Annotated in this window: 43 protein-coding genes and 5 pseudogenes (1 of these 48 only partly in view); 38 read left to right on the top strand and 10 right to left on the bottom strand. The window is 49.5% G+C overall.

Annotated features, from left to right (window positions below; translation table 11 throughout):
• The 5 genes from JCM10914_RS17565 to JCM10914_RS17550 all read left to right on the top strand — a co-directional run.
• A partial coding sequence (locus JCM10914_RS17565) for an LPXTG cell wall anchor domain-containing protein (RefSeq protein WP_036718767.1) occupies nt 1-259 on the top strand: 259 nt, incomplete at its 5' end.
• Between the two features lie 107 nt (nt 260-366).
• The gene (locus JCM10914_RS31440; RefSeq protein ID WP_269433904.1) at nt 367-495 is read left to right on the top strand and encodes a hypothetical protein; all 129 of its coding nucleotides are present in this window, start codon (nt 367-369) and stop codon (nt 493-495) included.
• Nucleotides 496-1,172: 677 nt separating this feature from the next.
• On the top strand, nt 1,173-4,196 hold the full coding sequence (locus tag JCM10914_RS29320; protein ID WP_023963433.1) for an immunoglobulin-like domain-containing protein: 3,024 nt from the start codon (nt 1,173-1,175) through the stop codon (nt 4,194-4,196).
• Nucleotides 4,197-4,219: 23 nt separating this feature from the next.
• Nucleotides 4,220-8,023, top strand: a complete 3,804-nt coding sequence (locus JCM10914_RS29315; RefSeq protein ID WP_023963432.1) for a X2-like carbohydrate binding domain-containing protein — start codon at nt 4,220-4,222, stop codon at nt 8,021-8,023.
• Nucleotides 7,963-8,463, top strand: a complete 501-nt coding sequence (locus JCM10914_RS17550; protein WP_081739830.1) for an S-layer homology domain-containing protein — start codon at nt 7,963-7,965, stop codon at nt 8,461-8,463. Before JCM10914_RS29315 ends, JCM10914_RS17550 begins: the two co-directional genes overlap by 61 nt.
• 289 nt (nt 8,464-8,752) lie before the next feature.
• Here the strand turns inward: JCM10914_RS17550 and JCM10914_RS17545 are convergent, their stop codons facing one another.
• Nucleotides 8,753-9,463 carry a LysR family transcriptional regulator gene (locus JCM10914_RS17545; protein WP_023963430.1) on the bottom strand — a complete coding sequence of 237 codons (711 nt, stop codon included), beginning with the start codon at nt 9,461-9,463 and terminating at the stop codon, nt 8,753-8,755.
• Nucleotides 9,464-9,624: 161 nt separating this feature from the next.
• On the opposite strand from JCM10914_RS17545, the gene JCM10914_RS17540 reads away from it, so the two are divergent.
• From JCM10914_RS17540 to JCM10914_RS17485, 12 genes and pseudogenes are all read left to right on the top strand, one after another.
• Complete coding sequence (locus tag JCM10914_RS17540) at nt 9,625-11,220, top strand: ABC transporter substrate-binding protein (protein ID WP_023963429.1); 1,596 nt, start codon at nt 9,625-9,627, stop codon at nt 11,218-11,220.
• A 143-nt stretch (nt 11,221-11,363) separates the two neighbouring features.
• A complete protein-coding gene (locus JCM10914_RS17535) occupies nt 11,364-12,314 on the top strand; it encodes an ABC transporter permease (protein ID WP_023963428.1) in 951 nt (316 codons plus the stop codon).
• A gap of 74 nt (nt 12,315-12,388) precedes the next feature.
• Nucleotides 12,389-13,258 (top strand): ABC transporter permease, encoded by an 870-nt coding sequence (locus JCM10914_RS17530; protein ID WP_023963427.1) that lies wholly within the window; start codon nt 12,389-12,391, stop codon nt 13,256-13,258.
• Nucleotides 13,255-14,282: pseudogene (locus tag JCM10914_RS17525) on the top strand (ABC transporter ATP-binding protein). Before JCM10914_RS17530 ends, JCM10914_RS17525 begins: the two are co-directional and overlap by 4 nt.
• Entirely contained in the window at nt 14,251-15,261 is a 1,011-nt protein-coding gene (locus tag JCM10914_RS17520; protein ID WP_023963424.1) for an ABC transporter ATP-binding protein, read from the top strand. Before JCM10914_RS17525 ends, JCM10914_RS17520 begins: the two are co-directional and overlap by 32 nt.
• Nucleotides 15,262-15,265: 4 nt before the next feature.
• A complete protein-coding gene (locus tag JCM10914_RS17515) occupies nt 15,266-16,414 on the top strand; it encodes a M20 family metallopeptidase (protein WP_023963423.1) in 1,149 nt (382 codons plus the stop codon).
• A gap of 16 nt (nt 16,415-16,430) precedes the next feature.
• Nucleotides 16,431-17,378, top strand: coding sequence for a RimK family alpha-L-glutamate ligase (locus JCM10914_RS17510; RefSeq protein WP_023963422.1), 948 nt, complete (start codon nt 16,431-16,433; stop codon nt 17,376-17,378).
• A 305-nt stretch (nt 17,379-17,683) separates the two neighbouring features.
• Nucleotides 17,684-18,379 carry a GNAT family N-acetyltransferase gene (locus JCM10914_RS17505; protein WP_023963421.1) on the top strand — a complete coding sequence of 232 codons (696 nt, stop codon included), beginning with the start codon at nt 17,684-17,686 and terminating at the stop codon, nt 18,377-18,379.
• Nucleotides 18,380-18,536: 157 nt separating this feature from the next.
• On the top strand, nt 18,537-19,184 hold the full coding sequence (locus JCM10914_RS17500; RefSeq protein WP_023963420.1) for a response regulator transcription factor: 648 nt from the start codon (nt 18,537-18,539) through the stop codon (nt 19,182-19,184).
• A 109-nt stretch (nt 19,185-19,293) separates the two neighbouring features.
• A pseudogene (locus tag JCM10914_RS17495) lies at nt 19,294-19,703 on the top strand (GNAT family N-acetyltransferase); the annotation flags it as partial.
• Nucleotides 19,704-19,973: 270 nt separating this feature from the next.
• A complete protein-coding gene (locus tag JCM10914_RS28940) occupies nt 19,974-20,150 on the top strand; it encodes a hypothetical protein (protein WP_023963418.1) in 177 nt (58 codons plus the stop codon).
• 143 nt (nt 20,151-20,293) lie between these two features.
• Nucleotides 20,294-21,013 (top strand): polysaccharide deacetylase family protein, encoded by a 720-nt coding sequence (locus tag JCM10914_RS17485; protein WP_023963417.1) that lies wholly within the window; start codon nt 20,294-20,296, stop codon nt 21,011-21,013.
• A 40-nt stretch (nt 21,014-21,053) separates the two neighbouring features.
• On the opposite strand, the gene JCM10914_RS17480 is transcribed toward JCM10914_RS17485, so the two are convergent.
• Entirely contained in the window at nt 21,054-21,482 is a 429-nt protein-coding gene (locus tag JCM10914_RS17480) for an N-acetyltransferase (protein WP_023963416.1), read from the bottom strand.
• Nucleotides 21,483-21,805: 323 nt separating this feature from the next.
• On the opposite strand from JCM10914_RS17480, the gene erm reads away from it, so the two are divergent.
• From erm to JCM10914_RS17465, 3 genes are all read left to right on the top strand, one after another.
• Nucleotides 21,806-22,660: a 23S ribosomal RNA methyltransferase Erm gene (gene erm, locus JCM10914_RS17475; RefSeq protein WP_036718796.1), complete on the top strand. Its 855-nt coding sequence runs from the start codon at nt 21,806-21,808 to the stop codon at nt 22,658-22,660.
• Nucleotides 22,661-22,741: 81 nt separating this feature from the next.
• Nucleotides 22,742-23,104: a MerR family transcriptional regulator gene (locus tag JCM10914_RS17470; protein WP_023963414.1), complete on the top strand. Its 363-nt coding sequence runs from the start codon at nt 22,742-22,744 to the stop codon at nt 23,102-23,104.
• A gap of 16 nt (nt 23,105-23,120) precedes the next feature.
• On the top strand, nt 23,121-23,441 hold the full coding sequence (locus tag JCM10914_RS17465; RefSeq protein WP_023963413.1) for a co-chaperone YbbN: 321 nt from the start codon (nt 23,121-23,123) through the stop codon (nt 23,439-23,441).
• 87 nt (nt 23,442-23,528) lie between these two features.
• Here the strand turns inward: JCM10914_RS17465 and lpxA are convergent, their stop codons facing one another.
• Genes lpxA through lpxC form a run of 3 tightly spaced genes read right to left on the bottom strand, consistent with a single transcriptional unit; the run spans nt 23,529 to nt 26,225 of the window.
• Entirely contained in the window at nt 23,529-24,320 is a 792-nt protein-coding gene (gene lpxA, locus JCM10914_RS17460; RefSeq protein ID WP_023963412.1) for an acyl-ACP--UDP-N-acetylglucosamine O-acyltransferase, read from the bottom strand.
• A 31-nt stretch (nt 24,321-24,351) separates the two neighbouring features.
• Nucleotides 24,352-25,365: a UDP-3-O-(3-hydroxymyristoyl)glucosamine N-acyltransferase gene (gene lpxD / locus JCM10914_RS17455; RefSeq protein WP_023963411.1), complete on the bottom strand. Its 1,014-nt coding sequence runs from the start codon at nt 25,363-25,365 to the stop codon at nt 24,352-24,354.
• Between the two features lie 20 nt (nt 25,366-25,385).
• The gene (lpxC, locus tag JCM10914_RS17450) at nt 25,386-26,225 is read right to left on the bottom strand and encodes a UDP-3-O-acyl-N-acetylglucosamine deacetylase (RefSeq protein WP_023963410.1); all 840 of its coding nucleotides are present in this window, start codon (nt 26,223-26,225) and stop codon (nt 25,386-25,388) included.
• A 287-nt stretch (nt 26,226-26,512) separates the two neighbouring features.
• On the opposite strand from lpxC, the gene JCM10914_RS17445 reads away from it, so the two are divergent.
• From JCM10914_RS17445 to JCM10914_RS17435, 3 genes are all read left to right on the top strand, one after another.
• Nucleotides 26,513-26,890 (top strand): MerR family transcriptional regulator, encoded by a 378-nt coding sequence (locus tag JCM10914_RS17445; protein WP_023963409.1) that lies wholly within the window; start codon nt 26,513-26,515, stop codon nt 26,888-26,890.
• The gene (locus JCM10914_RS17440; protein ID WP_023963408.1) at nt 26,887-27,633 is read left to right on the top strand and encodes an SDR family oxidoreductase; all 747 of its coding nucleotides are present in this window, start codon (nt 26,887-26,889) and stop codon (nt 27,631-27,633) included. The genes JCM10914_RS17445 and JCM10914_RS17440 overlap by 4 nt, the downstream gene beginning before the upstream one ends.
• 79 nt (nt 27,634-27,712) lie before the next feature.
• Nucleotides 27,713-29,641 (top strand): PAS domain S-box protein, encoded by a 1,929-nt coding sequence (locus JCM10914_RS17435; protein ID WP_023963407.1) that lies wholly within the window; start codon nt 27,713-27,715, stop codon nt 29,639-29,641.
• On the opposite strand, the gene JCM10914_RS17430 is transcribed toward JCM10914_RS17435, so the two are convergent.
• The 3 genes from JCM10914_RS17430 to JCM10914_RS17420 all read right to left on the bottom strand — a co-directional run bounded on the left by JCM10914_RS17430 (nt 29,642) and on the right by JCM10914_RS17420 (nt 35,704).
• Nucleotides 29,642-30,088, bottom strand: coding sequence for a ferritin family protein (locus JCM10914_RS17430; protein ID WP_036718758.1), 447 nt, complete (start codon nt 30,086-30,088; stop codon nt 29,642-29,644).
• A gap of 106 nt (nt 30,089-30,194) precedes the next feature.
• Nucleotides 30,195-31,913, bottom strand: a complete 1,719-nt coding sequence (locus JCM10914_RS17425) for a cellulase family glycosylhydrolase (RefSeq protein WP_023963405.1) — start codon at nt 31,911-31,913, stop codon at nt 30,195-30,197.
• A gap of 314 nt (nt 31,914-32,227) precedes the next feature.
• Nucleotides 32,228-35,704, bottom strand: a complete 3,477-nt coding sequence (locus tag JCM10914_RS17420; RefSeq protein ID WP_023963404.1) for a copper amine oxidase N-terminal domain-containing protein — start codon at nt 35,702-35,704, stop codon at nt 32,228-32,230.
• 172 nt (nt 35,705-35,876) lie between these two features.
• Here JCM10914_RS17420 and JCM10914_RS17415 point away from each other — a divergent pair, with 172 nt between their 5' ends.
• The 4 genes and pseudogenes from JCM10914_RS17415 to JCM10914_RS17390 all read left to right on the top strand — a co-directional run bounded on the left by JCM10914_RS17415 (nt 35,877) and on the right by JCM10914_RS17390 (nt 41,046).
• Nucleotides 35,877-36,194 carry a helix-turn-helix transcriptional regulator gene (locus JCM10914_RS17415; RefSeq protein ID WP_023963403.1) on the top strand — a complete coding sequence of 106 codons (318 nt, stop codon included), beginning with the start codon at nt 35,877-35,879 and terminating at the stop codon, nt 36,192-36,194.
• A 49-nt stretch (nt 36,195-36,243) separates the two neighbouring features.
• Nucleotides 36,244-36,717: an SRPBCC family protein gene (locus JCM10914_RS17410; protein ID WP_023963402.1), complete on the top strand. Its 474-nt coding sequence runs from the start codon at nt 36,244-36,246 to the stop codon at nt 36,715-36,717.
• A gap of 752 nt (nt 36,718-37,469) precedes the next feature.
• Nucleotides 37,470-39,218 (top strand): annotated as a pseudogene (locus JCM10914_RS17395) (ABC transporter ATP-binding protein).
• Complete coding sequence (locus tag JCM10914_RS17390) at nt 39,199-41,046, top strand: ABC transporter ATP-binding protein (protein WP_023963397.1); 1,848 nt, start codon at nt 39,199-39,201, stop codon at nt 41,044-41,046. The pseudogene JCM10914_RS17395 and the gene JCM10914_RS17390 overlap by 20 nt, the downstream one beginning before the upstream one ends.
• Before the next feature lie 193 nt (nt 41,047-41,239).
• Here JCM10914_RS17390 and JCM10914_RS17385 read toward each other — a convergent pair.
• Nucleotides 41,240-42,621 (bottom strand): annotated as a pseudogene (locus JCM10914_RS17385) (MFS transporter).
• 118 nt (nt 42,622-42,739) lie between these two features.
• Here JCM10914_RS17385 and JCM10914_RS17380 point away from each other — a divergent pair.
• The 11 genes and pseudogenes from JCM10914_RS17380 to pepT all read left to right on the top strand — a co-directional run bounded on the left by JCM10914_RS17380 (nt 42,740) and on the right by pepT (nt 53,571).
• A complete protein-coding gene (locus JCM10914_RS17380; protein ID WP_023963394.1) occupies nt 42,740-43,645 on the top strand; it encodes a LysR family transcriptional regulator in 906 nt (301 codons plus the stop codon).
• A 104-nt stretch (nt 43,646-43,749) separates the two neighbouring features.
• Nucleotides 43,750-44,688 (top strand): cupin domain-containing protein, encoded by a 939-nt coding sequence (locus JCM10914_RS31940; RefSeq protein WP_081739828.1) that lies wholly within the window; start codon nt 43,750-43,752, stop codon nt 44,686-44,688.
• 213 nt (nt 44,689-44,901) lie between these two features.
• Nucleotides 44,902-45,678, top strand: coding sequence for an ABC-2 family transporter protein (locus tag JCM10914_RS17370; RefSeq protein WP_023963392.1), 777 nt, complete (start codon nt 44,902-44,904; stop codon nt 45,676-45,678).
• Nucleotides 45,675-46,475: an ABC transporter permease gene (locus JCM10914_RS17365; protein WP_023963391.1), complete on the top strand. Its 801-nt coding sequence runs from the start codon at nt 45,675-45,677 to the stop codon at nt 46,473-46,475. Before JCM10914_RS17370 ends, JCM10914_RS17365 begins: the two co-directional genes overlap by 4 nt.
• Nucleotides 46,476-46,494: 19 nt before the next feature.
• A pseudogene (locus JCM10914_RS17360) lies at nt 46,495-47,480 on the top strand (ATP-binding cassette domain-containing protein).
• A 148-nt stretch (nt 47,481-47,628) separates the two neighbouring features.
• Nucleotides 47,629-48,624 carry a tetratricopeptide repeat protein gene (locus tag JCM10914_RS30595; protein WP_023963389.1) on the top strand — a complete coding sequence of 332 codons (996 nt, stop codon included), beginning with the start codon at nt 47,629-47,631 and terminating at the stop codon, nt 48,622-48,624.
• A gap of 20 nt (nt 48,625-48,644) precedes the next feature.
• The gene (locus JCM10914_RS30590; protein ID WP_231638692.1) at nt 48,645-49,598 is read left to right on the top strand and encodes a lipopolysaccharide assembly protein LapB; all 954 of its coding nucleotides are present in this window, start codon (nt 48,645-48,647) and stop codon (nt 49,596-49,598) included.
• Between the two features lie 166 nt (nt 49,599-49,764).
• On the top strand, nt 49,765-50,481 hold the full coding sequence (locus JCM10914_RS17350) for a methionine ABC transporter ATP-binding protein (RefSeq protein WP_081739827.1): 717 nt from the start codon (nt 49,765-49,767) through the stop codon (nt 50,479-50,481).
• Entirely contained in the window at nt 50,481-51,188 is a 708-nt protein-coding gene (locus JCM10914_RS17345) for a methionine ABC transporter permease (RefSeq protein WP_023963386.1), read from the top strand. The genes JCM10914_RS17350 and JCM10914_RS17345 overlap by 1 nt, the downstream gene beginning before the upstream one ends.
• Before the next feature lie 70 nt (nt 51,189-51,258).
• Nucleotides 51,259-52,095 (top strand): MetQ/NlpA family ABC transporter substrate-binding protein, encoded by an 837-nt coding sequence (locus JCM10914_RS17340; protein WP_023963385.1) that lies wholly within the window; start codon nt 51,259-51,261, stop codon nt 52,093-52,095.
• Between the two features lie 243 nt (nt 52,096-52,338).
• Nucleotides 52,339-53,571: a peptidase T gene (pepT, locus tag JCM10914_RS17335; protein ID WP_023963384.1), complete on the top strand. Its 1,233-nt coding sequence runs from the start codon at nt 52,339-52,341 to the stop codon at nt 53,569-53,571.
• A gap of 92 nt (nt 53,572-53,663) precedes the next feature.
• Here pepT and JCM10914_RS17330 read toward each other — a convergent pair whose 3' ends face one another.
• A protein-coding gene (locus JCM10914_RS17330; RefSeq protein ID WP_036718750.1) for an AraC family transcriptional regulator crosses the window boundary here: on the bottom strand, nt 53,664-53,687 show its final stretch. The gene runs 846 nt beyond the window's last position; the window shows 24 of its 870 coding nt (coding positions 847-870); its start codon lies beyond the right edge, outside the window; the stop codon is at nt 53,664-53,666.

Raw genomic sequence — 53,687 nt, 5'->3', positions numbered from 1 at the left:
AACGCCGACAGAAGAACCAGAACTGGTAGAAGAGCCGACGCCAACAGAAGAGCCAGAACTGGCAGAAGAGCCGACGCCAACAAAAGAACCAGAACTGGCAGAAGAGCCAACACCATTTGAACCGACAAACGAAAAGGTAGAAATAAACGTCCTTCCTAAAACGGGTGAGGAAAGTAAAGCTTTATTTTATGTTGCAGGATCGGTATTTATTGTCGCCGCTTTGTGGCTATTAAGAAGAGATAGCATAGGTAGAGGTTGAAAAAAATGATGCGCTCTGAAAAAATGGCCGAAAGCTACTCCGAAGAGCGCTTACAATCCAGAGGCACTCATTCTAGCTGATCCGCTCTACTATGGAACTTTGCAGAGTTGCAGATTGATGACGAGGAAGCTCTTCGAGAAGTGCTTCAGCGCTTGATTGAACGCATCGAGATTGAGTTGGACGGTGAAATTATTATCCACTATCATTTCTGGAAGCCGTTGTCTGCGGGGACGTAATTCGTCCCCTTTACTTACGTCAATATTAAGCACTACACACATGTGGAGTGTTGCTCACTGCTAATGTGGAAAACGTATATCAAGATGCATCGGCCCCCCCTCGTTTTTGGAGGGGGGCATTTTGATGCTATTAAACTCAAGTCCGACTCTCCTATTTCTGGTAGAAGTTTCCATTATGTTAGAACAAGAGTTGGAGATACCCTCTCGATTTTGCATATTATTTCTCTATGAAACAAACATTAGGCATTCAGTATAGCGAGGTAGCGTTTTTATTAAGAAAATATTGTCCCCGTAAAGGATAAGATTACCTCATAGAAACTTTCTTGCAACACTCGTATGATGAAATAAGTCCACAATATATAGAGTATTGTTCGGGGAATGATCACAGGGTTACAAGAAGCAGTTTACGTTACTTGCACGTATGCGTATCGCTCCTTGAATCCTGTTATTTTTATTCGTGTTTGAAAGCGTTAACAAGATGGCGATTGTGGACGAAAGTATCTTACATGAACGGACATATGGAATAAGTGAGGTGATGGGGCGCATAGAAGCGGGAAAGTATGGTCAGGCCACACAGATAGAAACGATTTACAAGTCTGACCTTTTGCAATCTTAAACGTTGGCTTAAGTGGGATCTCTCCCAAAACCTAAAAACAAGATATGGAGGGAATTAAAGCATGAAAAGAAGACGGTTAATAGCCTCTTTACTTGTGATCGCGATGCTATCTACCTTGTTTACTCCGTCGATGACAGTTAGCGCGGCAGGGGGGGATGACGTATCTCTTTTGACCGTAAATGCAGGGACGGATAGTAATACGGCGACCAACGCCGATACGCCGGACGGACAGAAAGCATGGCGTTTAAATAACGGCACCTCAAAGGACGGGGCGCCTTGGGATAACCTCTTCACGCCGAGCGTGACGCCCATAAAAGATATTTCCGCATACCGAGATGGTTACTTCGTATTCGAGATGTTCGTCCCGAACGAGGGCTTTAAAAATATGCAAGGCAATAACTGGCTTGTTATCGTAAGTGACAGTAATCCGGCTGAGGACAAGTTTAACAACGATTCTCGTCTCCAGCTTGATTTAAGCGCGGTCACAACGGCAGCGGTGGGCACATGGGCGACGGTTTATACGAAGTTATCTTCGTCAAGTGCCGTAGCCGGGAATTTCAATGACGCCTGGCTAGACCAAGTAACCCGACTGGCCATGCATCTGCAATGGGATACTAGCGTCCCTAGTACCGACGTGTACATACAAAATCCGCGTTTTCAGAAAAGCACGTTAGGTGTTCCGGGTTCACCCTTAACGGCTCCCGTACTTGACGTAGCAACCCAAACCGTAACTGCGAATGCACCGGCTAGCGGGCAAGCGGTGGAATTCGCAATCAGCGAAGACGGTATCGCTCCCGCAACCGGCTGGGTGGATGGCATTCATAACGATCATGTGTATACGTATCAATTTGATACCTTACCTACAGCAGACACCTACTATGTATTCGCGCGCGCGAAAGCAGACGGCAATTACAATTTTGTCGGCGCGTCCACAAGAACGACGGTAACGTTTACTGACGACCAAACCATGGTAAACGAGGCGGCGTCGTCTCTGACATGGAACACGATCAGGAATTCGAATACGATTCAATCCGAAGTAAGAACGGCGTTGACGCTTCCGGCAACGGGTGCGAATGATACGGCTATCGTATGGTCGGCTGAACCGGCAGGTATCATCGATACCGTAACCGGCAGTGTAACGCGCGACCTTGACGAAGATAAAGCCGTAACCCTTACGGCGACGATAACCAAAGGTAGTGCAACACCTGCGGTTAAAACTTTTGAGTTGACCGTAGCCAGCACGAATAACGAACTTGCTGAAGTGTTCATTGACTTCAATGATCCTGGAACATTTACTGCAGTTAATGCCATTGGCAGCGGATTCGGTGACGGTGGAGATCCAGCTGGACCGTATCCAGGACTTCAAGGTAATGGCATCGGGGTCAGCCTCATCGGAGACGGTGGCACTGCAGTGGAGCAAGTCACGCAAAGCAGTGTAGGCGCCGTGAAGGTCGGCAACTTGATGTACGTCATTGTAGACGACCTTAGACTTAAGCAAGCAAGTAAGGTCGAATTAGAGGTCAAATACTGGAGGCCGAGCGCAACGGGCGGTATTTCGCTACAGTATAACACCATATATCCCGGCAATTTCTCAGGGTTTGATGCGTATAGATCAGCGAGCCTTCCGGCGACTGGAAGCGGCGACGCTTGGGTAACTTCGAAAGTTGTGCTTAACGGAGCCAATTTTGCGATAGGAGCACAAAATCAAGGCGCACACTTCCGCATCGATGCAGCCGGGGCCATCATTCAGAGCATACGAGTAACCGAAATTCCTCCAACGGATGAAGAAGCGGTACAACTGGTCTCGAACGCGCTGACATGGGATGCGATCAAGGGCACGAATACCAGACAGGATCTGGTTGAAACCAATTTGACTCTTGCTAAGACAGGTTCAGCGGGTACGAATATAGTGTGGACATCTACCAATAACGCGTTAATAGATAGCGACACCGGCGCAGTCAATCGTCAAGAGGCCAATACGCCCGTAACCCTCACGGCAACCGTAAGCAAAGGTACGGCAACGCCGGTTGTTAAAACTTTTCATATTGTCGTTCGCGGAACAGGTATCGGAACAGACGAGGATGCGGTCAATGATATGTTGAACAAACTGACTTGGGATTCAATCAAAGGCGTGAATGCTTCTGAGGCTGACGGCGGCATGAATAATGTGACGACGAACTTAGTTCTTCCGTCAATAGGTGACAATATGACGGATATTACTTGGACGACATCGGCTCCTGCCCTCATAACCACTGCAGGCGTGATCCCGACAAACCGTCCAGACGGCGGCGGTGATGTAACGCTCACGGCGACGGTAAAAAGAGGTCTGGAATCCGCTCCTGTCATCAAGACTAAGACATTTGCGTTGAAAGTTCCGGATCGATATGATTATGACAAACACCTGAGAACAGCAATCGCTCAGGAACACGATGCGAAAGATTGGGCAATATCGGACTTTAACGTACTCGCTTTCGGTGCAAAAACTGTAGCGATGGCCGAAGCGGAAGGTTTAGCTGAGTTCGATAACAGAGAGGCTTTTCAAGCGGCGATTGACGCGGCTTATAATGACGGCGGCGGTGTAGTCTATATTCCGGCGGGAACCTATGCGTTCTATTCGGAAACGACCGGCACAGTAAGCGTTAGAAGTACGACCGGTAGTACAACCTACGAATATCAACAAGTATTGAAATTGCGCGCAGGCGTACAGCTTCGTGGCGAATGGGATAACCCCGATGCGAATAATTACGACGGTAAAATCGATGGAACTATTCTCGCCGTATATGCCGGACATAATAGCGCCAATTATGACACGTATGTTGACTCTGACGAGCGAGAGAATCAGACAGGCGGCAAAAAAGTAGCTAATGTGTCCGATCGATTTATAGACATGGAACAAGGCACAGGTGTATCTAACCTTTCCGTATGGTATCCCAATCAGGATATTCATGCTGAGACCGTTGTTGAAAAGAGGGGGAAGATGGTCAGAAGACAGGGGAATTTGAGACGATTAACGGAATTCCGTATCCGTGGACGTTCTTCCAGAGAACCGGAAACAGCGCGACGCTTGATAATGTTACGCTTGTAAACGCCTGGGGCGGATTCATCTCCTTGCCGAGTGAAATGCATTATGTTGTGAACAGCAATATGACGGCTCTCTACAAGGGCATCGTGGTTCACACCTGTACAGACATAGGACGGATCGAGAACGTGAACATTGACCCGAAATATTGGGCGAATTCAGGACTTGACGGCGCACCGACTCTTGCGGAAGTGAAAGCGTACACAAGAGCGAACGCTACCGGATTTATGATGCACCGTTCCGACTGGGAATACGTATCAGGTTTATACATTTCCGGGTATAAGACGGGGATGTGGATCGGAAGAGAACCCGGCGGCGACGAAGCTCCGAATGCACAGTTCTACGGATTGAAAATAGAAGACAGTGAAACGGGTATATATATTGACAACGTTAACGGTTTTGGTCTGCTTTTCTCGGGTTCGGAATTCGGCGGCGACACGGCCGTATATGTCAACGAACGTTTCAACACTTCTGTTCAATTCAACGGAGTTGACTTCAAAGGTCCGATTGTAAGCGACGCCAGAGGCGGAGTTATATCCTTTGAGGATAGTACGTTTGACGAATATGACAATTTCGCGCTGAACTTCCAGGGCCGAGGCAACGCATTAGTCAGTCAGAGCAACTTCAAACAGTCTGACAACCATGTAAACCTCGGAACTAACTTCGGAACGTTTAAATCGGTAAATTCAGGTTATAACCTGAACATCGAGAGTGCTAACCTTGCCGATCACATCGATAACCTGAACCTAGACGTTGAGGGCGGCGGTACGAACACCACCGTACAGATCGTAAATGACGTTGAATATCTTTTTGAACCTATTCCGAAAAACGTAAAAACAGATATTGACGTGCATCCGAGACCGACATCAAACGCTGTGCTTAGACTTGACTTCCCGCGCTCGTTAACAGGCAACGCACCGACCGTGGATATATCTGCAAGATTGCAGGAAGCTCTCGACTATATAAAAGATAATCACGGCGGCGGCACGATCTTTCTACCTGGTGGAAGATATCGACTGAATAGTCCTGTCATCGTTCCCGAGGGTGTTGAACTCAGAGGAACATGGGACGTACAGCACCATACACAAGGCGGCGGTACGGCGATATTTACAGCTTACACCGGCGGCGCTCAAGGGGAGGACGGAAATTCGCTCATTCAGCTTAAGGCTAACGCAGGTCTCAGAGGACTTACCATCACGCAAGCGAATTTAACCAGCGTCAATCTCAACAACCCTGACCAGACATTAAAAACACCGTTCTTGGTCCAAGGCCAAGGTGAAGGCGTATATGCAATCAACTTAACGATCCCTATCGGGGACAAAGGAATCGATCTGGCTTCCTATAAAACCGATGGTCACTATGTAGATTATTTAGGCGGCACGCTCTTGAGAGCAGGCATCTGGGTCGGAGGAGGCGCGGAAGGCGGATTTATCCGAAACATGCAATTCAATCCGCATTACGCTTTGAGACTTCCGGGAGGTCAAGGATATACGGCACCTACCGGCGATCTGTACGGATTCGTACAAAGATATAGCAGCGCGCTCAAATTTTCCGATGTGGAAGACCAGACGATTTTCAACAATTTCGTTTTCGGGTCGGTATATGGCATCCACTTCCTGAAAAGAGATTTGGGGAACGGTCAATTCGCTTATCCTGGAAAGATGACGATGATCGGTCACGGCTCAGACGGATGCGCGTACGCTTTGTATGTGGAAGACGCGGATGAAAACACCAAAATCATTGGGATCAACTCGGAATTGGTGAATACGAACATCGCGACGGAGCCGAACAGAGCGTATGTCAAAATGGGCGATGCAGCGAATCCCGCAAAAATCCACCCAGACGCTGAACTTGTCCTGTACAACAGTGCGTTCTGGGGAAGCCCGACCATAGCAGGAGCGGTCGTATATAACGGCAACGTTCGTTTCCAACAAGCAAACTTTACTCAGTTGCCAGGCAACAATCCGGGTATAGATGTTCACGGCGGAAAAGCACATGTATACTCCTCTTACTTCCAGCCGACAAAGAACGGTCAGGATAACAATGTGTATGCCATGCTGCGTGAGGGCGGCACATCGATCGAACTTAGCAACAACTATTATGCATCCGGTTTGAGAAACAGCACGCCAGCGAGCAACCCGTACGGAATTTACGGCTCGGATTTACTGGCGGAACCGTTTGTATTTAACCTAAAAAAAAACGGTGATAAGCAACAGTTCAGCGTTAAATATAATGTCGGAGGAAGAGCCTCTGCACCCGGGACGCTGAACATGATTTCCCCGTCGGCTTATGCTAATGACCTCACTCCCGTCAAATTTGACGGGCTTGAGGCAGGGGAATCCGTAACCGTCGATTTACCGTATTATGTTGCAGGTCTGGTCACATTTGAGGTTCAGCTCGAAGACGGAAAATCATACAACTATACGGCAAAATTTGATACGGCTTACGCTGAAAAGGTAAGCTCAGCCGGCGCGGAAAATCCGGCTAAGAGTGCCACAACTCCGGCATTTGTAATGGATACCAAAGATTATGTAACTTCGGGAACGTGGGATGGCCCGCAAGACCTCAGCGTAGGATCGCATTTCGCATGGGACGACAGCAATGTATATGCGTACATTGTCGTTACAGACGATGTGCACTTCAATAGCCAGACAGGAGGAAATATATGGAGGGAAGATGCTTTACAGTTAGGCATTGATTTACGCAATCCTGCAACCAACAATACTACGCGCAATGAATTGGGATTCGCGCTCACCAATGACAACGAAGTGATAAAATGGGCCTGGACTCGTCCTACAGGCGCCAATGCACCGACTGCTCCGATAACGGATATCGTGGCAGAGATTACGAGGAATGAAGATGCTAAAACAACGATTTACGATTTAAAAATTCCGTTTAATACGCTTCTTCATAATCCTGCATCGGAGCTCGCGAACGGAAGAATCGGAATAGCGATCATGCTCAATGAATCTGACGGGTCGCATGAATCGGACAGCAGCAGAGCCACATTTGAAGTTGAAACTGAACAATTAAAGAATTCAAGTTTATTTACAGATTTATATCTGTTAAGCGCAGGCGGATACAATGAAAAGCTTGAAGCATCGGCAAGGACTGCCGTTGCAAAGGCTCTCTCGTCTGGCTCGGCTGCCGATATCGCTATGGCTCGCAACTTTGTCACCATTATGGCAGACGGGGAAGTGAAGACGGAGCTTCTTAACCAAATCAAAGATATCGATCAGGATAATAGCGCAATTAGTCCAACTGCCGCTCAGTTTGATTTGAACCCTAGCAAGCAGCAAGCAGCTACAATAACACTGGCGCTTAAAGGGAATACACTGACGGCCATTAAGAACGGCAGTACCTTGCTGCAAGCTGGAACCGATTATGTTGTGAATAGCGATCAAATCACGATTACGACGGCTTACTTGGCGAAATTACAAAAAGGTACGGTACAGCTAACGTTTGAGTTTAGCGCAGGCCAGCCGCAGGTGCTGACGATTACAGTAGTTGATACAACGCCTGGTAACAACGGCGGCAACAACGGTGGAAATAACGGAGGCAACACCGGCGGTAACAACGGAGGTAACGCTGGAGGAAATAGCGGAGGTAACACCGGTGGAAATAACGGAGGCAGCACCGGTGGAAATAACGGAGGCAGCACCGGTGGAAATAGCGGAGGTAACACCGGCGGCAATACTGGCGGAAACCAATCGAACCCAATTGAATTGAAGGATATTGCTGGCCACTGGCAGAAGCTGCGATTCGTAAGGCAGTGGCAAAAGGCTTTGTGGTTGGCTACAAGGATCACACCTTCAAGCCCAATGCGGCGGTAACCCGTGCGGAATTTGCAGTGATGTTAACCCGTGCATTGACTGTACAAGGCGATGGAAAGCAGTATGCTTTTAAAGATGACGCTGACATTGCTTCATGGGCAAAAGAAGCGCTTGAGCAGGCAATAGGAGCGGGGATATTAAGCGGCTATACGGATGGGACTCTGCGTCCAAATAGCGGTTTGACGCGCGCTGAGCTTGCGGTCATGATGGCTCGTGTTTTGAAGCTGGAAGACCAAAAGGACAACGTGGCAAACTTTACTGACCAAGATAAACTGCCAGAGTGGGCAAAGGGCGCGATTGGCGCAGTAGCTGCAAAAGGGATTATGCAGGGCAAGGAAGGTGGCAAGTTTGACTTCAATGCAGTGGCAACCAGAGCGGAAGTAATCACCATTCTGCTCCGTATTTTGGAGTTGGATGAGAATGAAGAAGCAAACGGTTAAATCTAGCAAGCAGATGGTTTGATGCATTCATAGTTTCGATAAACGGCTAGGTTAAACAAACAAAACCGTCCTTAAAGCGCTCTATGCGCCTTAAGGACGGTCTTTTTTATGAACTAAGCATATGAGCTGCCGGATGACAGCAAGGAGACTAAATAATTGATGGGTGCGGTAATATGTTTGTTTTTGGATAAAAGAATTTGCGAATAGAAGGGCTGTATGGGTCCTTGTTTGATCGAAAAGCCTGAAAGTGCATTGTGCTGCAACTGCTCAGCCGCTGCTATCCTCGGAATCATGCAATTCCCATGCCATAGATAACGCACTGCTTGATCCCCTCGATGCTTCCCATCTCGGATACCGTTTCATAAGTCACACCATTGTCGTTCATGGACCTCTCCAGCGCTTCGCGGTATGTACATCCTTTTTCCGTAAAAATAAACGAGCTGCCCCGCAGCTCATGAATGGATACGTCGTTTCTTCCGCTTAAGGGGTGATCCTTCGGGCATATGAATACGAAATCTTCGTGCCGGATCGGCAAGGAACGCAGTTCGGGTGCGGTGATGGGCGTATTCAGAACGATGGCCAGATCGATTTCCCCGTTCTTCAGTTTACTGATGTTTTTACCGTCGGACGTTGGGAAGAAGGTGACGTTGAGCTTGGGGTATTTTTTACGGAACATTTGGAAGTAGGGCGGTAGCAGGAAAGCGGCGAGGGTCTCCGTCGTCCCGATCGTCAGGTCTACAACCACATCGGGGATAAACAGATTTTCCGCTCCTAGGTAGCCATCTACGATTTTGTCCGCATAACCCAGCAGCCGAAGTCCTTGCTCCGTAAGCTTGAGTTTGTTGCTGTTTCGCTCAAACAGCTTGGTTCCAAAATGGTTCTCGAGCTTCTTGATTTGAACGCTGACGGTGGGCTGAGCATAGTTCAGCTGTTCGGCAGCCTTGGTCAGGCTTTGGCAGCGGGCGGCTTCCCGAAAGGTGATGAAATACTGGATGTCCATATGATTCCTCCGCACGTCGAGATATTAATAATCGTAATAGACTCTATTACGTTCCTTAGAGATGAGTCTCGGTAAGCTTATGATATATTATTATATAATTCCAAGCGGAATACTAGTGTTTATCTAAAAAATAATCGTTCATCAAGGAGTGGAGTCGAGGTATGAGATCAATAAACAGATGGATCGGCAAAGGACTGCTGATCGGATTCATGGCCGTGCTTGCCGCCTGCGGCAGCCCGGAATCGGGAAGCGGGCCGTCGGCCGATCCTGGATCAGAACCGGCAAATCCGGTAGCGGGCGGTACGCTGAATGTGGCGTATCCGGCAAATCCGGCAACGCTGGATCCCCATTTAACGACCAATCAGGCGACAAGGGACGTATCGCGAAATATTTACGAGCAGCTGCTTACGCTCAACAAAAACTATGAAGTCGTGCCTCAGCTGGCTGAATCGCTCGATATCAGCGTTGATGGCAAAACCTACACATTCCATCTGCGTCAAGGGGTTCCTTTTCACAACGGCAAGGAGATGAAGGCTGAAGATGTGGTGGCTTCCATGGACAAGTGGCTGTCGACATCAACGCAGGGACAAGCCAATCTGCAAGGTGCAAAGTTCAAGGAAGTGGACCCGCATACCGTTGAATTGACGCTGGAGCGCCCTTCATTAGTAGGTTCGTACATTCTGGCAGACACAGCGCCGTTCCCGGGAATTATGCCGAAGGAGGTCATTGAATCGGCACCTGCGGAGGGGATTAAGGAGTATATCGGGACAGGTCCATACAAGCTTGAGGAGTGGAAGACCGACCAATACGTGCATTTGACGAAGTTTGCAGACTATGCGGCTCAAGAGCAAGAGTCCAGTGGACTGAGTGGGAAGAAAAACGCTTATTTGGATGAAATCTACTACCGTTACGTGACCGATGAATCAACGCGCGTAGCTGGAATCATGACAGGTGAATACGATGTCGCCTTCGGTATTCCATTCGATAATGCCAATCAGATTGACGCCACTGACGGGGTTGGCAATTATTTCAGTGAAGGCGGAATCGTAACCTACGTATTTAATAATAAAGCCGGACCATTCGCGGATCAGAAATTAAGACAGGCGTTCAATACCGCGCTGAACTATGACGAAGCACTTACAGCTGCCTATAGTGACAAGCGCTTTTATGAACTCGATTCCTCCCTGGCCTTGACGTCTCAAACCGATTGGTACAGTCAGGCAGGCTCGGATCGATACAATGTGAACGATCTGGAACAAGCCAAGCAGCTTGTGGCCGAGTCCGGTTATAACGGCGAGAAGGTCGTTATCCTGACGACGCGCGACTATCCGGAGCAGTACAATCTGGCCGTTGTCGCGCAGGATGTACTGAAATCCATCGGCGTGAATGCGGAGCTGGATGTTTACGATTGGCCGACCGTGCAGGAACGACGTACGGATGAGAGCAATTTCGACCTGTTTGCGATGACGTTTGCGACGCGTGCGACCATTCACCAGTATCCATTCCTTGAATCCAGTGCCAATTATCCGGGGTGGTCCAACAGCCCTGAGCTCGACGATGTACTCGCCCAAATTCAGGCGGCTCCTTCAATTGAAGAGGCTAAACCATTAGTGGATCAGTTGAATGAAGTCAATTGGGACTACCTCCCGATTATCAAGCTCGGAAATATTCAGAGCCTGATTGCCGTCCGCGATAATGTGAAGGGATTCGATGATTTGATCGGTCCCATCTTGTGGAATGTAACGCTTGATCAATAAATGTACGGTGGCCTGGAGCTGATGAAGGATCACGGAATCGTCATCATCGCTCATTCGGGTTAGGATGCGAGGACGGTCTGCTCCTTCTGAGACAGGCCGTCTACATGTATGAGGGAAGTTCTCGACACTGAAGGAGTGCCATCATGACCAAGTATATTGTTCAGCGAATATTGTCACTGATCCCCATATTGTTAGTTGTCGCCGTTGTCGTATTTATGCTGATCCATCTGACGCCAGGCGATCCGGCAAGCGTGATCCTGGGGGACGAAGCGAGTGCAGAAGCCATCGCCGGGCTGCGAGCCCAGCTTGGTCTGGATCTGCCGCTATACCAGCAGTTCATATCCTGGTTCGGCGGTGTAGTAACCGGAGACCTGGGTCAGTCCATTTTCATGGATATGAGCGTAGCCGAGGCGTTTTTTAGCAGGGTTCCTCCCACGCTGTCACTCGCCATTCTGGCTCAGATTTTTGCCGTGGTTATCGCGCTGTTTCTGGGCGTGATCGCCGCCCGCAAAAGAGGCACGCTGGCGGATCAAGCCGTCATGGGGTTCTCGCTGCTCGGCATTTCGGTACCCAGCTTCCTGCTCGGGTTATTCTTGATCCTGCTCTTTGCCGTAAAACTGCAATGGCTACCCGTTGCGGGATATCAACCGCTGAGCAGCGGGTTATGGAATCACCTTCGGTATTTGCTGCTCCCCGCGATTGCCCTGGGCGCGATGCAGGCGGCATTAATTGCGAGAATGACGCGTTCATCGCTAATTGAGGTGCTCAGCGAGCAGTACATCAAAACCGCAAGAGCAAAGGGACTTAAAGAGAGAATCGTTGTCTATAAACATGCGCTTAAGAATGCGTTTATTCCGATTCTCACCGTTATCGGGGAGACGTTTGGCACCTTGATTACCGGGGCCTCGGTTATCGAAACGGTATTCAACGTTCCCGGCATCGGGCAGCTCATTATCCGTTCCATCGAACGCCGGGATTTTGCCGTTATTCAAGGCAGTATCCTGCTGATCACGGTAACGTACGTGCTGCTGAATTTGTTCATAGATTTGCTGTACGGTCTCCTTGATCCCCGCGTCAAGCTGAATCGTCGGTAGGAAGGGGTGAAGATGATGTCTGAAGTGAAGCTTGGTGCTGCGGCGGCGGTACCGCCGAAGCAAGGTGCGCTGAAGTGGCGGCGTTATATATCAAGCCTCTCCTGATGACGGGCACCGTCTTGGTGGCCTTGGTGTCATTGGCCGCGCTGCTTGCGCCGTGGATTGCTTCACATGATCCTTATGCGCTGGAGGCGATGAATCGGCTTAAGGCCCCGAGTGCGGAACATATTTTCGGAACGGATAATTTTGGCCGAGATGTGTTCTCGCGGGTGCTGTACGGCATGCGTGTATCTTTGCTCGTAGGAGCTGCGGTTACGCTGATCGCTGGATTGATTGGGCTTGTCGTGGGTTTGCTGTCTGCTTATTACGCGCTGTGCGATCATATTCTGATGCGTATATGCGACGGACTCTATGCATTCCCGTCCATTCTACTGGCCATTTCGATTGTAGCGATCATGGGTCCGCGGACGAGCAACGTCATCATTGCGCTGTCGATTGTGTATATTCCATCCATTGCGCGCATCGTGAGGTCGGCTGCGCTGGTGGTCAAAGAAAAGACGTACATTGAAGGGCTGCGTGCCCAAGGTGCGGGTCCTGTACGGATTATTGGCCTGCATATTCTACCGAATGTGCTGTCTCCGTTAATCATTCAGGCCTCCTTCATCTTCGCGGTATCCATCTTGACGGAAGCTTCCTTAAGTTTCCTTGGCGCTGGCATTCCTGCCCCGGCTCCCAGTCTTGGGAACCTGCTGCTGGACGGGAAGAACGTGATTTTTAACGCCTGGTGGATGACGGTGTTCCCCGGGATCTGCATCATATTGATGATCCTGGGCTTGAATCTGATGGGAGACGGGCTGCGCGATTTTCTGGATCCGAAGATGAAGAAAAAACAAGTGTTTGGCAAAAAACAACCGCAGCGCGTCGAAAGGAGTGAACAGAAGTGAGCCGAGCTCCTTTGTTGGAAGTGAAGAACTTGGTCACTACCTTCGCAACAGATGACGGTACGGTCCATGCTGTAGACGGGGTGTCCTTACAGATTTACCCGGAGGAAACGGTAGGCATTGTCGGGGAGTCGGGTTGCGGAAAGAGCGTGACCGCAGAATCGATTCTGCGTTTATTCGATGAGACGACAACCCGGTATGACGGAGAAATTCGGTTCGCGGGCCAGGATCTGCTTCAATTGAGCGAAGAGAAGATGCGGGCTGTGCGCGGCAATGATATCTCGATCATCTTTCAGGACCCGATGTCCTCGCTGAATCCGGTATATACGATTGGCGACCAGATCATGGAGGCGATTACCCTGCATCAGCAGGTATCGTCGCGGCAGGCCCGGGATCGGGCAGTGGAATTGCTGCGGCTGACTGGCATCTCAGATCCTGAGAAGCGCCTGCGTACTTATCCCCACGAACTGTCTGGCGGCATGCGCCAGCGGGTGATGATTGCGCTGGCCTTGTCCTGCGAGCCGCAGCTTCTGATTGCGGATGAGCCGACCACGGCGCTGGATGTCACGATTCAAGCCAGATCCTGGAGCTGATGAACGAGCTGAAGGTCAGGCTCCGGATGGGGATTATGCTCATCACCCATGATCTGTCGGTGGTTGCTCAGATGTGTTCGCGGGTGATCGTGATGTATTTGGGCGAGGTCATCGAAGAGACCGATGTGGTGACGCTGTTCGATCATCCGCTTCACCCCTACACGATGGGGCTGCTGCAATCGGTGCCAAACATGGAAGGACAGCGTAAAGAGAAGCTGTATGAGATCAAGGGTTCGGTTCCGGCTATGCAGGATGTCGCGCATTGCTGCCGGTTTGCCCCAAGATGTCCGTTCGCCACGGATGTGTGCAGATCAGAGCCGCCCTTGCTGGAAGAAGCGGCAGACGGTCATCGGGTCCGCTGCTGGCATTACAAGGAAATCGCAGAAAGCAGAGGTGAAGGAGATGCCTTCAGTCACATCGGTTACGAAGCATGAACCTCTGCTGGAGGTCCAACATTTAACGAAGTATTTTGCGGTGAAGTCCGGTTCTTCATGGAGGAAGCAGCAGGTGAAAGCGGTGGAGGATGTATCCTTTGCGATCTATGAAGGGGAAACCTACGGCTTGGTGGGGGAGTCCGGCAGCGGGAAGAGCACGACCGGCAGAACGATCATGCGATTGACGGATCCATCCGCCGGGAAGGCGTTCTTTCAGAATCAAGATGTCTTTTCGTTACGCTCCAAAGAGCTGCAGCACTTTCGCCGGGAAGTTCAGATGATCTTTCAGGATCCGAATTCCTCGCTGGACCCGAAGAAGAGAATTGGGTACAGCGTTGCCGAACCGATGATCATACATGGACAAGGAACCAAGGCGGAGCGTAAGGAGCGCGTGCTGGAGCTTATGAGCCGGGTTGGATTTTCCCCGCAGCATCTGGATCGGTTCCCGCATGAATTCTCCGGAGGCCAGCGGCAGCGAATCGGCATAGCCAAGGCGCTTGCACTCCATCCGAAGCTGATGGTATGCGATGAACCGGTGTCCGCGCTCGATGTGTCCATCCAATCGCAAATTCTGAACCTACTGGTGGAGCTGCAGTCGGAATTTCAGCTGTCGTATCTTTTTATTGCGCATGATCTAAGCGTGGTGAGGCATATCGCGGACCGGATCGGCGTGATGTATTTGGGGCATCTGGTAGAGCAGGCGCCTACGGACGAGCTGTTTGCCCATCCGCTGCATCCGTATACGCAGTTTCTTCTCTCCGCGATTCCGGCACCTCATCCGAAGATGAAGCGGGAGCGGATTATTCTCCAAGGCGATATTCCCTCACCGCTAAATCCACCGTCCGGCTGCGTTTTCCATACCCGCTGTCCGTTCGTTATGGAGGTATGCAGGCAAGTCAAACCCGTCAATCGGGAAATCGAAGCAGGACATTCGGTTCAATGCCATTTGTATGAAGATTCGAAAGGGAAAGGGGATTGATAGTATGACTGCAGTAGACTGGAAGCAGAAAGAGACGGAAATGGTAAAGGTCATTGAGGAGATCGTAAATATGGAGAGCGGCACGTTCCTGAAATCAGGTGTGGACCGCGTAGCGTCCGTGCTGGGGCGGCTGTATGAGGAGATCGGATTCCAGGTCGCTGTACAGGAGTTGCAGGAGCGGGGGAACAATCTACTTATCACCCATCCTGAGGCCGTTAACCCGGAAATACTGATTATTGCGCATATGGATACAGTGTTTCCGGAGGGAACTGTGGCGGAGCGTCCATTCTCCAGGGATGAGAAGCGTGCCTATGGCCCGGGTGTGTTCGATATGAAAGCGAGCCAGATTACGACGCTGTATGCAATCAAGCATCTTATTGAGTCGGGCAGTGACAGCTACAAAAACCTCCGTATTATCCTCAATTCGGACGAAGAGGTCGGCTCCGTACATTCGCGGGCGCTGATCGAAGAACAGGCTAAACTGAGCCGATACGCCCTGATCGTCGAACCGAGCGACGAGGACGGAACGCTGGTTACGGGCCGAAGAGGCGGCGGTAAATATTATTTGACGGTACAAGGCGTGGCCGCCCACTCCGGAGCTGAGCCGGAGAAAGGACGGAGTGCCATTGGCGAGCTTGCTCATAAAATCATCAAGCTTCATGCCTTAACCGACCCGTCTGCGGGGATCAATGTCAATGTTGGGGTAATCAGCGGAGGAACCTCCAGTAATACGATTGCACCCCATGCGAATGCCTTCATCGATGTAAGAATGAACACGAAGGAGCAGGCGGATGAACTGGATCGAAAAATCCGCGAGATTTGCTCCACGGTCGATATCGATGGGACCTCGCTCGAACTTACCGGGGGCATAACTCGGCCGCCGATGATCAAGAACGAGGCTTCGGAATGGCTGCTGCGAATCGTGCAGGAGGAAGCGCATGAGCTCGGCGAGGATATCGGCGATAAAAGCGTGGGTTCCGGCTCAGACGCCAATATCACTTCCGCCGTAGGCATTGCCACCATTGATGCACTCGGACCGCGCGGCGGGAATGCCCACAGCCAAGATGAGTATCTGAATATCGATACATTGATACCACGTACCCGGCTGCTCGCGAATGTCATTGAGCGATTGAGCCGTGGACAGCAAGGATAAGGAGGATGATGGGAACATGACAAAAGCATACATTATACATGAGAACGAGAGCTGGATCGTGCCGCTTCGTCAAGCGCTGGAGGAGCTGGACGTTCCGCATGAGTTCTGGCATTTGCACGAGGGAACGCTGGATTTAGGCCAGCTGCCGCCGACAGGCGTCTTTTATAATCGGATGAGTGCATCCTCCCATTCCCGTAACCATCGGTATGCGGCGGAATATACGTCTAATGTGCTGGCTTGGCTGGAGCATAACGGGCGGACGGTGCTGAATACCAGCCGGGCCCTGGAGCTGGAGATCAACAAAATCAAGCAGTACCTAGAGCTGCAAAAATTTGGCATCGAGACACCGGCTACGGTGGCTGCCGTAGGAAAGGAAGCCATTATCCAAGCGGCGAAGGAATTTCCGTACCGTTCCTTCATAACGAAGCATAACCGTGCCGGCAAGGGACTTGGCGTCTACTTGTTCGACAGCGTAGACCAGTTGGAAACCTATGTGAACGGACCGGGTTTTGAGGAGTCTGTGGACGGTGTAACCTTAATCCAGCAATACATCAAGAACGAGGAGCAGTATATTACCCGCTGTGAATTTATTGATGGCAGGTTCTATTATGCGGTGCAGGTAGACACTTCGGAAGGATTCCAATTGTGTCCGGCCGATGCCTGCCAGATTAGCGACCGATTCTGTCCTGTCGGCGAGGAAGCGGCAGTACGGCCGAAGTTTGAGATCATCAACGGATTCGACAGTCCGCTCATTGCCAAATACGAGGCGTTTCTGCAGCAGAACGGCATCAGCTTTGCGGGCATCGAATTCATTACCGATTCCGCTGGCAAGACCTATACGTATGACGTGAACACCAATACGAATTACAATCCTGATGCCGAAACGCTTGCGGATGTATCAGGCATGAAAGAGATCGCCAGAACGCTGTCGGAATATTTGAAGCGGGAGCTTGTGTTGCGGTGAACGGCCAACGTTAGATGAATTAAGGAAAAGCGCTGAGCGGTTCGAATGAGGAAGGGTAGGAGAGTCATTATATGACATTCCTACCCTCTTTCAATCTTTGACTGATCATTGGAGGCTGACGTATTATGATTCTATGAGAACGTTGCCGAGGGGCTGAATGAATTTTTCTGATGCAGGGGGAGCCGCTATTATGAAGAGAACGAACGATCCGCACTTGGCTAGAGTAGTCAGGGATAATTTCATATACAAAAATATCTTTCAAGCTATGCATATGGACAGCGGCCACATACAAGAAACACCCGTTTATGTCAGTCGATTCGGGACTGCCTTCCGATACGTTTAATATCGTTGTGCTGCATCATGACCAGGCACAGCCCTCCGATGCAGCGACCATCCAGGAAGCTGTTGCGTATTTCACACAGAAGCACCACCCGATGGCTTTATGGCTATGGGCGGATGATCAAGGAGACTCCGCGAAGATGCTGCTAGATATCGGTCTGGAAAAAGCGGAAACCAACATCGCGATGTATGGGGAGCTTGCCGCGTTGCAGCCGTCTGCGAATAAACCTGCAGAGTTCACGATACAAGAGGTTTCGTCACCGTCGGAGCTTGAACTTTTCGGTGATGTATTAGCATCTTTATTCGGTGAGTCGGAAGAAGCGGTCCATGTTCGTTCCTACTATAAACAAGTCTCTGCCTCGATCCTTCAGCCATCCGTTATGAGGTGGTATATTGGTGTGTTTCAAGATGAAGTTGTGTCGACGGGAGCTATGGTCCTCACGAAGGAGAGTATCGGCATTTACGATATAGCGACAAGGGAAGAACACCGAGGAAGGGGCTTCGGCTCCGCGATGTTTAATTTCTTGATCCGGGAAGCCCAACAGCAGCACAGGGGACTGTGTGTGCTCCAGGCTTCGCCAGATGGAATCAACATATATGCCAAAGCGGGATTTCAGCCCGTTGGTGAGGTTACGGTATATGAGAATCGACATTTCATATGAATATATGATGGGGGGGACTTATGGTCCTTCCCTTTTTTGTTAATGAGCGGCACTCTACAACTTTCGTTGGATACGAAGACTCGGACAGGTCATTATAATGGGGTTCAAACGTGCTCTGTTCTCGGAGACGAAGCCAGAAGAAGGAGGAAGATATATCATGATTCGAATCCTCATCGCCGAGGAGCAGCGGCCGGTAAGAGAATGCCTGAACACAATGCTCAATATGGAATACGATATGCAGGTACAGGGCTTGGTTACTGACGGGGTTATGGCGTATGAGTTGACAGCGAGACTTCAACCGGATTTGCTTATCATGAATATTCACCTGCCGGTCATGCATGGTATTACCGTGCTGAAGCAGCTTAAGCAGACGTCTCCTCGTACCAAAGTGCTGCTATTGACGACGGATGGGGAAGACCCCTTCATCGTGGAAGGATTGGTTAACGGAGCCAGCGGTTACTTGCTAAAGAGCATGTTGGCGAAAAAAATAATACCGTCTGTTCGCGACATCGTATCGGGTCAGTATATTATGCCGACCATCGTAGCCGCCAAATTGGCTCAGCGGCTCACTCATTTGCCTATGGAACAGCATGCAGTAACGAAAGTGGACATGCCCGGTGTCGAACTGTCCGAGCGAGAGAAGCAGGTCGCCGAGTTGATCGCGCAAGGCAGCAACAATCGTGAAATCGCCGCTGCCTTGTTTATTTCCGAGGGTACGGTTCGCAATTATTTAAGCGTAATCTATTCGAAGCTGTGTGTTACGAATCGCTTTCAAGCGTTCGTCAAACTTCATTCCTTGTTGTGAGGCTGATTCAGGAAACAATCGAAAATGATTTAACTTATGTTTTCCATAGAATTGTGTAAATTTTCGATTGTACAATTAGTAGAACTTAGTTGAATCGAGGTATGCGGCGATGGATAGACAATTATTTGATCTGTATATGGAGAGAGATTTGGCACAGCCGATACGTGCGGTTCAGCTTCCGGAGGGCTATTCCATCCTAAGCATCCATGAAGGGAATGGATACGTATGGGAGTCGGTCATGACAAAAGCTTTTGAAGAAGAGTATAAGCCGGGAACGTTCCGATGGATTCTGGCGGATAATTATAACTATGAGGATGACCGAGTATTTGTCCTGTTGAATGATCGTCAAGAGCCGATCGCGACAGCTACGGCCTGGCATAACGACCACATGTGGGACGATAATGAACATGGTTCCGTTATTTTTGTCGGCGTTGATCCGGCATACAGGCGCATAGGTATGGGGTGTTGATGGTCGATTATATCTTGCAGCATCTCAAGGATATTGGTTTTACGATAGCATCTTTGAATGTGGAGGAAAACAATCTACCTGCTATCAAAACCTACCTCAATTGCGGGTTCACGCCTCACATTGTTGATCCCAGACATCATGCTGTATGGACCAATCAATTCAGCAAGTTGTGCATATCGCCTCCGCAATACAATTCATTGCTGCGTCCTATAACTAACAGGCCCTACCCCATCGAAACAAGCCCCTACAGAGAACGAAAAGCTCAAGCAGCCGCTCAGAACGGGGACATCTATGTCCACGGCCATTGGGAGAAATATAATATGTATTTAGTTGAGCCAAGTGAATACCGTAAGCTGGACGATTTAATCAACAAGGAGGGTAAAGCACGAGAGCTGTACGCGTCGATACGCCAGAAGGGAGCGGGTAGAATATTCATCGATCAGCCACGTCAGCCAGCAGCCGCATTTTTAGAATCGGATCTTGCACAGGCCTGCTAGCAGGCCAGAGCCATGACCCTCGCTTTACTGAAGGTGTGAAAATATATCTTGAGCAGTAGACGGGGCTAGCAGGTTTTTTCGAGCTGAGGGTGGAACATAAACGGTGTAAGCGGAATATTACAGCGGACTGGCGGTGCAATCACATGAACATCCAACATAGAAAGACGGCTTACCTCACTTTCGACGACGGGCCATCCGAGCATACTCGAATCAAGCTGGATTACTTGCAGGAACGAGGGATCAACGCCATCTGGTTCTGTCTGGGCGAGAATCTGAAGCAGTATACGAATGAAGCTGTTTATGCCGTTCAGCAGGGGCATGTGCTCGGGAATCACAGCTACAATCATCCGAAATTCTCAGAGCTCGGTTGGCAGGAAGCGAGAGAACAGATCGAACGGACAGATCAATGGCTGCAAGAGGTATACAGTCAAGCTGGTGTAGAATGGATTGTGAAGACATTTCGCTTCCCGTATCTGGATGACGGGAGCAGTAACACAGATCCGGATTTCTTCCAGAATATCCAGCAGTTGCTGCGGGATAAGGGCTATCGACAGCCGAGCTTTGAAGGCATCCATTACGAATGGTTCCGCGAGGCCGGGCATGATCGCGCCGTGGACGTACGCTGTACCTACGACACGATGGACTGGTGCCTGGCTGACGGCAATGAGTACGAGGGTTATCACGACTTGCCAAGCGTGCTAAGACGAATGGACGAGAACGTGCCGGAGGCTGGGCGCGGGCTGAATGACCTGGGTTCGAATGAGATCGTCATGATGCACGACTGGATTCCCTACGACGCGTTTACCGCGCTGATGGATAAGCTGCTGAGTAAAGGCATCACGTTCAAACTCCCTCGGGTATAAGTTAAAGCCCCTTCAGGTTGATATCTGGAGGGGCTTTAACTTATATGTTTTTTTTCAGATAATAGTGCGTATGCCCGCCAGCATTCTCAATCATGCCAAATACTTCATACCCTTGCTTCTGGTAAAAATAGAGCGCCTGAAAGCTCAGTGTATCCAGCTTGATGAAATCACATTGCTTTTCTTTTGCGATTTTTTCGATCTCCATGAGCAGTTGGGTGCCATATCCTGATTTGCGCAGCCGCTCCTCCACGAACAAGTAATGGACCTCCAGCCAGTTCCAGCATATCTCACCCGTAATTCCGCCCAGGACATTACCGCCCGCATCTTTCAGCAGCAGATTCAGTTGTTGATACCTTCCTTTTAATGTATCGGGAAAGTGTTTGAGATTAAAGGCGACCATGTTATCTCTTACGTAATGCTGATGCTGTATATCTGTGCTGGAGGATTCATCAGTTATGTACAATGTCATATATAGATCACTCCTTTATTCGCCTACTCTGTATATGCAAGCTTAACTTACCATATGCGATAACGTCTGCGCCGGTAAAGAATCGTTTAAATCAAAGTAGCCGAAGGCTTGCGGCACGCTCTGTGTTATACTGTGGTTGTTTTCATCTATGATGTCAGGAGGGTCGCCCCAACATGTGTAACATTTCATTTATACGTATTCGCTAATGACGGCACAGAATATCATCTAAAATCCTGCATTTCTATCTCTGTTTGAGTATGCGCGGGTTTTATTTGAACTGTGCCTTTTTCATTAACTATACGAATGAATGAGGTGTATTTGTGGTGTCCAAACCTAACGACAGATCGGGCCAAACCCCGAATTTTCCCGCGCAAAATATGTTAATTAATCGACGTTTGATTCAAGATATGATCGACTTAGCTCAGATCGATCCAGCTGCGACCGTACTCGATATTGGAGCCGGAACCGGGGCAATTACCCTTCCGCTCGCCGAGAAAGCTGCCCACGTACTGGCGATCGAGAATGATCCCGCCCTCGCGAACAAACTGTTATCCAAGCTACAAGGGCATCGCAATGTACGCGTCAAGGCATCTGATTTTCTAATTATGCCCCTGCCGAAGCCGCCTTTCTCCGTTGTCTCGAACATCCCGTATTCCATAACGACGCCTATCATCGGCAAGCTGCTTGATCATCCGACGGTGCCTCTGCAGCGAGCCGTGCTACTTGTACAGAAAGGGGCAGCGAGGGGATTTACATCATCGAACTCCCTGCTGAACCCCCGGATTTTATGCTGGAGAATGTGGTTTGATATTCGATTGATACGAACCGTGCCACCCCATTATTTCGCTCCGCCTCCTAAAGTGGAATCGGCCGTTCTTGTCATCAGTCGGAAGAATCGTCCGCTGGTGCCTCCACAGCAATATACCAAATTCTTCGCCATGGCTGCACATGCACTGCGTTACCCGCAGCAGCCGTTATTCGCTGCATTTGGAGATATATTTAGTTCGCCCCAGATGACCAAGGTAGTGAGAACGCTTGGCGTTCAGCGAGACATGCCGATCCGGCAGTTGAAGGTCGAACAGTGGGGCCAGCTTTTTCTGGCTATGATCCAGCATGTGCCAGCCCATCGTTGGCCGAAGCAGCCGAAGAGAGGGAAGCAACATTCTCGCAAACGATAGTATGGAATTCGTGCTTGACCCTCACACTAATGTCAGGGTTTATAATGAAATGGAATCGTTCTGGAGAGGAGATGTTGCAGCATGAGGATTGGCGAACTCGCCGATCGGACCGGGGTTAGCATTCGCTCGCTTCGGTATTATGATAAGCAAGGCCTGCTGTCGCCGATTCGCAGCGATAACGGGTATCGGGAGTATTCCCCATTGGCGGTAGAACAGGTGCAGACGATACAATTGTATCTTAATCTTGGATTGTCCACGGAGCAGATTGCCGGATTCCTGCATTGCGTCTTGAAGAATAAGGAGGCATTCTGTGCAGAGGTGCTGCCGGTATATCGTCAGAAGCTGACCGAGATCGAGGCCCAAATCCATTTGCTGAACAACATTAAACTCAATCTGGAGGAGCGCATACAGTCGATTCTGGATGAACGGAACGATATCCAGTGAAGCGGAGGGGTGCAAAGTGAGTTTACTGATGCTAGATGCGGACAGTTTTCAGAGTGGGATCAGGGAGAAGCAGGTAACGTTGGTGGAATTCGGCGCGAAGTGGTGCCCGCCATGCAAGGTGCTGCTTCCACACCTGGAAGCGATGAGCACGGAGGAAGGGGAACGTGCGCGATTAGCGCAAGTCGATTGTGACGAATCTCCGCAACTTGCAGCCGAATTCGGCATTATGTCGCTGCCGACGGTAATCATATTCCATAACGGGGAGCCGGTGGAGAAACTGGTCGGTCTCAGACCCAAGAGTGTATATCAAACAGCGCTTGGTCGGTATATTCAATAGAACTGTTGAACAACTAACGCTCAGCACGTTAAATTTCAAACCACGATGTCTTGGAGATATCGTGGTTTTTTGTGTGTTGCGATCGATTTACTTCATTCTTGCGATCCCTCGCTCGGATTTTTGTAAGAAAGCTAAGGTGTGGTCCTTAAAAGCCGATGGAGGCAGCTCTTGTATTGCTTCTGTAGCTTGTGCCAGCGATAATTTTTTGCGGAACAGGAGGGCATTGATGAGCTTGATCGTCTTGATATCATCATTCGTCATTCCGTTTCGTCTCAAGCCCACGACATTTATGCCGTAAATGCTGGCACGGGAACCGCTGATGAGAGAGTAAGGAACGATGTCCTGGTAAACGCCGCTTCTCGCACCGATCATAGCATAACTGCCGATTTTGCAAAATTGATGAACGAAAGATAAACCACCGATTGTCACATGATCCTCAATCTCTACATGACCTGCAAGCTGTACGTCATTGGTGAGGATATTATGGTTACCTAATACAGTGTCGTGTGCGATGTGGACATAGTTCATAATGAGGTTGTTATTGCCGACCTTCGTTATGCCGCCGCCCTTTACAGTTCCTTTGGCGATCGTCGCATATTCCCTGACCGTGTTATGATCCCCAATGAACAGACAGGTTTCCTGCCCCTCGTAGCTTAGGTCTTGAGGAACTGAGCCGATGATAGCCCCTTGAAAAATATGATTGTGTTGGCCTAGCGTTGTATGGGAGCCGATTCGAACATGGCTTTCGATTTTGCATCGGTCTCCGATGACCACATGTTCTTCAATGATACTAAACGGACCAATCTCAACGGCTTCACCGATGATCGCTTCAGGGTGAATAATCGCTAAGGGATGAATCTGTGAGGTGGATTGAACCACGCTATTTCCTCCTTTGTTCGTCATAAGTATGTTAAGACGGCTCTTTATTAAGGATATCTAATTTGCGATTGATTTCCTTCAGTGTTTTGGGGAGTCTAGCAACCGCTGCGTACTCCTTCAGTTGTTCCTTATGCGGGCGACCCCAATAGCCAGAAATAATGGAACGCGCGGGCACATCCTTGGATATGCCTGTTCTTGCCATGAGCAAGGCTTGGTCGCCAACGGATACATGGTTAATAATGCCGCATCCACCTGCCATCACCACGCGGTTTCCAATGATCGACGAGCCCGCAATGGCACTTGTAGCTGCGATGATGCAATGCTCTCCGATTTGAACGTTATGTCCGATCTGAACGAGATTATCGATCTTTGTGCCATGGCCAACGACGGTGGAATCGATGGTGCCACGATCAATGGTCGTATTGGCGCCGATCTCGACCCCATCTCCGATGATGACATTTCCGATATGAGGAATCTTCACGTGCTGTACTCCATCCCATTCGTAACCGAATCCATCGGCGCCGATAACGGCACCGGAATGGATGATGACGTTATCGCCGATCTTGGTGTCCCTTAATATCGTTACATTCGGGTGGATCCAGCAATGGTGCCCGATCGTGACATGCTCGCCGATGAATGAATGGGATGCGATGACTGTGCCCGCGCCAATCGATACATTCTCTTTCACGATAACTCCTTCATCGATTTGTGTGCCGAAGCCTGCTTCTAGCGAAGGATCGATTGTGGAGGAGGAGATGGTGCCATTGCTAGTTCGCTCGTATCCAAACATTTTGAGCAAGTAGATGAAAGCTAATCTTGGATTCTGGACTTTAATAACGGGGATGGGGAAGTCTCGGTTAATATCAGGAACAATGACAGCGGAGGCGTTGCATGTAGTTAATGCATTGATATTCTTCTCTGTAACATAGGCAATTTCACCTTCCTTGGCGTTCGCTAAAGAGGCGATGCGATGTATCAGCATGTTATCATCGCCGACGACGACTCCGTTTAATTCTTCCGCGATTTGAATCAATGCGTATGCCATGCGTTTATTACTCCCTTTTGTCATTCTTTTTGTATATGAGCCGCTATTTCCCGCGCCAACAACATGTTTAGATAGTGCGACGTTCGCTCACCTTCGATTTTTGCTAGAAAAGGTGGAACTAAAGCTAGGTCTCCGATCACATCCAACAGCTTGTGACGCGCAAATTCATTTTCGTAACGAAGATCTGATAAGATTCCGCTCTTGCCAATGAGTACGGCGTTGTCCGTAGAAGCACCCTTAATCAGACCTTTGGCTCTCAAGCCGTCAAGCTCTGTTTCATAACCGAATGTGCGTGCAGCCGCAACTTCGCTTGCATAATGGTCCTGGGCAACGTGGAATACAGCCGTCTGGTCTGCAAGAAACGGTAGATGATGGTCATTCCTAAAGCCAATCATGTAGGATACTTCTTCATAGGGGGAGGCCGTAAGAAAGGATCGGCCAACTTGAACGCGAATCACCTTGGTTAAGTGATAATATCGAAGAGGGGCTTGCTGTTCAAGAAGTCCAACTTCGGCAATCCTCGCAGCTATCAAGGCGGCACTGCCGTCAAGTACAGGTATTTCAGCACCGTCCAAGTCAATGATAGCGTTGTCGACGCCCATGCCCCTGAGAGCAGACAATATATGTTCAACCATAGAAACCGTGTAGCCATATTCATTCATAAGCTGCGTACAGCGTTCCGTGTTCGAAACGTTATCCACGGTGGCCTTGATGAATTGCGCAGGTTCTGTATCCACTCGCCTGAAGACGATTCCTTTGTTCGGTCGAGCAGCATGTACCGTCATATTTGTTAAGGTTCCGCTATGAAGCGTGATGCCCTGAAGTTTGAAGCTGCTAACCAGCGTGCGTTGATTACCCATTCCAAACTCCCCTCTGTTCTAAGTGCTCTCGATTGAGTGATATATAACTATGAAGATCATATTAAAACTCTCTCGCAATACGGTGTGATTTAGGTCTATTCACTCTTGTTTTAAGTCTTTCAACTACTGGTTTGACGTCATTCAGGGAAGAGTCTAGCATACGTAAATTCCCTTGTAAACCATTACTTGGTAAATAATTGAAAGTCTTGATTGGGAGGTCGTAGTTGACCTTCACATGATGTGATGGTTTACAATGCGACTAAGAAGGTATAAAGGAGAAGCACACAATGTTAATCAACGAGCTATCCCATATAACAGGTGTAAGCTTGCGCTCCCTTCGATATTACGAGGAGAAGCAGTTGCTTCAACCGACTCGGTCCGAGAACGGTTATCGAAATTATGAAGAAACGGATATCGAGCGGGTTCGTATAATCCAGATGTATTTTAACCTCGGGTTGTCGGTAAGCGAAATTCTAAGCTTTATGGAGTGTGCGTTTGATCGTAACATCAAAGTGGATTGTTTGCCGAATGCAATTGAGCTTGGTACGCGAAAGCTGGCCGAAACACGGCAGCAGATCACGATGTTGCAAGAGGCAGAATCTCATCTGGAACAGAGTATCAAGAATTGGAAAGCTATTTTGGATCAGGGAGTGGAACAAAAATGAGTAAGGCAAATGAAACCAATCATGGAAGGGTTGCCTTAGTCACGGGTGGGAATCGTGGGATTGGCAAGGAGATTGCACGGCAACTGGCTATAAGAGGACTTCAGGTGATCATCACGTCGCGGGATGAAGGCAGAGGATATCGGACAGTGGAGGATCTGCAGGCCGCTGGACTGCGTGTTGCCATGCAAGCAGCGGATATGAGGCAGCTAGGCGATGTGGCGCGCTTAGTGAAGCATATTCAACAGCAGTATGGACGATTGGACGTACTTGTGAATAATGCTGGAATCATATTGGATCAAGGAGTTTCGGTGCTGGATGTAGAAGAAACGATCATGAAGGAAACTCTGGAGGTCAACTTCTATGGAGCGCTGCGAATGACGCAGGCTTGCGTACCTTTAATGAAGATGAACCAGTACGGACGGATCGTGAATATTTCATCTGGCCTCGGCGCATTCGAAATCATGGATGGAACGATGGACCTCGGAATCGGTGGAACGTCATCGGCCTATCGCATCTCCAAAACGATGTTGAATGCCCTGACTTGTATGGTATCGGAGGAAGTCACCGGGACGGGAATCAAGGTGAATGCCGTTTGCCCGGGCCGTGTGCGGACGGATATGGGCGGTCAAGACGCGCCCTTGACGGTTGCGGAAGGAGCCGACACTGCGGTATGGCTGGCAACGCTCGATGAGGCAGGAATCAGCGGCGGATTTTTCCGTGAACGTGAACAGATTGCTTGGTAGGCTATAAGCCCGCTCTGAAATATAAGCACCCCATTCTACCGGTTTAATGTATAATCATGGTTAGCGGGAGGTGCAAAGTATGAGTGATATCAGCATATTTAGCCAACAGGCATTGTTTGAACATGTATACAAAAGCGCTCCGATTGGCATTGCCTTGGTGACGACGGACGGAAAATGGATCAGCGTAAATCCGGCAGCATGCAATATGTTGGGGTTTACCGAAGCTGAGTTAATGCAGCAGCCGGCTACGAACTATATTTATCCCGATGGTATCGATGAGCAGCTCTCCCTGGATGAAACGGCGATGAACTTGGCGGTAGAGAAGCAATACGTTCATAAGGCCGGGCATCAAATATGGGCATCGATTCACGTCTCGTTGGTTCGTGACGAAACGGACCATACACCGCTCTTTTTTATCTCGCAAATGGTTGATATTACGGACAGCAAGGTAGCTGAGCAGAAGCTTCAAGTAAGTATTGAACGTTATACCTCGCTCAAGAAGTATAACCATGATGCCATTATTTCGTTTACTTTGGAAGGCGTCATTATAAATGGAAACCAGATGGCAGAGCAACTTTCCGGTTACACGATTCAGGATTTGATTGGAACGAGCATTGCCCATCTAATTGGGGAAAAAAATCTATCGAATATACTATCAAATCTAACGGATTATGCTGCAGTTGAAAGAGCGATCCAGCACGTCCGTCACAAGAATGGGCGAGTAGTTGAGGTACTGGCGACGCTGGCTCCTATTATCATCCACGGAGAGTACGTTGGATTCTATCTTATCGCCAAGGATATGACACTACAGAAGCGGTTGATGATCGAGAAGGAAGCGGCGGAGAAGACGAACAAAGCCAAGAGCGAGTTCCTGGCGATCATGAGCCATGAAATTCGCACCCCGATGAATGGCGTGATCGGGATGACGGATCTTATGATGGAAACAGACCTGGATGAAGAACAACAGAATTATGTGCAAATCATTAAGCAAAGCGGGACCACCCTGCTCAATATTATTAATGATATATTGGATTTCTCCAAGATCGAATCGGGTCGAACGGAACTGATGATGGAACCCCTCGGTTTAAGAGAGGTAATATCCGAAACACTTCATCTCATTCTTCCTAGAGCATTGGATAAAAATATTGAGATTACGACATCTGTTGCTCCAGACGTACCGGATCAGGTTATAGGGGACGTCACTAAGTTAAGACAAATCTTAATGAACCTGCTGAGCAATGCCGTTAAATTTACACCAGATGGTGCAATTTCGGTCACCGTTGACTGTGCCTCTCCATCTACGGATTCGGTGCTTGTAAAATTCGCTGTTCGAGACACGGGCATTGGGGTGCCGCCTGAACTAGTAGAACGCTTGTTTGAGCCGTTCTATCAGGTGGATCATTCTTTGACACGTCAAGTGGAAGGCACGGGACTGGGGCTGGCGATCTGCAAAAAGCTAGTACAGTTAATGGGCGGTGACATTTGCTATAAACCGTATGAGGGTGGATCGGTTTTTGAGTTTACAGTAGAATTTCCGCTTCATTCTGCTGACCCTAACAGGCAGGAAGAAACGCAGGCGGAAGCTGAACGATTGGGCGAAGAACTCAGGATTCTGATCGCCGAAGATAACGAAGTGAATCAGATGGTGCTGAAGAAAATGCTGCAGAAGCTCGGGTATAACTCAACGGTCGTCGCGAGCGGGGTCGCAGCCGTGGAGGCGTACAAACGGTATCCGTATGATCTCATATTTATGGATATTTCGATGCCGTTCATGGATGGTTTGGAAGCGGCCCGAATCATTAAGGATCATGCCTTATCTAACGGAATCCAGCTCCCTTTTGTTGCGGCGGTAACGGCACACGCGATTAAAGGTGACCGGGAAAAATATCTAGGACTGGGCTTGGATGAATACGTCAGTAAACCGGTCAGTATTCAGGTTATCTCGACGATCATTCGCCAATATTTGAACGTATGTAGCTCACCGTCCAATCCGACACAGCTCAAGTAATTACTTGAGCTGTTGTTGCTCCTTCTGCATGAAATATAAAAACCAGACGGCGTGCTGTTGCTCGTCGGCGGCTGCACGCCGGAAAGCTTCTTTGACGATGGGGTCTGTCGCTCTGTCATATACTTCAAGGTAGAAATCTGTGGTATGCTGTTCATCCTTGAATGAAAATTCGACACCCGTACTGTAATCTTTCGGGCAATTTTCGTTGAGTGTGGGCTGTGGTTGTTGACCGCTAAGCGTATGGTATAGATGAGTAAAGGTCTGATAATGCTTGATTTCATCTTTCCGGATTTCAAGGATCTGATCTCGGACGGTGGCATTTGGCGCCATGGCTGCTAATTGCTCGTAGCATTGAATAGCCGTATACTCTCCGTTGATGGCAGTTGCAAGGTCAGATAGGATATTTGCATCCGATCTGAAGTAACCATATGGTTGATAATAAGTCAATCTGTTCACTCCTTAATCGTTTTATAGACTATTGTATGAAGGAACTGGGCTGGTGTGTATACAAAAAAAGATCGGTACAACGTGGTACCGATCTTTTCTATGGATGTTATGAGGCAATCCCCGTCACGTTGCCGCCATTCTTCGTAATACGGTAAGTAATGATCTCACCACTCCAGAAGTGGAATTTCAGGATGACCTCACCGTTACGCACCTCATTGAAGAAGTTAGGCAGCAGCTTAATTTCGTTGCTGTTATAGGAAGGGGAGAACGTATACCCGAATTCCTTGAAGGAGGTCCAGTCTTGCGGACCTGCGTTGCCCCCTGTTGCATACACGGCTTCCATGGTTGCCAATTGATCGCCATTGAAGGTTGCGGGGATGCTGAACGCATTCGTCGTTCCCTGTGCATTGCCCAGCACAGGCTTGTCGCTGTAAACGACGCGGAAATTCCAGTCAGCGCCGCGGTTGAACTTGGCTGCAAGCTGTGCGCGCACTCCGAATGGACCGGATGCGGTTAGTCTGCTGAGCAGGCTCGATTTTAACGTGATGGAGCTTCCGTTACCGTTCAGCACATAATCTTGACCGGATATCAACAGCTGCCCGTTATGTCTTAATTCCGAGAAGGTGTTGCCGTTCAGGCTGAGCGGAATCGTTTTGTCTTGCACCGCAGCCCCTTTTCTGATGAACACCAGATCGGTATCCGCGGTAGCGGATCGTCCGCTCCATCCGACTCTCATGATGTTGAACAGCTCCGGATCGCTCCATGTCATAGCGTTACGGTTAAAGTGCTGCCCGTTGTCCCACAGCATATGGGTAATATTTTTCAGCTTCAAATAGTAGGTCAGGTATTCGAAGAATTTCAGTTTCTCTCCTTGTTCGATGACGCCTGTATTCTGGTCAAAGCCGAGCAGGCCGTATTCGCCCAGAATGACAGGGATTCCTCGGGCAATAAACGTGTTGTACACGTTATCGAAGGTTTGGTGGATATCATTGCGCGTATCTTGCTCGAAGCGGGTATAACCGGCAATGTTCACGCTGAATGGCCAGAAACCGTAATAATGCACGGTGGCGATCAGATTGGAATCGTTAAGCTTGGTCATGGTGTGGTACAGCTCATTCATTCGCTCTTGCGTCGGTGAGGCGTGCAGGGTAGAGAGTACCAGCGGACGGGTTCCGTTCAAACCGCCTGAATTGCGGACGATTTGATGGAATGAGACGTTGAGTTCGTCCAGCATCTGAAATTCCTTGGTCTCATTCGTAGTGCCGCCATCGCTGAAGCGCGGCTCGTTCACGCTCTCAAACATCAACTTGTGGGAATGGTTCTTGAAGCGGTTGGCAATTTGAGTCCAGATCGCATTGTACTTCGGCAGCACGACGTTGCGGTTGTACTCCATATGGCTGATCCAGATCCAGGAATCGTGATGCACGTTGAGCATAACGTATAGATTGGCTTCCAGCGCCCAATCCACGACTTCCTGCACGCGATTCATATAAGCGGCGTTGATCGTGTAATTCGGCGCACCCCCGATATGATAATCCCAGGTTACCGGAATACGGATGCTCTTGTAGCCTTGCGCTGCAATCTGTTGAATCAGAGCTCGGGTTACGCGCGGATTACCCCAGGCCGTCTCGTCCGAGCCAACGGCATCCAGGCTGTTACCGAGATTCCAGCCCGGCTGCATATCATTCACATAGGCTTGCGGTCCGCTGCTAAGCAGGGCGGGACTGTTGGCTTCAGCCGCCGTTGCAAACGCTGGTAGCAGGGAGAACAGCATAGCAGTAATTAGAGTCAAGGATAATAGGGTGTGCTTCTTCAAAGTTATCATTCGCATCTCCTTTGTGATCGGTAATGGTGTAGCAACATGCCTTCCTCAAGAGCAGATGTATTAGTGATGATTCAAGCGGATCTGTTGTGCGTGGGCTGCTGGCTGCTGTTGTTTTGAGGGTTATCACCTCCCGGGAACATTAACATTATTGAAAGCGCTTTCTAAATATAAATTATCATATTTTTCCATTTGTAAATACCAGTATAATTGAAGGTGATTTCATGTGGAAATTAGAGGTGGGGAAGTAAAAGAGAAGAAGCTGTTCCCTGGTGATCCTGGGAACAGCTTCTTTTGTAATTAGCGAGTTACAACGACTAGTTTGTTGGAGTCGTTGGGATGGTCTCCGGCTTCAATACCACGTACACTTCAGACGGGGAAGACAAGGCGACTGCTTCATAAGCAGGTGCGGCGGAGCGGTTTTTTTGGGCTTGTGACTTGTTCTTGAGAGAAAGGACAAACACCGCATATTCTTTTTTCTCAACGATCTCTTTATCGTTTGCGTCCTTGGTTGGGATCTCGAACGTTTTTGTAAAGGTATTGTTGCCTTTACCCGTTCTAGTGATCGATCTATCGCTTGAAGATACGGTAAGTTTCTCATCCGCTGCTGCCTTTGAGGCCTTTTCGAAGTTGAATTTACTAGCATCTTCTTTAGCTACGAAGAACACACGATAAGCGGTCACGCTGCTGTCCGGAGCCTTGTTGAAGGCAACTTCGACATTTCCTTGTTCCAGCTTGGAAGTGACTCCTGTTGTTTGGCCGGGATTGGGAACGGTGACTGGTGCCGCTGATGATAATTCGTTTGCACCACCACTTGAAACGGCGAGTACATAGATGTTGTATGATTGATTGACAGCAATAGCATTACCTTTAGTGTCTAACGAAGTTGTATTAAATGTTTGTTCAACTTGTTGGGTGTTGGTTGTATTCACTTTAATATAACGAGTTGGATCGGTTACGGTATTAGCAGCCGCTAGATTGAAGTTGGTTTCATTGCTTGGAACGGCCATAATACGATATTCGCCTGCTTTTGCAGTTGTAAACCGGACAATAATGTCACTGCTACCATTTTCAAATCCTGCATAAACGGATGAAGGGGCAGTGACGGACGTGTCTATGAACTGGACTAACGGCGACGGTTCGGACAGACTATTTCCCGTGTGATCGTTTTGATGAACGGACAGGATATAGATGTAATATTCATTTTGATTACTAATGAGTGTACCAGATGAATCCCGAGAACCACCGGTTATTAAACCTTCTAGAAGGTTTTGGCCAGTAGGTGTTACAATGAAATATTTGTCGGAAGTAAGCGTGTTTGCAAGATCAATTTTGAAATCCTGAGAAGCATTTTTCGGTACAGCAAAGATTCTATACTCTTTAATATTTGTTTCGTTGTTTGCTTTGTTAAAAGTAACTTTTAAATCATTCCCTATGAATAGCCCGCGAACATTGTACGCTTTATCCACTGCAGTCATCCCAGTTAGAACTACGTTGGCTGACGGTGAAGAAAGAGCGTTAGTACTGCCAGAATAACTGTTTCCTACACTTAAAACGTAAACTCTGTAGTTGACTCCATTGACAATATCATGGCCATCAGTATCTTTTGCATTATATGCTAAATTCTGGGTTAATACACTTCCGCTCTTATTAACGATTGTATAATTTGAATTTCTGTTCGCTTCATTAATATCTATGCTCTTATTGTTTTTGACAACAAACACTCGATAATGAGTAAGGTAGTATTCATCTGTAGTGCGATTGAAAGTAACTCTTAAATCTCTACCATCACCATAATCAGCGGTATCTTGAGCCGACAATCCCGAAACCGGCTGCACAATTTGAGTGCCTGTAAGCCTAATCGACGCACCGTACGACAACGCATTATTCCCCGAGTTGTTATTAGCCACTGACATTACAAATACTTGATAATCAGTATTGTTACGTATCAAATCTCCGTTGACGTCACGGCTCCCGGAGTTCAGCGTTCGGGTGAAGGTAACATCATTGTTTTTAGTAAATTGCGTATAGTTGGTGCTACCAATACCATTCGCTCTGTTAAGATCGAAATAGTAAGCATCCGATGACTTCACAACAAACACGCGATAGGCGCTAATATTGGTATGATCGGATGGACGGTTGAATGATACCTGAAGATCACGACCGTCATTATTATTGGCTACGTCATTTACATACAGGTTGGTGACTGCACCAACGCTATAGCTGGATGTCAGGATGATCGAATTCGACGGAGCGGACAACACATTGTAGCTTTGGTTACCGTTATAGACCGCCATGACGAATACGCGGTAGTACACGCCGTTACGGATCGCTGCACCATCTACGTCTCGGGCACCGGAAGGCAAGGTATAATTGTTGATGTTATTACCGGTTTTGTTCACTTGCGTATAGTTATAACTGGAAATGCCGTTTGCTCGGTTCAAATCAAAGTTGTGGTAATTGCTATCTTTCACAACGAAGATCCGGTAAGAATGAATATTGGATTCGTTCCCTACCTTGTTGAAGCTTACGCGAAGATCGCGGCCGTCGTTGTAGTCACTAACATCGGCGACTTGCGTAATAATTGGAACGGTAGCTGTTCCCGAACTGAGCGTAATGGAAGCGGAAGCGCTGGACAGATTGCTGGCGACCGCGTTCTCGTTATTGCTTACCGCCAGGACAAACACGGTATATGCAACTCCGTTGCGAATTGTCTCGTTCCCCGTATCACGTGCGCTCGAGCTTAGCGCTGTTGTCAGCGTTGTGTTCGAATTGCTGGTTTTGTTCACGGTTGTGTAGTTCTGGCTTGGTACGGCACGGGCTGCAGCCAGATTGAAATTAGCGATGTCTTTCGTTTTTACAACAAAGACACGGTAGTTCGTAATATTGCTCTCATTTTGCGCACGGGTGAAGCTGACGGACAAGTCGCGTCCATCCCCGAAATCGCTGACATCACTTGCTTTTACGTTGGTTGCGCCATTAACAGCATTCGTATTCGTAAGTGTTAACGACGGGGATGCTGCGGATAAAGCAAAATCACCGCCAGATTTGCCTACTGCGAGCACGTATGCCTTGTATGCCTGATTGTCACGGATAAGTTCGTTATCGGAATCTCTCGTAGTGGATGAGAGAGTCTGGGTCAGATCACCTCCGGTAGGGTACACGGCTGTGTAATTCGCTGAAGACAAGCGCTGGGCTTGCGACAGATTTAAGGATTTGGACTGTTTTACAATGACGACACGATAATGTGAGATCAAGGACTCGGTTACGGATTTGGAGAAGCTGACTTGCAGATCGCGTCCATCTCCGGCATTGCCAACGTCACGCAAGGTTACGTAACTAACCGGTGAGATGCCAACGTTCTGATCGACGGTAGTAACCGTGACCGTCTTAGTCTTGGAGTTCCATCCGATTTTCTGGCCGAGTGCTTCACTGACAAAGCGCACAGGCACCATCGTGTAGCCCTTCAGGTTTTTAGCTGGTACGTCCAGAGACACGGTTTGGTTGTTGATTGTAGCTGTTTTGGCATTGATTTTAAGAATGACCGTCGTTCCGTCTTTCGTGGCTGTAACGGTTTGCGTCTTTTGATTCCATTTGACTGAAGCATCCAACGCTTCAAAGATCGACCTCATTGGCAGCATGACACGCCCCTGGATCATAATCGGTGCTTGCGGAGTATTTAATCTCACGCCGTCAATCAAGACGCTGATGTTTACTGCCGCCTGTGCCTGTGTTTGGAATAGCAAGGGTACTAATAGTACTGCTGCTAGCAAGGCAGTCCATAGTCTTTTCACACACTCAACCTCCTGAATTTTCGTTGTTATTATTTTCCTCTACAATATGACGCTGCGGCCTTGACGAAAGTTTCAATATTTACATCGGCTTTGAAAAAATATTTTTAAGCAACAGAAATGTCATATTTATATATAACTTGACAGGAATATAACTGACTAGTAATATAAACTCATGATGAACGACAAACTATTTGAAGTACTGGCTGAGCCCAATCGCCGAATTATTCTCGACCATTTGCGGCACGGGGAGAGGACGGTCGGCGAGATCGTAGAGATCATGCCGCTTAGTCAACCGGGGGTGTCCAAGCATCTTCGCATATTACGGGAGGCAGGACTCGTCTTGGTGCGTAAGGATGCACAGCGACATCTCTATCGTCTTCACGCTGAACCTCTTGCCGATATCCACCATTGGCTGGAGCCTTACCGTCAATTCTGGACGAACAAGCTGGAAGATCTGGAGCGAGCGCTTGATCAGGATGAGTCGAAGTGAAGTACTGACATCTGAATCTATTTATTCCTATAAATGAAGGAGGATTATCATGTTAGCCGTTGTACAACAGGTTGGGAACGAGACCATCGTGAAGTTCGAACGCAAGTTGAAGCATTCCGTGGAGAAGGTATGGTCCTATCTAACGGACAATGATAAACTGCCCCAATGGTTCCCTGAGCTCAGGGTAGAAGATTTAAGACAAGGTGGGAAAATTACGTTCGATCTGGGTGACGGCACTTACGAGGATATCGAGATTCTGGATTATAAAGAGTTTGCAGTGCTGGAATACACTTGGGGTGAAGATCGCGTTCGATTCGAGCTCTATCCTGACCCCGAAGGCTGCCGTTTGGTACTGATTGAACGAATAACCAACGTTACTGACCATACGCCAAAAGACATTGCAGGCTGGGATGTGTGCCTCGATGTAATTGAAGCGCTGCTAGGTGGCAAGACGATTGAAGCGCGTAAGGATGTATGGAAAGTGAAGTATGAGCAGTACGTTCAGCTTTTTAGCGATTTGTAACGATAAATGAGTTGGCACAGCTGGGTTGCTGATCGCGACTGGCTGAAATAGCGGGATGTAATAGATAGAAGGTAAATGGCATGAAAACGGGGTGGCTCTTTGCGGGGCGCCCCTTTTTTAATGAGAAAATGGGGTTTAGCGCGCTAAGTTTGATAACCGTTGAACGACTCGGGTTACAAAAAGATGCGATAATGCAGCAATTTCACCTCATAACCGGGGATTTAACGAAAAGCCTGCAAATCTGCAGGCTTTTATGGACTTATCCGTCGTTTTAATCATAATCGAGCGAAAAGGATGCACATTTGCACGAATTTCCCTCCGATCAGAGATATGAAGTAGAAAAAGAATGCACTTTGCATTTTTTCGATTCGAAATGATCTATATTCTCCTTCTCGGGCATTCTGCCGAATTTCCAGTGATACGATGATCTTCCGTAAACAAGCCGCCGGGCTGTTATCATTAAAATAACCGACGCTGGTTTTCCATATCCGTTCACTCCATCCGTTGTCCATGCACACCGCTCTACCCGCCGTTCTAGCTCATTCGCTATTACCGTTCACTCCATCTGTTATCCTAACCGCAATGGCCCGTCTATCGGCAATTTTTTTTAAACACCGGTAAGTTAAGGAGGAAAATATATTATAATAGACATATCTCACTTTCGTTCGTACTAATATTGCTACTACGTGAAGACCGCAGGGTTCAAGAATTCGGGACATCATCGAGGTCTTCTGCATCTCGGAGGAATGCTTATGGGAATTATGTTTACGTTCTTGAAGAAGTACCGCGTTGCGGCCATAGCCGCACTCGCCATGATGTTGATCGAGCTGACGGTGGAGCTGATTCAGCCGCTCATCATCTCCAAGATTATTGATGACGGCATCATGAATGAGGACCTGACCGTCGTATGGAAGTGGGGCGCCGTCCTGCTGGGTGGAACTGTTATCGCTTTCATCGCGGGCATCTCAAGCTCATTCTTTGCCGCCCATACGAGCCAGGGACTCGGTTATGATCTGCGGGACAAGTTGTACGATAAAGTGCAGTCCTTCTCCTACTCCGTATTTAATCGTTTTGCAACATCATCCCTGATTACGAGGCTGACCGGCGACGTTACGCAGATACAGGATACGGTGTTTATGGCGCTTCGATTCATGTCGCGCGTACCGCTGGTCGTGCTCGGAAGCATCATTATGGCACTGGTCGTCAACCTGAAGCTCGGCTTAATGCTGGTGCTGACGGTGCCGGCGTTGTTTCTGTTTATCGCCTGGATTATGAAAAAGCGGCCGATGCGTTTCGTAACGTGCAGCAGCGATTGGATGCGGTCAACGGTGTCATTCAGGAGAATCTGACCGGTATCCGGCTGATTCGGGTTTTTGTCCGCATGGGACATGAGATTCAGCGCTTTGCCAAGACATCGGGCAAGCTGATGACAACCACGATCTCTACACTGCGTTTGACCGAAACCACCATGCCTTTCATATTGCTGATAATGAATGCAGGGATCATGCAGTCTTGTGGTTTGGCCGTAAGGATATTATCGCGAACAATGCCACGGTCGGTGAAGTGGTGGCGGTTGTCAATTATTCCTTGCGCTGCATCGGCGCCATGTCGGCCTTGTCCTGGGTGGTTGTGGCTTTCTCCCGCGGGCGGGCATCGGCTCAGCGGGCTCAAGAAGTACTACGTACAGAGGAGAAAGATGCAGGTGCGGGTACGGAGAATAAGGCTCAAGCAGGTAAGATCAGCGTTTCGGGAAGTGTTGAATTTGACCGGGTAAGCTTCAGTTACCCCGGCAGCGAGATCGATGTCCTGACTGACATTTCCTTTAAGCTAAGGCCGGGGAACGGATCGCAATTATGGGGGCTACAGGATCGGGTAAATCCTCGCTCGTACAATTGATACCAAGACTGTACGAAGAGGATGAAGGCGATGTGATCGTTGACGGACTTTCCTCTAAAGAAATGGATCCGATGCATCTGCGCGGCAGTATCGGCTACGTGCCGCAGGAAGTATTGCTCTTCTCGGGAACCGTGCGCGAAAATATCGCATGGGGGCGCGAGGAGGCTTCCCTGGATGATATTCAGGAAGCCGCCCGGAGTGCGCAGATTCACGATACGATTCAGCAGCTGCCCAACGGCTATGAGACGATGCTCGGTCAACGGGGGGTCAACCTGTCGGGCGGGCAGAAGCAGCGATTGTCGATTGCGCGCGCGCTCGTTCGCAAGCCCGCCATTCTCATACTGGACGACAGCACGAGTGCGCTGGACGTCCGGACGGAGGGAGCGCTGCTGGACGCATTGAAGGATTTGTCCTGTACCACGTTTTTGATTACACAGAAGATCAGTTCGACTACATCGGCAGACTTGATCTTGCTGCTGGACGATGGGCGTCTGATTGGTAAAGGAAATCACGAGGCCTTGATGGAGAACTCCTCTTTGTACCGCAGCATCTATGAATCTCAATATGGAGAGGAGGCACAGCAGCATGCTCAAAGAACTCATTGAACCGTTCAAGCAGCCAAGACCGAAGATTGACTTGGGCAAGCGGGAGAAGGGAAAGAATAGCGGCAAGCCGAGAGCGAAGGCCAAGAACTGGTCGGGCACATTGGGCCGAATTTGGACCTACCTTGCCCGTCGCAAAGGTAAGCTTACGCTCGTTCTGCTTATGGTTGCCCTCAGCTCAGGTTTGGCGTTACTCGGTCCTTACCTGATCGGGGTTGGGGTGGATGAGTTTCTGTCCGACAATTCCGCACTGGATTCGGTCTGGCCGTACTTCCTGTTAGGCCTTGCTGCTGTGTACGTTCTACAGGCGTTGACAACCTGGCTCCACAACGTCTGGATGATCGGCATTGCCCAAGAGACGGTATACCGAATGCGGATGGATCTGTTTACCCATCTGCATCGCTTGCCGATACCCTTTTACGGTAAGCGTCAGCAGGGAGAGATCATGAGTCGACTGACCAATGACATCGAGAATGTCAGCTCAACGCTGAACAGCTCGGCCATCCAGATCTTCTCCAGTGTATTAACCTTGGTGGGTACCTTGACGATCATGCTTATGCTAAGTCCCATGCTGACCTTGCTGACGTTCCTCGTGGTGCCGCTTATGGTCTTGGGCATGCGCTGGATCACGCGAAGAACGGGACCGCTGTTCAAGGAGCGCCAGAAGAATCTGGGTGATTTGAACGGATATATCGAGGAGACGCTGTCCGGACAGCGAATTATCAAAGCTTTCTCGCAAGAGGAGCGAGTGATTCGGGAATTTGATGATCGCAATAAACGAATCCGGCTATCGGGGTTCTGGGCACAGAGCATATCGGGTTTCATTCCGAAGCTGATGAACGGACTGAACAATCTGAGCTTTGCGGTAGTAGCCGGAATCGGCGGAATCATGGCGATTCAAGGACATATTACGATTGGCGTGATCATCATCTTCGAAAGTTATGCACGGCAGTTCACGAGACCGCTGAACGATCTGGCAAACCAATGGAATACGCTGCTGTCCGCCATTGCCGGGGCAGAGCGCGTGTTTGAGGTGCTGGATGAGGAAGTGGAGGCAAAGGATGAAGGAACTGCGGTTACACTGAACAGCGTAGAAGGTGCAGTGAAGTTCAACAACGTATCATTCGCCTATGATCAAGGCGGGGATACCTTGGAAGGGATCAGCTTTGAGGCCAAGCCTGGCGAGATGATTGCCTTGGTGGGCCCGACAGGGGCCGGTAAGACCACGCTCATTCAACTGCTCTCTCGCTTCTATGATCCGAATAACGGCACGATCACGCTGGACGGACGCGATCTTTCCTCCATCCGGCGAGAGAGCTTGCGTTCGCAGATGGCTTTCGTGCTCCAGGATTCGTTCCTCTTCCAAGGAACGATCCGAGAGAACATTCGATTCGGTCGGCTGGATGCGACGGACGAGGAAGTCGAAGAAGCGGCAAAGCTGGCCAATGCGCACTCGTTCATCGTGCGGATGAAGGATGGCTATGACAAGGTGCTGAAGCCCGACGGCAGCGGCATCAGTCAGGGGCAGAAACAACTGCTGGCGATTGCCCGTGCAATTCTCGCAAATCCAGCCATGCTGGTGCTGGATGAAGCGACGAGCAGCATCGATACCGTAACGGAGATCAAAATTCAAGAGGGACTTCAGCGGTTGATGAAGGGACGTACCAGCTTCGTGATTGCGCATCGCCTGAATACGATTCGCTCGGCGGATCGCATACTGGTGTTGAAGGACGGACGATTGCTCGAGCAGGGGTCGCATGACGAACTGCTACGGCAGGACGGCTTCTACAGCGACTTGTACCACGGGCAGCTAAAGCGTGCCGCGATGTAACGCATCATCATAGAAATGTAGAACAAGCAGCGATTCCCGAGTTATTGGAGAATCGCTGCTTTTTGTATGAGTTTCCCCGCTTCTTCCCCTTGAATGCAGTCACAGAGAAGCGAAATGTGTTTAAGGATGACATTAACACACAGTAGCCGAGGAATGCTTCGTACTCGGAGCGTCTTTTACGCAGACCCAGTCATTATTTCGTCGCCTGAAGCTGCGAGCTTCTTTTCGCGGCTCTCCCGAATTGCAGGAAGAACAGCAGCAGGATTCCGACCTGAAGCACCGTGAGCACGAGATAAATGTTGCTGTATGTTGCAGCGCCGGCAAACAAGCTTAATGGATTTAAGCTGGCGCTGGCCCCCATGTCGACGGCTCTACCATAGATGCCAGTGACGATGGCTCCAGAGAGGAAGTTAAGAAGCGAGAACAAGCCCATACCCACGCCTGTTTGCTCTTTCGTCAGCGATAAGGAGATCGTCTTGGATAGCGAGATCTGCATGAACATTTGGCCGACATTGCCGAAGATCAGGAACAGCATAATGAATAACGGAGCGATTCCGGCGAATGTTGACAATAAGGCGAAGCAGATGAGGAGCAGCTTGAGGCCGCGTAGAACAGATAAGCCGTGCCTCTCGTATCGGCCAGCTTTCCTCCCCTGCCTCCCAGAAATGCGGTGATAACGGCACCGGGAACCATGATAAATCCGATCCAACCGGGGGCAAGCCCGTTCACGTCAGCCAGAAGCTGCGGTGTCAGAAAAGGGAGGGAATAACCGACGCTCATCACCAACATGCCGACGATCAGACCGATCGTATACCCTTTATTTCGGAATAAGCGTGGTTGTACGAAAGGCTCTTTAGCTGAGCGAATCCGAATGATGAACAAGAGCAGGAAGAGCAGGCTGCCCAGCCCGAGGAGCCATTTGCTTTGCGTCAGGGCGAGCAGCAGCAAGGCAACCGTGCCGGCAAGCAATCCGCCACCGAGCCAGTCGATCCTGGCGCCGCGTCCTTGTTCGTCACCTAAATATTTGCGATACAGCGGCAAGGTGATAAGGATGATAAGCGGGATGAAGAACAACCATCGCCAATGGAACACGCTCACCATCAGTGCAGAAATCACGGGGCCGATAGCATTACCGATGGCGAGCCCCGTTGCGGTAACGCCGAGCGCGCGGCCGCGTTTCTCCGCCGGAAAGTAACGGACCGGTATAATCATCGCGGTGGCCGGAATGACGGCTGCCCCCGAGGCTTGCAGAATTCGGCCAAGGAGAACCATCCAGTATGCTTGCGCCGATAATCCGACGACAGACCCGACAAAAAAGATGAGCAGGCCAATCGTCAGCAAATTTTTGAGTTTATAGGTATCGGCTAACTTCCCGTAGATGACGGACCCTATTGCGTAGATCAGCATATAGATAGAGGCCACCCAACTGACCTGGGAGAAGGAAAGCTGGAAATCCTTGCTGATCTCAGGCAGCACGATGTTAAACATTGTGGCACTCATGGAGGAGAGAATCATGGTAAAAGCCAGAATGCGTATTAACTTTTCAGCCGAAGGCTGCTGTTGGTGTTCATCCACGACGATTCCCCCTTTTCTTTTGTTATGAATTATTCTACAATCGGTAATTAATAAATGAAAATATATATTAAGGAATATATCCATATACTAAAAGATATCAATTATAGGGGTGATCACATTGGAATTGCTTCAACTGCGATACTTTCAAACCGTTGCTCGCATGGAGCATATGACGAAGGCTGCCAAGGAACTTCGTATTGCCCAGCCAGCGCTAAGCAAGACGATTGCCAGGCTGGAGGAGGATTTGGGCGTACCGCTATTTGATCGGCTGAACAGGAAGATCAAACTCAATTCGTTCGGGAAGGCATTTCTGAGAAATGTGGAGACGGCTTTATCAGCACTGGAAGAAGGGCGAAGAGAAGTGGCGGATTTGGCAGGGACGGAGCGTGGCAGCATTCGGCTGGCCACAACGGCGCTTAGCCGCATGACCAAGGCGCTGGGCGCTTTTCGTAAATTGTACCCGGAAGTGAATTTCCGAATCATTCAAATTCCGCCCGATTCGATGATGGATATGGTATCCATGCTGGAGAATGGCGACATTGATCTCTGTTTCAACGCTGCCCTATTAGACGAAGCTCATATTCGGGAAATTCCCGTATTGCACACCGAGGTATTTCTTGCCGTACCGCACGGACACCGGCTTGCCGGTCGGCAGCGCATTTCGCTGCAGGAAGTAGAGGGAGAAGCGTTCATCGAATATAAATGCGGACATCCGTTTCGTATGATGAATCAGCAGTTCTGCGAGGAGGCTGGGATTACCAGAGATGTCGCATGTGAAGTGGATGAACCGGCAGCATTAGCAAGTCTGGTAGCCGCTGGGCTCGGCATCGCCTTTGTGCCGGGCTGCAGGGATGATGAGGAGCCTGCTTATGACATGGTTCGCATTGAACATCCTTCATGTTACCGTACGTTTACGCTCGCCTGGCAGGAACAGCGTTACTTGTCCCAGGCAGCGCGCCAATTCCAGCAGTTTCTCGTCGATTATTTCAGCCAAATTCAAGAACCGATCGGCATCAAGAAGTAATCGGGTAGATTACGGTTTTTAAAATTCGAGCTTGCTCTACATAAGACGGGTTCCCCCATGCATACCCTGTTATAGAGCTATGATTATGCAAAGGGGGAATATCGTTGTTGGATCCCATACTTACCTCTCCGAATTTGAAGTTGTTCGCGGACTCAAACGACACGTTAAATTATAAACGCGATGCTGGAAACTACATAACGCAAGTGTTCGGTGCCCAGATGCCAGCCATCACGACAGGCTTCTTCAACGTCCATCTGACGAAAGGCATTATCGTCCAGCCGCATTGGCATACCAATGCGAATGAGCTGGTATTTGTAATTAGCGGCGAAGTGGTGACCTCGGTTTTTGATCCCTTCACTCAGAAGTTGATTACTTATAAGCTGAAGCCGGGTCAGGTATCCATGCTCCCCAAGGGATGGTTTCACTGGATCTTAACGTTGAGCGACAAGGCGCATCTTCTGACGATATTCGATCAGCCGACGCCTGATATCGTATACGGCTCAGACTTTCTGCGACATATCCCGAAGGAAATTATGCATATCGCATATTGCATCAACGAGGAGGAATATGCTAAGGCGGTTGCTCCGCTTAAAGAATCGGTTATTCTAGGTCCACCACCGGGCTGCGGCAAGCGCGATGAACCTGAATCGATGTTTGACGCTTTGCAACACGCAGCTTTCCAGCCTCAGCAATATAACTCGTATCCACCGTCCTATCAAACTTATGCACAAGCACCCCCATCGCAATCTCAGCCGAACTACTACGGATTCTCAACACCAGCCTACGCGCCGTACTACCAGCAGAGCCGGCCACCCTACCCCGCTTATTCTCCATATGGAGCCTTTGGACCATTTGCTCAACAGTCGCTGTTCACATCTGCCAACCCGTATCCGCCAACGTATCAACCACAACCCTATACGCAATCGCAACCATACCAGCAGTTTCAATATTTGTTTAATAATCATCCGGATGGAACGGAGGCGGACGCTGAACCAAGGAATGAACCGGAGAGCAACACGGACAAAAAGAAGAAAAGGCCGTAATTACTTACTAAATCGTGGGTATAACTCGCAGTTGGGCCTTCCGAGCTTCGTATGGATACGTAGTCTCGGGAGGCTTTTTACGTGTGCACCTATACCTCAAAAAAGTTCTTGCCCCCCTTGGAATGTTCTGGTATGCTAGTGTCCTTCTCTCAAAATTTCGCCTTGTCTGAAGTGGACGGGATCGCCGTCCAAAATGCTTATCGGAGGTGCTTCATGCTTTATTTCACCCTGGCTTCCAAAGCCTATGCCCGCAATTTGCAATACCGCGGCGCACACATGGTGCACAACATCGCAAGTGCGATGTTCGGCTTCATGTATGCCTGTATCTGGATCGGTCTTGGTGCCGATTACGCCCTCGGCGAGTACGGAACGCAAGGAATGGTGGGTTACATCGCCTTTACCCAAGCCGCGCTCTGGATCGCAAGCTTTGTCACGAATGGCCTCGGCATTCCCCAAGCCGTAAGAACAGGCCATATCTCACTGGATTTGATGCGTCCCGTTCACTTGTTCAGCCACTTGATGGCCAAGGAATGGGGGCAGATCGCCTACCAATTCATCTACAAATCCATCCCGATCTACCTCGTCTATTATTTTGTCTTCTCATTACAATTGCCAGCAAGCATTTCCACCTATCTCTATGTCGCCCTTGCCCTGGCCGGAGCCGGTTATTTATCCATCTGCATCAATTATCTGATTGGCGCGTCTGCATTATGGACAACGGAATCGTCATGGTTGTATTGGGGCAATCATGCGTTGATCAATCTGCTTGCAGGTTTCTTCATTCCGCTTGAATGGCTGCCAGGCTGGCTGCAAAGCATCGCTTGGTGGTCGCCGTATCCGTATTTGCTGTATGTACCGACAAGGATCTATCTCGGGTTCGGGGACGTCTCCTACTTATGGGGAACGTTGATTTGGTGCATAGTGCTTACACTCGCCTGTTTGCTGGTAACCGGTTTTTTAAGACGCAAGGTGGAGGTGCAAGGAGGATGACGCTCAAATCCTGGATGTCCCTGTACGCGCTATTGATCCGGACAAGCATCAAGAGCCGGATGCAGTATAAGTTCAACTTTATATTGGCTTCATTCTTGGCTGCACTGATACAAATCTCCGAATTTCTTATGGTGGCCATCGTTCTGTATAAATTTGGCGCCATTCAAGGGTGGTCGATGTATGAAATCGCCTATCTGTTTGCCGTTATGACATTATCCAAGACGATCTATCGCACGCTTGCTGACGAAGTACACCATCTGGAGAAATATCTCGTGAACGGAGAGCTCGACCAGCTATTGACGAGGCCTATGCCGGTACTGCTCGCGCTGCTGCCACAGAAATTTCGGATCATGCTGGGGGAAGTGCTGCAAGGGGGATTCTTGCTCTGGTGGTCGCTGCACGGGATGATGTCGACCGCTCAGGTGGGATGGAGCGCGGTACCGCAGTCATTCTTCATCATTGGAACAGGTGCGGTAATTCTGTTCTCCATTGGGCTGGCCACCGCTACCTTTGGCTTCTGGACCACTCGTATTGGTGAATTGCAGAACCTGACGGAGGATGCCGCCCGAACCGCAGCCCAGTACCCGCTGACCTTGTATCCGAAATGGATGTCTTCGATTCTGTTAATCGTGATCCCGGTCGGGCTCGTTAATTATGTGCCTTCACTCTACATACTTCGCGGTGAACTGGGCGTTTGGGTGCTACCGGCTTTGGCGGGTGCAGCAGCGTTATGCCTCCTACTTAGCCTCAAGTTCTGGCAGTTCGGCCTAACTAAATATCAGAGTACAGGAAGCTAAATAAGGGAGGGGCAAGACCATGATTGAAGTGCAGCATATACGTAAGGAGTTCAAGACCCCGGTGGTGAAAGAAGGGCGATTCTCGGGTCTGCGCACGCTGTTCACAAGGAATATCGGACGAAAGAAGCGGTGCGGGGAATCAGTTTTGAGATCGGGCGCGGTGAGTTTGTCGGATATATCGGACCCAATGGTGCAGGTAAATCAACAACCATCAAAATGCTGACCGGCATTCTGCACCCGACCTCCGGGCAAGTGTCCATTGCCGGCAGAAATCCCCATAAGGATCGGCAGAGCGTGGTGAAGAATCTGGGCGTGGTGTTCGGGCAGCGCAGCCAGCTGTGGTGGGATCTGCCCGTGAAGGATTCGTTCGATATATTGGCCAAAATGTACAGCGTAAACGATCAGGACAAGGAGCGCAGACTCCATCAGTTTGCAGAATTGCTAGATTTACGAGCGTTCTGGGATACGCCCGTACGGAAGCTGTCGCTCGGGCAGCGGATGCGCGCCGACCTTGCCGCCGCGATGCTGCATGACCCGGATGTATTGTTCTTGGATGAGCCGACGATTGGCCTTGATGTGAACGCGAAGCGGAACATCCGCCAGTTCCTGAAGCTGATTAATGCCGAGTTCGGGAAGACGATTCTGCTTACCACCCACGACATGGACGATATTGAACAACTCTGCAACCGGGTGATGGTGATCAATGGCGGTGAGCTCTCCTATGACGGCACGGTACGCTCATTGCGTGATACGATTGGGCTTCCGACACTCATCACGGTTTCATTCCGCGGTGCATTTCAAGTCCCAGATCGCGCACGTTCCGATGACAGCCGCCAATCCTCGTTGCGCGTACTGCAGATCGTAGAGCAGACGGTGACGCTGGAGGTGAACCGGCGTGAGATGAATACGCTCGATATCGTCAAGGAATTGGGCCTGTGGGGAGAATTGGACGATTTCGATATGCAGGACCCGGATTTCGAGGACGTTATCCATCGCGTGTACTGAATTATCTAGCCTGAGCATCTTTCACATACGCCTATCATATAATGAAATAACCAGGGAACCGCTAGGTTCCCTTTTAATTTGGGTACAAATCGATATAGAGCAAGTATAATATAGACAAGTTATTTCAATTTATAAAGGGTGAACCCTCATGAACATAATGAACTGGATCTGGTTTCGGTTAGGAAAAAGACACTGGAATAAGCGCGATCTGGAACGAGCACTGTATTATATGAGAAAAGGCGAGCGTGCCATTACGGATATGAGCGACCATATGATCTACGCGGAACTCTTACATAACGACGGTCACTCCGAAGAGGCTTTGACTTACTTAGGACAAGTAGCAAGGACCGCGCCTGATCATCGCGTGCATGAACGGCGGGCTTATATCTTGCGTGAGTTGGGGCGTGACCATGACGCCATCGAGGATCTGAATGAAGCGATTCGGTTAAACGATGATCACTATTTGACGTGGTTTACTCGCGGAATTACGCATAAAGATCTGCAACAATATGACAAGGCCATTGCGGATTTGAAGGAGAGTATGAGAAGGGAACAGCAGGATACGGTTATTTCTACTTACTATGAGCTGGGCATGGCCTATTACGAGAGCGGGAATCCCAAAGAAGCTGTTATCTATTTTAGCAAAAGTGTTGAGCTGCCAGACCGCGCGATTCCGATCTATTATTATATGCTGGCGGCTTGCCTCGATTTGCTGGATCGACTCCCGGATGCTGTTCGCGCCTTGCAAGCAGGCATACGACTGCTGACGCGTTATCAGGAAGAGGAGGATGGAGGCTACGCTTTGTTTGCTCGAAGCACAAATTACAGTTACGAAGCCTTTCTGATCTTTCAACAGCAGGTGAGAGACTCCTGCGATTTCAGGAGGGTATTGGCTGATCTTTATTTCAGACTGGGCCAATATCACGATGCCGAGCGTTCCATTGAAGAAGGCTTGGCACGGTTTCCGGACGCCCACGAATTGTATTTGAAGCGCGCCGAATTGAGGCATCATAGCGGACATAAAGAAGAGGCCAAGGCGGACCTGAAGCAGGCAATCGAACGATCTCCCGACGATTATCGCGCGTATTTCGAATTAGCTCGAATCTACCGGAGGATGGTCTGGAGAAGGACGCCTTCGAACTGATATCAAGTCTCTACAAGCGCTTGCCGGAATCGCCGCTGGTCTGTTACTGGATGGCGGATGCGCTATACCGCGCAGATCGCAATGATGAGGCGCTGGCACTCAGCGGCAAGCTTCTGTCGCTGGAGCCTGACGATGCTCCTAATCACGTACAGCGCGCTGATATCTACATGGAGCTTGGCGATCTGGCATCGGCTGAGAAGTCACTGAAGACGGCCATTGCGATTCAGGATGGGCCCGAGATCCGCAATAAGCTAAGCTATGTGCTGTATTTGGAAGGGCGTAACGAGGATGCGTTATTGGAGCTGCAAGAGGCGGTGAAGCAGGATGCAGGATTTGCGGAGCAGCTGACTTATTTGGCCGCCAGCGGCCATATTTATAAAGAGATGGGCATGTGGGACATGGCAGTGGATGCCTATTCGCAGGCAATTGAATTAAATCCGGCCCATTCGAGATTTTATGAGTTTCGCGCGATATGCTACATGGAGACGGGACAACTGGAGCGAGCGATTGCGGATTGCACACACGGGCTGCAGTTGAATCCGCAATCCAGCAGCTTGTACATCCTGCGCAGCGGATGCTATTACTCGTTGGCTGACTACGCCTCGGCAAAAGAAGACATTATGCTGGCTTTGGAGCTGTCGCCGGATCATCCGGGTGCTTATTTCAGATTGGGACAAATCTGCAACAAAGATCAGGACGAGAATGCGGCATTGGCGGCTTTTGATGAGGTGCTGCGCCTCGTGCCCGGTCATGCAGACAGTCATCTGTATAAAGCGCATATTTACTATAGTCAATTTGAGCTTGAGGATGCGGTTTCGGCTATTGCGAACTGGGGCATTCATCTCCATAAGGAGATGCCGGCTGCGGATCGAATGCAAGCAATCGAGGGTTTGGAGGGCTTCGAGGAGAGCTTGCTCCAACAAGCAGTGGAGCGCTTGATGAATATGTACGGCCACCAGTTATATTTATCCTAGCGCGATCTGGTAAAGATTCCATTTCAAGCGGTTTGCAGAGGATGTCACATTTTGTCTGAACTTGTGGTATGATTCTAATTGTTGTTGCAGCAATTTTGCTCGCAGGCTTAAATAGCCGCGCGGGCTTTCTTCATTAGAAAGCACGGAATGCAAGGGAGGGATTGTTCTGATCTCGCTGCAAGAGGTTAGTAAAAGCTTTGTGAATGGCCATGACCGATTTCAGGCGATCGATACAGTCACGCTAGACGTTGCAGAGGGGACGATTCATGGAATCATCGGAGCGAGCGGTGCAGGAAAGTCGACGCTGCTGCGCATGATGAACGTACTGGAGCGGCCCGACTCTGGCAAGGTAATCGTGAACGGTCTCGACTTGACGTCGCTTGGAAGCAGGCAGCTGAGGGAAGCACGGCGATCGATCGGCATGATCTTTCAGCATTTTCACCTTGTCGGCAATCGAACGGCTCATGGCAATGTATCCATGCCGCTGGAACTGGCCAAGGTACCGAAGGCAGAACGATCGAAGCGAGTCGAAGAGGTTATGCGCTTTGTCGGACTTGAAGATAAAGCTGGTCAATATCCTGCGCAGCTGAGCGGCGGACAGAAACAGCGGGTGGCTATCGCAAGAGCGCTGGCGAATTCACCAGCCGTATTACTATGCGACGAGCCAACATCCTCATTAGATCCGAAGACAACAGCAGGCATCCTGGATGTGCTGCAGCACATCAACCGCACGCTTGGCGTCACGATTGTCATCGTCTCGCATGAGATGGAGGTTGTCAACGGCCTATGTGATACGGTGTCTGTCATGGAGGAAGGTCGTTTGATAAGAACCTATCAGAATATCGCAGGTATAGCCGTCGGGGAAGCGAGGAATTCGGATTAATGGGCTACGTGAATAACGTGATTCAATATTTGAACGATTACTTTGCTTATGTCATGCAGTACCAGGACGAAATATGGCGCGCCATAGGTCAGACGTTCGTCATGGTCGGCATTTCGATCGCCGCGGCGGTATTGCTGGGTCTTCCGGTAGGAACACTATTGTTTCTCTGTCGAAAAGGCCAACTGTACGCGAATCGGTGGTTATTCGCCGTACTGAACAGTCTGGTCAACGTCATCCGTTCATTCCCATTCTTGCTGCTGGTCGTTGTGATGATTCCGCTGACCCGCCTGATCGTAGGAACTTCGCTCGGGACGCTGGCAGCAGCTGTGCCGTTGTCTGTTATCGCGGTTGCTACATATTCAAGATTGGTCGAGCAATCCCTGCTGGAGGTGCCGAGGGAAGTGCAGGAAGCTGCCTCGTCGATGGGTGCTTCCAAGCTGCAGATGATCTTCAAATTCCTCTACGTTGAGGCAAGATCTGGACTCGTGCTTGGCTTGACGACATCCACGATCAGCTTCATCTCGTACTCTACGGTCATGGGCATTGTCGGTGGCGGCGGCGTAGGCGATTTCGCCATTCGTTACGGATACCAGCGGTTTGAGACCGAAATCATGGTGTTCACGATAATCATCATGATCATTCTCGTCCAGTCGATTCAGTTCAGCGGGACTTTGGCGTCGAGACTTCTTGATAAAAGAAGAAGCTAGGCTTTCGTTCATTTTTGCAGCAACACCTGTTATAAAAATCAACCTATATTTTACCTGGGGGTAAACATCCATGAATAAGAGATTACTACTGCTCATACTGACCGTCATGCTCGTTCTGGCGGGTTGCGGTCAACAACCGACGGCAGACGAGAGTGAAGCGAACGGCGCTAACGAATCCAACCAGGAAGTGACTTTGAAAGTCGCTACGCTCATTCCACCGATGACGGAGGTGCTCGATCTTGTGAAGCCTGTTCTTAAGGAACAGGGCATTGACCTTGAGATTCTGGTTCTATCGGATAATGTGCAGCCGAACAATGCACTTGCCAATAAGGAAGTGGATGCGAACTTCTTCCAGCACGTACCTTATATGGAGGAATATAATGAGAATAATGGTTCTGAGCTGGTACCGGTAACACCTATATATAATGCGATGTTCGGCGCTTATTCGAAGGGTTATGACAAGATAGAAGAGCTTCCAGAGGGCGCAACGATTGCGATTCCTAACGATCCTTCCAACATCGGCCGTTCTCTGGTCATGTTTGAAAAGAATGGTTTGATCAAGCTGAAGGAGGGCGTCGGAATCAAGGCAACGCAAACCGACATTGTGGAGAACCTGCACAACTATAAATTCACCGAAGTCGACTTGCTAATGCTGGCCCGCACCCTAGACGATGTCGATATGGTTGCCATGACACCGGCATATGCAAAACCGCTGGGACTCACGCCGAAAAATGACGCACTGGTGACGGAAGGCAAGGATTCCGACTTCACGATCACGCTCGTGGCACGTAAAGATAATGTGGATTCCGAGCCGATTCAGAAGCTGGCCGAAGCCATGACGAGTCCGGAAGTGAAAAAGTTCTTCGAGGACAACTATTCCGAGATTGCGGTACCTGCATTTGAATAAGATGATGTTCAATCCAACATAAAAGAGTGGATGATTGAAGAAGACAGCGTAAGCTGTCTTCTTTGCTGTCGCAACTTTTGTCATGAATTGACCAAGGACATGACAACTGGATATAATTGAGAAGGTAATTTTCGACACATAGACAGCCCATATTCGGCTGGGAAGGTACTTCGAGACTAGGCTTTACATATCGCAGCATGGTGTTGTTGAACAAACAATAACTAGTATTGGAGATGGGATACGATGAAAGAGGAAGTTATCGACAGACTCATTACCTATGCGCAAGTAGATACGCAATCCGATGAGAACAGCAGCACAACGCCATCGACGCCAGGACAGTTGACGCTGGCCCGCTTATTGGTGGATGAGCTAAAGGACATCGGGATGCAAGAAATAACAATGGACGAATCGGGTTATGTCATGGCAACGCTTCCTGCCAATTCGGACAAGGACATCCCGACTATAGGTTTCCTGGCTCACGTCGATACGGCGACGGATTTCACCGGGGCAGGCGTGAAACCACAAATCGTTGAACAATATGACGGTGGGGATATCGTTCTGAATGAAGCCCAGCAAGTGATTCTATCTCCGCGCGATTTTCCAGAGCTAAGCCGATATAAGGGACATACCCTGGTTACGACAGATGGTACAACCTTGCTTGGAGCAGACGATAAAGCAGGCATAGCGGAAATTATGACAGCGATGGCCTACCTGGTACAGCATCCGGAACTGAAGCATGGCACGATCCGGGTTGCCTTTACGCCGGATGAGGAGATCGGCCGGGGTCCACATAAATTTGACGTGACCGCCTTCGGGGCAAAATATGCATACACCATGGATGGCGGTCCGTTAGGCGAGTTGCAGTATGAGAGCTTTAATGCAACCGCCGCCCTGATTACCTGTAAAGGAAAGAATGTCCATCCTGGTACAGCGAAGGACAAGATGATCAACGCGTCCAAGATAGCCATGGAACTGCATGGTATGTTACCTGCGGAGGAGGCTCCAGAATATACGGAGGGCTACGAGGGCTTCTATCATCTGACTTCAATCGAAGGGGATGTGGAACTCACCGAGCTCCGTTATATCATACGTGATCATGATCGGGCGTTGTTCGAAGGAAGAAAAGCAAAGCTGGCTTCCATAGTCGAGGAATTGCAGCATAAATACGGGGCGGAGCGGATTGTCCTTCAGATGAGAGACCAGTATTATAACATGCGCGAGAAGATTGAACCGGTTATGGAAGTGGTTGACATCGCGAAGACGGCGATGGAGAAACTCGGGATCGAGCCAATCATCGAACCGGTCCGCGGCGGAACCGACGGTTCCCAGTTGTCTTACATGGGATTGCCGACACCGAATATATTTACGGGCGGCGAGAACTACCACGGCCGCTTCGAATATATATCAGCGGACAATATGGTGCTGGCCGTCAAGACAATTGTCGAGATCGTTCAATTGTACGAAACACAAGCTTAATCAAGGCGATTAGTGATACGATGCAGCAAGCCACCGGAATGCGTGTGATTCCGGTGGCTTCTTTATTAGTTCCAGAACGGCAAGCATCCGATTCAGCCCTTCTCCAGTTTGGAGCG

This window comes from Paenibacillus sp. JCM 10914 (assembly GCF_001315105.1).
GTDB lineage: Bacteria > Bacillota > Bacilli > Paenibacillales > Paenibacillaceae > Paenibacillus_AQ.
This window is presented reverse-complemented; position numbering and strand designations above follow the sequence as displayed.

Excerpts from the sequence above, each read along its gene's own strand:
- JCM10914_RS29320 (WP_023963433.1), top strand. The coding sequence starts at position 1,173 with ATGAAAAGAAGACGGTTAATAGCCTCTTTACTTGTGATCGCGATGCTA.
- JCM10914_RS17545 (WP_023963430.1), bottom strand. The coding sequence starts at position 9,463 with ATGGACATCCAGTATTTCATCACCTTTCGGGAAGCCGCCCGCTGCCAA.
- JCM10914_RS17540 (WP_023963429.1), top strand. The coding sequence starts at position 9,625 with ATGAGATCAATAAACAGATGGATCGGCAAAGGACTGCTGATCGGATTC.
- JCM10914_RS17535 (WP_023963428.1), top strand. The coding sequence starts at position 11,364 with ATGACCAAGTATATTGTTCAGCGAATATTGTCACTGATCCCCATATTG.
- JCM10914_RS17520 (WP_023963424.1), top strand. The coding sequence starts at position 14,251 with ATGCCTTCAGTCACATCGGTTACGAAGCATGAACCTCTGCTGGAGGTC.
- JCM10914_RS17515 (WP_023963423.1), top strand. The coding sequence starts at position 15,266 with ATGACTGCAGTAGACTGGAAGCAGAAAGAGACGGAAATGGTAAAGGTC.
- JCM10914_RS17510 (WP_023963422.1), top strand. The coding sequence starts at position 16,431 with ATGACAAAAGCATACATTATACATGAGAACGAGAGCTGGATCGTGCCG.
- JCM10914_RS17505 (WP_023963421.1), top strand. The coding sequence starts at position 17,684 with ATGTCAGTCGATTCGGGACTGCCTTCCGATACGTTTAATATCGTTGTG.
- JCM10914_RS17500 (WP_023963420.1), top strand. The coding sequence starts at position 18,537 with ATGATTCGAATCCTCATCGCCGAGGAGCAGCGGCCGGTAAGAGAATGC.
- JCM10914_RS28940 (WP_023963418.1), top strand. The coding sequence starts at position 19,974 with ATGTATTTAGTTGAGCCAAGTGAATACCGTAAGCTGGACGATTTAATC.
- JCM10914_RS17485 (WP_023963417.1), top strand. The coding sequence starts at position 20,294 with ATGAACATCCAACATAGAAAGACGGCTTACCTCACTTTCGACGACGGG.
- JCM10914_RS17480 (WP_023963416.1), bottom strand. The coding sequence starts at position 21,482 with ATGACATTGTACATAACTGATGAATCCTCCAGCACAGATATACAGCAT.
- JCM10914_RS17470 (WP_023963414.1), top strand. The coding sequence starts at position 22,742 with ATGAGGATTGGCGAACTCGCCGATCGGACCGGGGTTAGCATTCGCTCG.
- lpxD (WP_023963411.1), bottom strand. The coding sequence starts at position 25,365 with ATGGCATACGCATTGATTCAAATCGCGGAAGAATTAAACGGAGTCGTC.
- lpxC (WP_023963410.1), bottom strand. The coding sequence starts at position 26,225 with ATGGGTAATCAACGCACGCTGGTTAGCAGCTTCAAACTTCAGGGCATC.
- JCM10914_RS17445 (WP_023963409.1), top strand. The coding sequence starts at position 26,513 with ATGTTAATCAACGAGCTATCCCATATAACAGGTGTAAGCTTGCGCTCC.
- JCM10914_RS17440 (WP_023963408.1), top strand. The coding sequence starts at position 26,887 with ATGAGTAAGGCAAATGAAACCAATCATGGAAGGGTTGCCTTAGTCACG.
- JCM10914_RS17435 (WP_023963407.1), top strand. The coding sequence starts at position 27,713 with ATGAGTGATATCAGCATATTTAGCCAACAGGCATTGTTTGAACATGTA.
- JCM10914_RS17425 (WP_023963405.1), bottom strand. The coding sequence starts at position 31,913 with ATGATAACTTTGAAGAAGCACACCCTATTATCCTTGACTCTAATTACT.
- JCM10914_RS17415 (WP_023963403.1), top strand. The coding sequence starts at position 35,877 with ATGATGAACGACAAACTATTTGAAGTACTGGCTGAGCCCAATCGCCGA.
- JCM10914_RS17410 (WP_023963402.1), top strand. The coding sequence starts at position 36,244 with ATGTTAGCCGTTGTACAACAGGTTGGGAACGAGACCATCGTGAAGTTC.
- JCM10914_RS17390 (WP_023963397.1), top strand. The coding sequence starts at position 39,199 with ATGCTCAAAGAACTCATTGAACCGTTCAAGCAGCCAAGACCGAAGATT.
- JCM10914_RS17370 (WP_023963392.1), top strand. The coding sequence starts at position 44,902 with ATGCTTTATTTCACCCTGGCTTCCAAAGCCTATGCCCGCAATTTGCAA.
- JCM10914_RS17365 (WP_023963391.1), top strand. The coding sequence starts at position 45,675 with ATGACGCTCAAATCCTGGATGTCCCTGTACGCGCTATTGATCCGGACA.
- JCM10914_RS30595 (WP_023963389.1), top strand. The coding sequence starts at position 47,629 with ATGAACATAATGAACTGGATCTGGTTTCGGTTAGGAAAAAGACACTGG.
- JCM10914_RS17345 (WP_023963386.1), top strand. The coding sequence starts at position 50,481 with ATGGGCTACGTGAATAACGTGATTCAATATTTGAACGATTACTTTGCT.
- JCM10914_RS17340 (WP_023963385.1), top strand. The coding sequence starts at position 51,259 with ATGAATAAGAGATTACTACTGCTCATACTGACCGTCATGCTCGTTCTG.
- pepT (WP_023963384.1), top strand. The coding sequence starts at position 52,339 with ATGAAAGAGGAAGTTATCGACAGACTCATTACCTATGCGCAAGTAGAT.